Source organism: Vibrio sp. YYF0003 (assembly GCF_036350715.1).
Classification (GTDB): domain Bacteria; phylum Pseudomonadota; class Gammaproteobacteria; order Enterobacterales; family Vibrionaceae; genus Vibrio; species Vibrio natriegens.
The window spans coordinates 805,925-863,595 of the sequence record NZ_JAZDWA010000002.1 but is presented as its reverse complement, the minus strand read 5'-3'; the positions used below and the strand labels follow the sequence as shown (position 1 = coordinate 863,595).

Here is a 57,671-nt window from a genome sequence, read left to right as displayed (position 1 = left end):
CAAATCGTTTCAACGAAACCGTCGATCGTATGTTCGCCAAGCTTGAGGCTGGTTATCGTGGTGCATTAAAAGGCGCGTTAAAAGTGCGTTGGATTGCGCCTTTGGTTATCTTAGCTTGTATGGGCGGAAGCTATGTTCTGATGAATCAGGTTCCTGCGCAGTTGACACCGCAAGAAGACAGGGGGGTGATTTTTGCCTTTGTTCGTGGTGCCGATGCGACTTCGTACAACCGAATGTCCGCAAACATGGATATTGTCGAAGACCGACTAATGCCGTTATTAGGACAAGGGTTCCTTAAATCATTCAGTATTCAAACCCCGGCATTTGGTGGTCAGGCGGGTGACCAAACGGGTTTTGTCATCATGATTCTGGAAGATTGGAACGAGCGAAACATCACTGCTCAACAGGCTTTAGGTCAAGTGCGTGGCGCGTTAGCCGGAATTCCTGACGTGCGTGTGTTCCCATTCATGCCTGGTTTCCGCGGCGGATCAAGCGAACCCGTTCAGTTTGTGTTGGGCGGCTCAGATTATGATGAGCTGCTGGTCTGGGCTGAAGCACTGAAAAACAAAGCGGAAGAGTCACCAATGATGGAAGGCGCAGAGATTGACTACTCTGAGAAGACGCCAGAACTATTAGTGACCGTCGATAGACAGCGTGCAGCGGAACTCGGTGTCAGCGTGAAAGACATCTCTGATACGCTTGAAATTATGTTAGGCGGTAAAAGCGAGACAACTTATGTCGATCGCGGCGAAGAATACGACGTGTATCTGCGCGGTGACGAGAATAGCTTTAACAATGCGGCAGATCTAAGCCAGATCTACTTGCGCACCAATAGTGGTGAGCTAGTGACGCTTGATACGGTTACCAAAATAGAGGAGGTAGCTGCTTCCATTCGTCTGTCTCACTACAACAAGCAAAAATCAATCACCATTACGGCGAACTTGTCAGAAGGCTATACCTTAGGTGAAGCGCTGAACTTCCTTGACCAAGAAGCGATTGATTCTCTGCCGGGTGATATCTCAGTAAGTTACTCTGGCGAGTCAAAAGACTTTAAAGAGAATCAGTCCAGCGTAGCGGTTGTTTTTGCACTGGCCTTGCTGGTTGCTTATCTGGTACTGGCTGCTCAGTTTGAGAGTTTCGTCAACCCATTGGTGGTGATGTTTACCGTTCCAATGGGGGTATTTGGTGGCTTCTTAGGCTTAATCGTAATGAGCCAGGGCATGAACATTTACAGCCAGATTGGTATGGTCATGTTGATTGGTATGGTAACGAAAAATGGTATTTTGATCGTTGAATTCGCTAACCAGCTTCGTGACCGGGGGGTTGAGTTTGAAAAAGCCATCATCGATGCGGCGGCTCGCCGTTTGCGTCCAATCTTGATGACAGCATTCACCACACTGGCTGGAGCCATCCCATTGATTTCGTCAACAGGGGCGGGTTATGAAAGCCGAGTCGCGGTTGGTACGGTGATTTTCTTTGGTATGGGCTTCGCGACAATGGTTACTCTATTCGTTATTCCGGCAATGTACCGATTGATTGCAGCGAATACGCGCGCACCAGGTCATGTTGAAGCGGAACTCAATAAGGCACTGAGTCAGGACACCAAAGGACGTATTGCTCACCCTTAGAAAGGCTAAGTTGTTGATGACAAAAAGCACCGATTGATTTTCCATTCGGTGCTTTTTTGTTTTGTCTAAACCCGTTTTGCGTATGACGCAATGGTGTTTTTGGTAACTTGGCGTTACCCTGTGTGACGAATCATTTTTACAATAATAGCGCTTGTTGTTCACGCTTTAGCGATGGATGCGATTACGCTACTCCAACATATGCGGGCAGCAGCAAGTAAAATAGTCGAGAAGGAAAGTAAAGTGGCTGAATTTAAATACAAAAATCTTACGCAAGAAGAGCAAGATAAACTTGATGCAGCGACATTCCGTCGTCTTTTAGCCCACTTGGATGCAAATAAAGACGTACAGAATATTGACCTAATGATCCTCGCGGGTTTCTGTCGTAACTGTTTTAGCAAGTGGTACACCGCAGAGGCAGAAAAACTGGGTGTCGACTTAGACATTGATGATGCTCGTGAGCGTGTTTACGGTATGACTTACGATGAGTGGAAGCAAAACCACCAACCAGCAGCGACACCAGAGCAGCTAGCGGCTTTTGAAGCACGTCAGAAAAAATAGCGCTATAAACGGACATTTATAGATAACAGCCCGCATCGTGCGGGCTGTTTTGTTTTTCCTATCTCGTTGTTTAGAATCTCTAGGCTACGACCGGCTCACAGCATGCAGGCTCAACACAGCCTTTCGCTTGGATAATTTCGAGCTGGGTGAGATAAGGCTGAATTTCGCCGATGTTTGTCTTAACCCATTCCATATTGAAGTAAGTATCCAAGTAGCGGTCACCAGAATCACACAGCAGGGTCACGATAGAGCCCGTTTCACCACGCAGTTTCATTTCACAAGCAAGCTGAAGCACCGCATACAGGTTGGTTCCCGTAGAAGCGCCTACCTTGCGACCGATCAAGTGAGAAACCCAGTGTGCGGTAGCTACGCTTGCCGTATCTGGTATTTTGCGCATTTCATCGACCACGCCAGCAATAAAGCTAGGCTCTACCCGAGGGCGACCAATGCCTTCAATTTTGCTTCCGCGCTCGCACTTCAAATTCGAATTTCCAGACTGGAAAGCGTCATAGAACACCGAATTTTCAGGGTCAGCAACGCACAATTTCGTCTCATATTTTTGGTAACGGATAAATCGACCTATGGTTGCCGATGTGCCACCCGTACCCGGACTCATTACCACCCAAGTTGGAATGGGATGGTCTTCTAGTTTCATTTGGCTAAAGATCGAGTTTGCAATGTTATTGTTCCCACGCCAGTCAGTTGCACGTTCCGCATAGGTGAACTGATCCATGTAGTGTCCGTTTAACTCTTGTGCGAGACGTCGGGACTCGTCATAGATTTGATCTGAGCGTTCGACTAAATGGGCTTTACCACCATAAAACTCGATTTGTTCTATTTTTTTTCGGGCCGTACTTTTTGGCATGACGGCAATAAATGGCAGGCCAAGCAGGCGCGCGAAGTAGGCTTCAGACACGGCAGTGCTTCCCGACGAGGCTTCAATGACGGTGGTTTCAGGGCCAATCCAGCCGTTGCAAATTGCATACAGGAAAAGAGAACGCGCTAAACGGTGTTTTAATGAACCAGTAGGGTGTGTGCTCTCATCTTTTAAGTAGATATCGATACCATCAAGAGAAGGAAGGTCGAGTTTAAACAGATGAGTGTCTGCAGAGCGTTGAAAATCCGCTTCAATTTTACGTACTGCATTATTGATCCACTGGTGGTCAGTACACATAGCGTCTCTCCTTGGAAGTGATAAATTAGGTTTTGTTTGAAAATAATTTACCTATAATCTGGGAGAAAAACTTTGCTATATTTGTTTGATGATGATTATTTTGTAGAAATAAATTCTTTTTAAATTAGGCTTTATGGAAAATAATTTAGATAAAATTGACAAGCAGTTACTTGCTTTACTCCAGACCGACGGAACACTGTCTTTAAACGAATTGGCTGAACGGGTTAACCTCACCACAACGCCATGTTGGAAGCGCCTTAAGAAACTGGAGGACGATGGGTTCATTGAAAAGCGAGTTGCTCTGTTAAGTGCGGAAAAACTGGATCTGTCGTTCATTGCGTTTGTGCAACTTAAGACCATCGATCACTCTGAAGAGTGGTATCACCATTTTGTCACTACGGTGAGTGATTTCCCCGAAGTTATGGAATTCTATCGAATGGCGGGTGAGTACGATTACATGATGAAAGTGCTGGTCAAAGACATGAAGTGCTTTGATAAATTTTATAAGCGTTTGGTGAATAGTGTGAAAGGGCTTTCAAATGTGACCTCTACGTTTGCCATGGAATCGATCAAGTACACCACAGAGCTCCCGATTGGCCGTATTTAATCAACGGCAACCCGTTACTAAAAAGGAGCGAGAGCTGCTCCTTTGTCGTATTTAAAAGCCAATCTATTTCGTGTAACGCATCACGCCTTCTTGAACCGCTGTTGCGACCAGGTGACCTTGTTGGTTGTAGATTTCTCCGCGAACCAATCCACGAGTGTGGCTCGCGGTCGGGCTTTCTATAGCGTAGAGCAACCATTCATCCATCTTAAACGGTCGATGGAACCAGATAGAATGGTCGATGGTTGCCACCTGGAAGTTTGGTGTCATTAAAGAAACACCATGTGGGTGTAACGCAGTGACTAGGAAGCCCCAATCCGATGCGTACGCCAACAAGTACTGGTGGATCAGCTGGTTGTCTGGCATCTCACCATTAGCGCGAATCCAAAGGTATTGTTTAGGCTCGGCTTTGGTGGGCTTTAGCGGATTAATCACCGTAACTGGTCGCGTCTCAATCGGCTTTTCACCACAAAACGTTTTGCGCAGCCGTTCAGGCAGATATTCCGCAATATGGCTTGCCAGCTCGCTTTCGGAAGGAAAGTTTTCTGGCCCCGGAATATCAGGCATGGTTTTCTGATGGTCGAATCCAGGTTGATCGCCGTGATAAGAAGCCGTCAGGTAGAAAATAGGGCGGCCATTTTGAATCGCTTTAACCCGGCGGGTACTAAAACTGCGTCCATCGCGCAGGTTTTCCACGTCGTAAATAATCGGTTTTTCAGAATCGCCCGGATAGAGAAAGTAGCTATGAAATGAGTGTACAGTGCGTGTCTCTTCTACGGTGTAACGAGCGGCAGAAAGTGCCTGTCCAATCACCTGACCACCATACACTTGAGGTAAACCTAAGTTCTCGCTTTGTCCGCGGAACAAGCCTTCTTCTAATTGTTCGAGTTGTAGCAGGCTGAGCAACTCTCTTAGTGGTTTACTCATTGTGTCTCCTCACCGTGTGTGTTGAACATCAAGTTAACCCATTTCCCACAGGTCTGTGAAGTGGATCTTAAACTACTAAGAGTATACCTTGTAACAAATATGAAACAAAATCAAATGGTTGGTATCTCTTGAGTTCGTCAAACTATTGTTAAATCAAGTAACTAATCAAAGACAGCCTCGTGATTCGGCCGTATACTTACCTTGGCTTAATATTCATCCTGAGGAATATATGAAAAAAACACTATTGCTTGTTACATCTTTATTTTTTGGTGCTGCTCTTGTGGGTTGCCAAACTTCTCAAACAACAGAAGTGGATTCTGCTGAGGTGTCAATGAAGACCATTACAGGTACAGTGGCTTACCGTGAACGTATTGCTTTACCGCCAAACGCTTTGGTTAGCGTATCTCTAGAAGATGTGTCTCTGGCGGATGCACCATCAAAAGTGATCGCGAAGCAAACCTTTAATACTGAAGGTAAACAAGTTCCTATTGCTTTTGAACTTAGCTACGACAGCAATGAAATTCAAGCGAAGCACAGATACAGCGTTCGTGCTCGTATTGAAGTTGACGGTAAGTTGCGTTTCATCAGCGATACCCATCACGCGGTTATTACTGATGAAGCACAAACTCATCAGGTAGACATCCGATTGGTTGGTGTTCGTTAATTTACGTTCGATAAAAGAACCAAGCGAACAAAAGATGGCAGCTTTAGTTAAGGCTGCCATTTGTATTTTCTGAGCGATACTTTTCCAATTTCAGACACTTCTATCCCTTCTGCTTCAAGCTTGGCTTTTTGCCTATCCAGATCCCGACCTTTTAATGAAATCTTGCCTTGGCTGTTGATGACTCTAAACCATGGGAGTTTGCTGCCTTCAGGTAAGTTACCTAATGCTTTACCAACATGCCGAGCGTAGCCGGGATAACCTGCCATTTTTGCGATCTCCCCGTAAGTCGAGACTTTCCCAGATGGAATTTGGTGAATCACAGCAAAGATTTGCGCTAAGAATTGGTCCATACTCAAAGTGTCCGTTGTGGATTGCCAAGGAATGGTAATACAGACGGCCAGTATTTCGCCATTAGTTATTGATGCGTGTAGCACCCCAGTTTTTCGCGTTTGAACGCCGTTACATTTTCGCAGCGCAGTAACGATTTTGGTGAACTCTGTGAGATTCAAAATGATGTATAGACCCACTTAACGACGAACGAGTTCGTGCCTTATTTGTCGTTGAGTTCCAAAGTTGGTGGGGAAGCCAGGAGGCGCTATGATTTTTTCTACAATCCAGTTTTTTATCACGATTCTACTCGCGGTAGTGTGTGCCAGAGCAATGAGTTTAAGTGGCGGTGAACTCCCTGTTCTCGCTCTCATGATCCCTGCATTATGGCTACTCCCTCAAGGCGGACTAGCGGGTTTAGTACTGCTTGGTGCCATGATGGCATACGGAGCCACACTCTCGATGCAGCCCATCGCGTTATCTATTGGGGTGTTAATTCTATTCCCACTGTTAATGGTAGTGTTCTCCCATCGTAGTTCTCTTGGTGTATTGCTCACCACCGGGTTAATTGTATTGACCTTGCAAGTCGGCATTATGGTCACCCAGCAGGGTGGGAAATTGGCAGGTTCAGCATCAGTAACCGTTGTGCAGACGCTTGCTGTCATCGTCATGTGGTGGGCAATTACTCATTGGAAGGCTTCGAATAAGCACAGCTGGTGGCCATTGCTGTTGTTATTACCTCTGTGGGTGGCAGATTTAACCTATGCCGCATTGGTTGCACTCTGTCTAACCGGTATGCTTGCCTCCATGGAGACACTGACAAAGATAAAGCAATCCATTCACTGGAGTAAGCTACTTTGTTGGACGCTTCCGACAGTTGGTTTTGCCGCATTGGTTGTCAGCCCTGCGACCGATGTGCCTAAGCCCGTTTTTGTTGTTTGGATCTGTTTATTAGGTACGGCGTGGATGACGGATTACATCCTGCGCAGTGGTGATGAGCAAGCAGAGCTGTAAGTTCTCAGCCGATCCTAGATTGACCGAGTTTTGTTCAAACGATCGCTAATTGGTGAAATTAAAGGTTTTTGCCCTTGCATTATGAGGTCCGATACTGAATAATCGCCCCATCGTTTGAGGCAAGCCCTCAACAAAATAATTATGGGGCTCTGGTCCTCTCGCAACAATAGCTCGTGAACTCGGTCAGGTCCGGAAGGAAGCAGCCGCAGCGTGTGACTTGTGTGCCGGGATGTGGCTGGGGTCCCACCCATTGAAAAGCCTGCAGTGTTTAAATACATTGCAGGCTTTTTTCGTTTTTGCTTCTTGCAACGTTGAATCGTTTAATGTTCTTCAGCTAACTGACTACGTAACCACGATGTGAATGCCTTGAAACGTGGGCGTTCTTCCATTCCTTTCGGGCAAATAAGTAAGTACTTCATGTCGGCTCGAATAACACCAAATGGTGCGATTAATTCACCGCTATCAAGATAAGGCTGAATGAGCGCGACACGTCCCATTCCCACTCCCATATGGTTTTTAACCGCAGATACCGCCATCTCACCATGGTTGAAGACATAGTAATTGGCGTTTGGGGCAATCGGTTCTGTTTGCTGTTTGAGCCAATGTTGCCATTCAAAATCGTAATTGGCTGAATCAATAGACTCTGTGCAATGGATTAAATTGGCGTTAGCTAAGCTACTCACTTGGTCCGTAATCTTATGCTTTTCTGCGTATAACGGCGTGCAAACAGGAGTAAGGTACTCTTCAAACAACACTTCGTTATGCATATCAGATTGGGGTTCGCGGCTGTAGTAGATAGCTAAATCCACTGGCTCGTGATTAAAGTCCAGATAGCTGGCTTTCACTCGGATCTTTAAGTTAAGGTTAGGATAGCGATCCTGAAAATTTGCCAGCTTAGGTAAAAGCCATGATTGGGCAAACGTTGGTGCGACTCCGATGTATAACTCTCCGGTGAGCTCATTAAAGCGAATATCATCAATGTCAGAAAAGATGGTAGAAAAAGATCCGCTTACTGTTTCGTATAGTCGTTTTCCTTCCTCCGTCAGTTCCAGCTTTCTGGTCAGCCGGATAAATAGCTTGAAGCCTAACTGCTGCTCCAGTTGTTTAATTCTCTGACTTACCGCTCCCTGAGTTAAGTGCAACTCTTCGGCCGCGTTGGTAAAGCTTAAACACTTTGCGGCCACGTTGAAGGTATACAGGTTTGAGACGACATGCTGTTTGTTTTCCATCTTGCTCTTATCTATTAGTTCAGCTAATTCATACTGTACTCGAATTGAGTTGTTACGATCAAAACATTCCTTTTTAATTAGTTTGTCTTATGTGATTTTAATTGTCAGTTTCAAGGAGCAAGCTATGTCTTTTCGTTTTCCCGATGAATTTCTGTGGGGTGGGGCAACGGCCGCAAACCAAATTGAAGGTGCGTATAATGCCGACGGTAAGGGATTGTCGACATCCGATATACAACCTTTTGGCTCGTTCGGGGAACTAAAGCATCGACAGGATGGTGACTTTAATATCAAAGACATTGCTATTGATTTTTATCACCGTTACCCACAAGACATCGCACTGTTCTCTGAACTTGGGTTTACGTGTTTTCGCCTTTCGATTGCCTGGAGCCGAATCTTTCCCAAGGGTGATGAATTAGAGCCTAATGAGTTGGGGCTGGCTTATTACGACAAAATTTTTGATGAACTTGAAAAGCACGGTATCACACCGGTTGTCACACTATCTCACTATGAAATGCCTCTGCATTTAGCTGAGAAATATCACGGCTGGACAAGCAGAGAACTCATCGGCTTCTTTGAACGTTACGCTACCGCGGTATTCTCCCGATTTGGACACCGTGTTAAGTACTGGCTGACATTCAACGAAATTAATGCCACTTTACATGAGTCGTTCACGGGGGCCGGAATTCCACGCGGCAGTGATGCTCAGGCTCTTTACCAAGGAATACATCACCAGTTGGTGGCCAGTGCAAAAGCAGTCAAAGTCTGTCATGAGCTGCTGCCAGATGCCAAGATCGGTAATATGATGTTAGGCGCAATTCAGTATGCATTAACCAGCCATCCGGATGATGTGTTTGAAGCAATGCAACAGAACCGCGAATGGCTATTTTTCGGAGACGTACAGAGCCGTGGTTACTACCCGGGCTATATGATGCGCAAATTCAAAGAAATGGGCGTTGTTCTTAATATCACGGATGAGGATAAAGAGGCGTTAAAAGAAACCGTCGATTTTATCTCATTCAGTTACTACATGACGGGTTGTGTCAGTGTTCAGAACGAAAACCTAGAGATGACGGATCAGGAAGCTTTCAAAATGGGAAGCAATCCGTATCTGGAGTCAACGGATTGGGGATGGCAAATCGACCCTAAAGGATTGCGTATTGTTTTGAACTTACTTTATGACCGATACCAAAAGCCATTGTTCATCGTAGAAAACGGTCTTGGTGCGGCAGATACCGTCAATGAAAATGGAGAGATTGAGGATGATTACCGAATTCAGTATCTCAATGACCATTTGTATCAGGTTGGTGAAGCGCTTCAGGACGGTGTCGAAATAATGGGTTACACCTGCTGGGGCCCGATTGATTTAGTCAGTGCTTCAACCGCACAGATGTCAAAACGCTACGGCCTGATTTATGTAGACCGTGATAATGATGGTCAAGGCACGTTAAATCGTTTAAAGAAAAAGAGCTTTTACTGGTATCAAAACGTGATTCAAACCAATGGTGAAGCGCTAACTCCACCAAAGGCATAATGAGTTACAGGGGGCTTCGGTAGTGCTTGCGCAGCTGAAGCCCTTTGACGTCATATTTAAAGCAAGTCGCGAACCCGGTAGTAAGACATAGCCAGAACAAGTGCAGGGGTCCGGAGTAAACGTCCGCCGGGGAATGACATATGAGGCACTTTATCAAAAATGGCAAAGCGTTCTGAGGTGGCTGCAACACACTCGGCCATTAGAGTGCCTGCCAGACCTGTTACCGCAATTCCATGGCCAGAGAAACCCTGTGCAAAATAAACATTGGGTTTAAGTCGGCCAAAGTGAGGGGCGCGATTCATGGTGATCGCCACGTTACCGCCCCACGCATAATCGATTTTAGCGTTAGTCAATTGAGGAAATATGCTTACCATCCGGTTGCGCATCGCCTTTTCTAAATTAAATGGTGCGACCCCAGAGTAGCTGACCCGTCCGCCAAATAGCATCCGGTTGTCACCAGAGCAGCGGAAGTAGTCGAGTACAAAATTGATGTCACTCGCTGCGATACGGTTTTTCATCAGTTTATTGGTTAGGTCTTCTTCAAGTGGTTCTGTGGCACAGATGTAGGTACCCACGGGCATGACTTTGTTTTCTAACGAGCTTTCCAACCCTTCCATATAAGCATTACACGCAAGAATAACGTGATTCGCTTTCACCTCACCATGCTTGGTAAATAGAGTAGCAGGGTCACCGTGCTCAATTTTAATCACCGCACTTTCTTCAAAGAACTGAGCTCCGGCGGCTTGGGCTGCATTAGTTAAGCCAAGCGTGTAGTTTAATGGGTGTAAGTGACCACTATTGCGATCAAGCATGCCTGATGTGTATTTGTCGCTATCAATATTCTCTCTGACTTGTTCTTTGTCCCACAGTTCAAGAGAGTCATATTGATAGCGTTCTGTCAGGTTGGCATACCAATCTTTTAGCTCTTTGTCATGACGCGATTTCATGCCCAAGTGAACCATGCCATCCCGCCAATCACAGTCAATATTGTATTTTTTAATATTGTTTTTGGTCAGAGCGAGCGCCTCGATGGACAGCTCCCAAAGTTTCTTGGCGTCAGACTCTCCGACGAGCTTTTCAAGTGTATGTTGCTCTGAAGCCCAGCCAAAAATTGCCTGTCCGCCACTTCGCCCTGATGCCCCCCAACCAACACGATTGGCTTCCAATACGATGACGCTATAGCCTTTATTGGCGAGTTCCAATGCTGCTGTTGCTCCGGTAATACCAGATCCCACAATACACACATCGGCAACGTGGCTTCCTTTCAACGTAGGAAAGCGCAAATCTTGGTTTTTTGATGCAGCATAGTAAGAGAGGGTATGCTTCGTACTCATCTTGACATCCTTTTCTTCTAATCTTGATTCAATACTTATCGGTACCATTGGTATTCAAGTGGTGAAACTTGAGCCGAAAACCTTTCCTGTTCGTGCTTTTTGTTGGCGAGGTAGACTTTGCAAAGCTCTTCTCCAAAGCTGTTTTGCATAAACTCACTTGCAGAGAAGGCATGTAAAGCACTGTCCCAAGAGCTTGGCAGAGTCGGCAGATCGAGCTGAGTTGCGTCTCCGTCTATGGGCGCTGGCGGCACCAGATTGTTTTCAATGCCGTCTAGGATGGATGCCAATAAAACAGACACAGTGAGATAAGGGTTAACATCGGCACCTGATAAACGGTGCTCGATTCGCTTGTCTTCTTCGCCGCTGGCTGGCACACGTACGGCAACCGTTCGGTTATCCCAACCCCATGAGGCATGCATTGGTACGAACATATTCGGTTGTAAGCGTCGATAGGAGTTGGCATTGGGAGCAAAAATCGCCATGCATTCATCCATGTGTTCTAAGACACCAGCAATGGCATTGAGCAGTAAATCGTCATTATACCCAAGCACGTTAATCCCATCGGCGTCCTGCAAGCTGATGTGAACGTGGCAACCGCTGCCTGCATATTCGGTATAAGGTTTAGCCATGAAGTTGGCATGAAATCCATGTTTCTTCGCTATCGCACGAACGACACGTTTTAGTAGCATGGCATGGTCACAAGCAAGCAATACATCGGTGGAATGTTTAAGGTTTACTTCAAATTGCCCCGGTGCATATTCGGCTGTGATGTTTTCTGCCGGAATGCCTTGTTCTTGACATGCGCTTACGATTTCATCCAAAAAAGTTTTAAATTCATCGAGTTCATCCAGTGAATAGACTTGCGTTTGTGTCATTCGCTCGCCGCTAACTGGCATCAGAGGGGGTTGGGGGCAGCCAGTATCATCGGTTTCAGGATCCTGCAAATAAAACTCTAACTCAACCGCGACACACGGATGAAAGCCTTTGCTTTTCAGTTTTTTTACTTGTAGATCGAGGACGTGTCTGGGGTCAGCAAAGAAAGGTTGGTTCGTCTCGGGCTCGTACATCGTAACGATGGCTTGGGCGCTATTCTCTTGCCACGGTACGACCTGCAATGAGTTTGGCACAATACGGCAAATACGGTCACCATCACCTTTTTCAAATCCCAGTCCGGTTTCTTCGACGGTTTCGCCGCAGATATCCAGTGCAAAAACGGACGCAGGCAAACAGATACCTTGCTCCAGAACTTTGCTGAGTTGGGCTGTGTTGATTCGTTTTCCCCTGACGACACCATTCATATCGAACAGAATCAAATCAATCGTCGTGATGTTTGGATTTTGTTCGATAAAATGAGCAATTTCTTGTTGCTCTTGCTTGGTTTTTAGTCGGTCAATGTTAATCGGTTGATTGGCAAGACTAGTCATATCCGCTGTGCCTCCTTGGCGTTAAACGTAATAATCCCTTGTTCTATATGGGCTCAGGAATGCCCCGCAGACAGCTTTACTTGCCTATTAAACATACACACATTGTTTAGAAAATTGCAACACATTTGTAACTTTAACCTCACCGATGCTGTATCTTGATATAAAATATTTAACAGATTGGTTGACTTTTGGGCGAGTTAGGCACAATGCTAAATAGGGCTTATTGATACATCCATGATTTTTGACGTGGGTTAGCAACGGGCGATTTTGTACTCAACCCGATTGGTTCGGTAGTTGGGATTAGAAAAACATACGAGTGTTATTTTGTTGTTCGCCGTTTTTGAGCGGACGCAAAGCTGTAAACATAAAGCTGTATTTCATGGACCGAAATTATTGCAAAGAAGGATTTATGGAAACATTCAAGAAATGGATTGAAGAAAACCGTATTACTGAAGTCGAGTGTCTTATCCCTGACATTACTGGTAACGCAAGAGGCAAAATTATGCCCGCCAAAAAATTTCTTCGAGAAGGAGGGATGCATCTTCCCGAAGTGATTTTTTTCCAGACGGTAAACGGTGACTGGCCAGACGATGAAAGCATGATTGATCTCACCGAGAAAGACATGAATCTCGAGCCAGATCCAAATACGGTCAGGTTAGTTCCATGGACAAAAGATCCAACAGGTCAGGTAATTCATGACTGTTTCACAGTGGATGGTGAACCAGTAGAAGTTTCCCCAAGAGCGGTGTTGCGTCGTGTTTTATCGTTCTACGAAAGAGAGGGCTGGAACCCAATAGTGGCACCTGAGCTAGAGTTTTTCTTGGTTAAGAAAAATCTGGACTGGGACTATCCGCTTGAGCCGCCGATTGGTCGAAATGGGAGACCAGAAACGGCCAGACAATCCTTCAGTATCGATGCTGTGAATGAATTCGATCCTATTTTTGAAGATATGTATGACTTCTGTGAGGCGCAAGGCCTGGACGTTGATACATTAGTTCATGAATCGGGTGCCGCTCAGATGGAGTTGAATTTCGATCACGGTGAACCGTTAGATTTGGCAGATCAGGTGTTTCTCTTTAAACGCACGGTAAGAGAAGCCGCATTGCGCCACGATGTTTATGCGACGTTTATGGCGAAACCAATGGAGCATGAACCAGGTAGTGCAATGCACATTCACCAAAGTTTGGTGGACGTGAACGGCAAGAACCTGTTCGCCAATGAAGACGGTTCTAACAGCGAACTCTTCCTCAATTATATTGCTGGCATGCAAAAATATACCCCGGCTGCGATTGCCTTTTTTGCGCCAAACGTCAATTCCTACCGCCGGTTAGTCTTCGGCGAGTCAGCGCCTACCAACGTGGCTTGGGGAGAAGACAACCGCACGGTTGGGCTTCGAGTTCCGGTCTCTGATAAGAATGCCCGCCGCATTGAAAACCGTTACGCCGGTGCGGATGCGAACCCTTACTTAGCGATGGCATTGTCATTGGCCTGTGGCTACTTGGGTATGAAAGAAAAACTTACCCCGACACCACAGAGTACAGGTGACATGACGACAGAACCTTACTCACTTCCTCATACATTGGAAGATGCGTTATTGCTGCTGGAAAACAGTAACGAGCTGAGAGAAATTCTCGGTGATCGATTTGTTTCTGCTTACGTGGCAATTAAGCGAAAAGAGTACAAAACGTTCTTTCAAGTTATCAGCTCTTGGGAGCGTGAGTTCTTACTCTTAAACGTATAAGTCAAACTTAATTACCAAGTGAAAGCTACTTTCTCCTAGCGAACGTTACCGTCGAACCATTTATCTTTGCGGATAAAGGGAAAGTAGTACTCACGTTATTAATAAACCATGGAATGAAACTATGTCTAAATGGATTGAGCAAGATAGTGCACATTGCTTGCACCCTTTTACTAACTTCAAGGCGTTAAATGACAAAGGTTCTCGCATTATTAAGCGCGCGGAAGGGGTTTACATCTATGACGAGGATGACAACAAAATCCTCGACGGTATGGCGGGCTTATGGTGTGTGAATATGGGCTACAGCTGTCAGCCTCTTATTGATGCCGCGACAAAGCAAATGCAAGAATTGCCGTACTACAATTTGTTTTTCCAAACCGCACATCCACCAGCGGTAGAGCTTTCTACTTTATTGGCCGAGGTCACGCCAGAAGGCATGAACCATGTGTTCTATACGGGCTCAGGTTCTGAGTGTAATGACACGGTAGTGAGAATGGTTCGTCACTACTGGAGTAGCCTTGGTAAACCGCAAAAGCAAACCATCATCAGCCGTAAAAATGCTTACCACGGCAGCACTATGGCGGGGGCAAGTCTCGGCGGCATGTCTGCGATGCATGCGCAAGGTGGTCTTCCTTTACCTAACATCGTGCACATCGATCAACCTTACTATTTTGGTGAAGGAAATGGCGTCGATGAAACCGAATTTGGTTTAGAGCGTGCAAGGCAGCTAGAAGAGAAGATTCTAGAACTCGGTGAAGAAAATGTCGCTGCTTTTATTGCAGAGCCTATTCAAGGTGCTGGTGGCGTGATTATTCCACCGTCAAGCTACTGGCCTGAAATCCAACGTATTTGTGACAAATATGAAATTCTATTGATTGTTGATGAAGTGATTTGTGGCTTTGGCCGCACTGGCGAATGGTTCGCAAGTCAGACCTTCAACATAAAGCCAGATCTTATGTGTATGGCGAAAGGGATCACATCAGGTTACCTGCCGCTAGGTGGTGTGATGGTTCGTGATCATGTTGCCAAAGTACTCACCGATGCAGATACGGAATTCGCACACGGTTTTACTTACTCAGGTCATCCTGCTTCTTGTGCGGTTGCCATCGCCAACATTAAAGAGATGCAGCGTCTCAGCGTTGTTAATCAAGTACGAGAAGAGACCGGTCCATATTTTGCCAAACGTTGGGCAGAGCTCGCTGAGCACCCAATGGTTGGTGAAGCGCGTAGCGTTGGCCTGGTCGGTGCAATTGAGCTTGTTAAAGACAAACAAACCAAACAACGCTTCGATAAAGAGTTAGATGTGGGTACTCGTTGCCGCGACCATTGTTTTAACAGTGGCGTGGTATTGAGAGCCGTCGGAGACTCAATGATCTGTTCGCCACCACTGATCATCACTAAATCAGAAATAGACGAACTAGTTGCACTTGCAAAACTGGCTTTAGATAACACGCTCGCCGACGTTCAGCAGTAGCCGACGAGAACAATACCAAAACTCACCAAGGAATGGAGATCCAAATGGAGAAAATGAAGGTTTATTGTGGGGTAGCGTTGGGGATGACTCTTGGGTTCGCCCCGTTAACATCAATTGCTGCGGAAGACAAAGTACTCAATATTTATAACTGGTCTGATTATATAGCTGAAGATACCATCGCCAAATTTGAGCAGGAAACAGGTATCAAGGTTGTCTACGATGTTTTTGATTCTAATGAAGTTCTGGAAGCAAAAGTTCTATCAGGCAACACTGGCTTCGACCTTATTGTCCCGAGTAACGACTTTTTGGGCAGACAGGTAAAAGCTGGCGCTTTTCAGAAGCTGGATAAAGAAAAACTCAGCAACTATAAAAACCTAGACCCTAAATTGATGGGAATCTTGTCAGACACCGTCGACCCTGAGAATGCTTATTCGGTGCCTTACCTTTGGGGCACAACAGGTATTGGCTACAACGTCGAGAAGGTCAAAGCGGCACTTGGAGAAGATGCACCGGTCAACAGTTGGGATCTGGTGTTTAAACCAGAGAACATGGAAAAACTGGCGAAATGTGGTGTGGGCTTTTTGAATGCGCCATCAGAGATCATGGCGGCATCGCTGAACTACATTGGCAAAGATCCAAATAGTACGGATCCGAATGATTACAAAAAGGATGCGCTTGAGTTACTCAAAACTGTCCGTCCATATGTCACTTACTTCCACTCTTCGCAATACATTAATGACTTAGCTAATGGCGACATTTGTGTCGCGATCGGTTGGTCCGGAGATGTTCTTCAAGCGGCAGATCGTGCGGCAGAAGCGGATAACGGTGTTGAGATTGCTTACTCAATTCCGAAAGAGGGCGCTTTAGCTTGGTTTGATTTGATGGCCATTCCTAAAGATGCTAAGCATCCAGAAAATGCCCACCTTTTCATTAACTTCCTGTTAAGACCAGAGATCATTGCTGAAATCAGTAACTACGTTTGGTATGCGAATCCAAACCCGCCGTCACGTGAGTTTATTGATAGTGAGATTCTGGATGATCCAGGCATCTACCCTAATGAGGAAACACAAGAGAAGCTCTACAGCGCGAAAATGTTACCTCATAAAACCGCTCGTGCGATGACTCGTGCGTGGACAGATTTTGTTAAAAACTAGATAGAAACAAAGAGGTGACCCTAGGGTCGCCTCTTTTATGGAGAGTGCCATGACAGTGATGTCAATTTGTAATGATCTTCCTCATATGCATGTGGATTCTAACCCGCCAAAACCCTTATTAGAAATCAAAGGGCTCACCAAAAGCTTTGATGGTCACGTAGCCGTTGATGGTTTGGATTTGACGATCAATCAAGGTGAACTGTTCGCCCTGCTTGGCGCATCGGGCTGTGGAAAATCAACGTTGCTGAGAATGCTTGCTGGCTTCGAGCAACCTTCAGCAGGGCAGATTATTTTAGATGGAGAAGATCTTGCCGAGATACCTCCGTATCGTCGCCCGGTCAATATGATGTTCCAATCCTATGCGCTGTTTCCTCATATGACCGTTGCAGACAATATTGCATTTGGTTTAAAGCAGGACGGCATGTCCCGCCAGGAAATCAATCAAACCGTCAAACAGATGCTGGAACTTGTGCATATGTCTGACTATGCCAAACGCAAACCTCATCAACTTTCTGGTGGTCAGAAACAGCGTGTTGCACTGGCTCGTAGTTTAGCCAAAAAGCCAAAACTGCTGCTTCTGGATGAACCAATGGGCGCTTTAGATAAAAACTTAAGAGAAAAAATGCAACTCGAAGTGGTGGATATCTTAGAGCGTGTGGGCGTGACTTGTGTGATGGTGACACACGATCAAGAAGAAGCCATGACCATGGCCAGTCGAATGGCGATTATGAATAAAGGTCAGTTTGTGCAAATTGGCTCTCCAGAATCGATCTATGAACACCCGAATTCGAAATTCTCAGCCAAGTTTGTCGGCACCGTAAATATCTTTGAAGGCATATTGGAAAATAATCAAAACGACAGTTGCACCGTGCGCAGTCAGGATCTTGAACACCCGATTTGTATTAATGAAGGCATTTCTGGTGTGACAGGGGTACCCGTGATGATTGCGGTTAGGCCAGAGAAAATGACGTTGAGCACACATAGCAATCATTCGGTCAACAGCTGCACAGGGGTCGTTGAAGATATTGCCTATATGGGCAATCAATCTATCTACCACGTGCGTTTACCGTCTGGAAAATTAGTCACGGCAACCTTACAAAATACCACTCGCTTGAGAAAAGACATGCCGACGTGGGAACAGAAGGTCACGCTAAGTTGGGAAATGGAAAGCTGCGTGGTACTTAAAATATGATAAAGAAAGCCAAACTCGATATCTGGCGTGTCATACCCACGCCAAAGTGCTTACTGCTTGCTGTCCCTTATGGATGGTTGTTACTGTTCTTCTTACTCCCATTTTTGATCGTATTTAAGATCAGCTTCGCCGAGGCTCAGGTCTCGATTCCTCCCTATTCTGAACTGCTCAGTTATGCCGAGCAGCAATTGCAGCTACTGCTGAATATCGGTAACTACGAATATTTGTTGGAAGATGATTTGTATGTGTCTTCCTATTTAGAGTCGATACGTATCGCATTCATTTCAACGTTACTGTGTTTAGTGGTCGGTTTTCCAATTGCCTGGGCTATTGTGCATTCAACGCCGTCGACGCGTAACGTCCTGCTGATGCTGATCATTCTGCCTTCATGGACGAGTTTTTTGATTCGAGTCTATGCCTGGATAGGTATCCTCAAAAACAATGGATTACTTAATAACGTGCTACTAACCATTGGGGCGATTGACGAGCCATTGAAGATATTGCATACCGACGTCGCCGTATATATCGGCATTGTGTATACCTATCTGCCTTTCATGGTTTTACCTTTGTACACCGCGCTGATGCGAGTCGATTATTCACTAATAGAAGCCTCGAGTGATTTAGGCGCGAAACCAATCACCACATTGTTTAGTGTTTTAATTCCTTTAACCCGCGCCGGTATTATCGCTGGTTCCATGCTGGTCTTTATTCCTGCGGTAGGGGAGTTTGTTATTCCTGAACTGCTCGGCGGGCCAGATTCAATACTAATCGGCAAAGTGTTATGGCAAGAGTTTTTCAATAACCGAGACTGGCCTGTTGCCTCGGCCGTTGCCACCACGATGTTACTCATACTAATGGTGCCAATTCTTTGGTTCCACCGTTATCAAAAACGTGAATTGGAGGTACAGGGATGAACGATATTCCAGTTTACAACAACAAATGGAAGTGGATGGTTTTAGGGCTAGGTTTTGCTTTCCTCTATTTACCTATTCTGATTTTGATTATTTATTCTTTTAATGAAAACCGCTTAGTGACCGTTTGGTCTGGGTTTTCTTTTAAGTGGTATTCAGAGTTATTTGACGATGACTTATTAATGGGCGGGGTAAAGCTGAGCTTGTTAATTGGTTTTCTCTCTGCCAGCGCCGCTGTGGTGCTGGGAACTATCGCGGCGTTTGTCCTGAATCGCTTCGGGAAATTTAGAGGTGAAACCGGATTCGCGTTTATGATCACGGCGCCGTTGGTGATGCCAGAAGTGATCACCGGTCTGTCTTTACTGTTACTCTTCATTGCGATGGGGCAAGTGTTTGATTTATTTAATCAACGCGGAATGATGACTATCTGGATTGCACATGTTACGTTTTGCACGGCATACGTTACGGTGGTCGTTAGCTCCAGGTTACAAGAGGTCGATCGCTCAATTGAAGAGGCTGCAATGGATTTGGGGGCTCCGCCCTGGAAGGTATTTCTGCAAATTACCTTACCAACGATTGCTCCTGCTATTGTTGCAGGCTGGTTGCTGGCGTTTACGTTATCACTCGATGACCTGGTGATTGCGAGTTTTGTATCTGGTCCGAGTGCTACAACGCTACCAATGGTGGTATTCTCCAGCGTTAGACTAGGCGTTAGTCCAAAAATTAATGCCCTCGCGACGTTGATCATTTTAGCTGTCTCCTGTGCCACCTTTATTGCGTGGTGGGTGCTCGCTAAAGCGGAGAAACGGCGATTACAAGAGGCGAAAATGAGCCAGCAGTAAAGGCATTCGCTGACAAATTAGGAGAGATACATGGATAGAGACATGGATGTAGGCAAGCAACTTAAGACGATCCGAACCATGCGTGGTTTATCCCAAAGAGAGCTTGCGAAGAGAAGCGGCGTGACGAACTCCATGATCTCTCAAATTGAACAGAACCTTGTGAACCCTTCTGTTGGGTCACTAAAAAAGATACTGGAAGCGATTCCCATCTCAATGGGCGAGTTTTTTACCCTAGACGTTGAATCCGAGGATGACATCTTTTTTAGTCCGGAACAGATGACGGATTTAGGTGATGGCAAGATTAACCTGATGTTAGTGGGTGCGAAACGAGAAGGTCGCAAACTTGCCATATTGCACGAAGTCTACCCGCCAGGTGCAGATACAGGCACTGATTTCATGCAGCACGAAGGCGAAGAAGGCGGCGTGGTGATTCGCGGAGAAATAGAGATCACGGTAGGCAGTCGCACTCAAGTGCTGAAAGCCGGTGATTCTTACTATTTTGAGACGCGTAAGCCACACCGATTTCGTAACAAGGGAAAAGTGGAGTGTGAGTTGATAAGCGCTTCGACGCCACCAACGTTTTAAATACTCACTTTCGAAAACAATGGCCTCTGTTACGAGGCCATTTTTAGTCACGGTGAATGCGGTTATGAGACAAAAAGACTAATCAAGTTCGATCCATGTCGATTTGATTTCGGTGTATTTATCTAACGCGTGTAAAGACTTATCCCTGCCGTTACCACTTTGTTTGTACCCGCCAAACGGCATCGTCATATCACCGCCGTCCCAGTTGTTCACAAATACGGTACCGGCTCTTAGCGCGCGCGAGCATTTTACCGCAGTGGAAATATCGGAAGTCCACACGCCAGCCGCAAGGCCATATTCACTGTCGTTAGCAAGCTCGATCGCTTCATCAATCGTGTCGAATGTCGTCACACAAAGTACAGGACCAAATATCTCTTCTTTGAATATACGCATGTCAGGTGTTACGTCTGTGAAGACAGCAGGCTGAATAAAGTAGCCGCCTGTATGTTCAAGAACGGGTTGGCCACCAAATCGAAGTGTTGCACCTTCTTGTTTGCCCACCTCAATATAATCGAGTACGCGTTCAAACTGAGCTTTATCGACAATCGCGCCAACACGAGAGCTGTCGTTAAGAGGATCGCCAGGTTGCCATTTGTCCATGTTCTTCATTAGTAGATCGATGAATTGATCTTTGATGGATGAGTGAACCAAAAGACGAGAGCCAGCGGTACAGACTTCGCCCTGGTTATAGCAAATAGCACTTGCTGCGGTGGCAGCCGCTTTCTCAATGTTTTTCACATCGTAATGGATAATATGAGGGCTCTTGCCACCACATTCCATAAAGGTTCGCTTGAGGTTAGATTCACCTGCAAAGGTCAATAATTTCTTCCCTATCGCCGTAGAGCCAGTAAAAGTAATGCAGTCGACGTCGTTGTGAAGCGCTAGTGCTTGCCCTGCCTCATGACCAAAGCCAGGCAGAACTTGAAGCACACCGTCGGGAATCCCGGCTTGAGAAGCTAATTCTGCGAGTAAAATAGCGGTGAGAGGCGATTTTTCCGATGGTTTTATGATGACTGAGTTACCAGTGGCGAGTGCCGGGCCAATTTTCCAAGCCGCCATCACGGTAGGGAAGTTCCAAGGAACAATGGCAGCGACGACACCTAAAGGCTCTCTTGTCACCAGCGCGAGCGCTTCTTCGGTCACGGGAGCGACTTCATCGTAAATTTTATCAATCGCTTCAGCGTTCCATTGTATGCAGCGAGCGGTGGCTGGCGCATCGTATCCCATGGCATCAGAAATGGGTTTTCCCATATCTAAAGACTCCAGAAGAGCGAACTGTTCTTGGTGTTGTTCTATAAGCTTGGCGTAGTTGAGTAATACCGTTTTACGCTGCGCTGGTGGCAGTCCTGCCCACACTCGGGAATGAAAAGCATCACGCGCGGCTTTAACCGCAATCTCTACATCTTCCTCACGGCAACGCGCTACGTGAGCGAGGTGTTTTCCCGTTGCTGGGTTAATAATCTCGAAGGTATCATCGCTGATAGCGTTAGTGAGTTTTCCGTTAATGTAGGCTTGTGTATTAAACCTCAACTCAGTGGCTTTATCATGCCAGTTTGTAGTGTCCATTCTGTGTCCTTATTCCTTTTTTGTCTTTGTATTCCTGATGAAGTGCTAAACCTGCTTAGCGATTAAATATGCAAAGAAGGTTTAACGCTGTTTTCTCTCCATTGCGTTAAAGTTAAAAAATCGTGCTTGAATCGAGCTAATTGATAGCAGTGAACGAAAAGTTTGATAAATAAACTAATCAAAACGTAGATAGTGAATGTAGAGAAATCAACAAAGTGTTCAGTATTTTATGATTTTTAGATATAAAAACTGCGTATTTAGTCTATCTTGTTAAATATTGGGGTGCGTTAATTGAATGACGGTCTTGGAAGAGATGACGTGCGATTTGATACTAGAATGAAAAGCATCGCCGCTTGGTGATCGAAAGGTTTAAAATCAAGTGAAATGTAAATTCAAGGATGATAGGTGAATAATGAAAATTGGGATAATAACCTGCGGATATGTCGATCCACCTTTGTCTGATGGCCACGGCCAATATGCAGATATGATTGAAAGCGCTTTTGCTAGTGTGAATGACGCTATGACGTTTCAAAACTTTGACGCGATAAAAGGTGAGTTACCAAGTTTTGATGAGTGCCATGGTTTTATTATTACCGGTAGTGTGCACAACGCTTATGACGATTTGCCATGGATTCTGGATTTAGCGGATTGGATCCGTTGCTGTGAAGCGAGAAGAAAGCCACTGGTCGGGATTTGTTTCGGACATCAGTTAATTGCCAGAGCACTTGGTGGGGTGGTTAAAAAGTCTGAGAAAGGTTGGGGCTTGGGCAGTTATGAGGTAAAAGTCGTGGCACTTAAGAAATGGATGAATCTTGCCATTGACAGTGCGCGTATGCTGGTAAGCCACCAAGATCAGGTGGTAATTGTACCCAAAGAGATGAGCGTAATCGCAGGAAACGATTTTTGTCCTAACTTCATGCTGGTCAAAGACAATCATATTTTAACCGTACAAGGTCATCCCGAATTCAGCTCAGAGTTTACTGAGCTACTGGTGAGAAAGCGCCAACATCTGTTGTCTGAACGTCAGTATGAGGATGCGTTTGCTCAGTTGAAGAAGCCTAACGATTCCGCGCTTTTTTTGCATTGGATGGACGCGTTCTTTACGCGTGATCAGCAAAGGATAAGCTCTGAGGAAATGCAGAAAGTCGGCTAATAAAGAATGGTTTACCATTGTGACCGCGGCATTCTATATCAGCATTATTAATGATTCGAATGTCGTCGGTTACAGATGACGACAAAGGCCTTACAGTCAGAAACTGCTTAAACTCGCTAGCTATCTTTAACTTCTCACTTCAACCTCTCTTTAGCTGCGCACGTCTTTACTCTATAATCCCTGCGTTTTATTCGGTACTTAACCATTTTCTCCCGGGATATTTTCATGATTTCAAAAAACCAATTAAAACTGCTTCGTGCTTTGGGTCAAAAGAAGCAACGTAAAGCACACGGCTTATTTCTGGTTCAGGGTGAAAAGAACGTACTGGAGCTAGCAACGAGTTCGTTAACGGTTAAACAGGTTTTTGCTACAGCGGAATTTCTTGAACAGCACCGCCAAGATCTTGGTCAGTTCGATTGTATCGAAGCATCATTGGATGATTTGACCAAAGCAAGCACACTGGTCAGTAACAACGCGGCAATTGCGGTCGTAGAAATTCCAAGTACAAAAGTGCCTCAGGCAAAAGGTCTGATGATTGCACTAGATGGTGTGTCTGACCCAGGTAACTTAGGCACCATCATTCGCGTCGCGGATTGGTACGGCATTAAGCACATTGTCGCGAGTTCGGACTGTGCGGATCCGTACAACCCTAAAACCATTAGTGCGACGATGGGCAGCTTTGGCCGAGTTCAGGTTAGCCTTGTTGACCTGCCAAGCTACTTAGAGCAAGCGAACTTGCCAGTCTACGGCGCGTTTCTGGAAGGGGAAAGCGTACATAAAACCGATTTCTCTGCCGAAGGTATCTTACTGATGGGAAGTGAATCACACGGTGTGCGTGAAGAAGCGTCGAAATTCGTGACTGACAAAATCACCATTCCAGCTTTTGGTGGCGCAGAGTCGCTTAACGTTGCCATGGCGACGGGCATTATTCTGGACAACATGCGTCGTCAACACAGCTAATTGAGCGAAATTGAGACACAAAAAAAGCGTAACAACTTCGGTTGTTACGCTTTTTTTGTTTTGGATGCTTTTATTTTTCCAACCTATCTAGCTTGTTTGGTACGCCATTCCATTTCTCGGCGTCTTCCATTGCTGGTTTTACCTCAGTCTGTACTGGCCAAATCTCAGCAAGCTCTGCATTTAATGCCGTATAGATTTGTTGATCTTCTGGGACTTCATCTTCCTGAAAAATCGCGTGAGCGTCACACTCGTCGACACACAAGCCGCAGTCGATACACTCTATTGGGTTGATTACCATGAAGTTTGGCCCTTCGTGAAAGGCATCAGCCGGGCACACTGCGACACAGTCAGTGTATTTACATTGGATACAGTTATCGGTTACGACAAATGCCATGATAATCCGCTCTTAAGTTAGTCAAAATCAAGGAAAGGGGATAATACTCGTCCCAAGGTAAAATTCAACATTCGATAGGTTAAATAGCCCCTCTCACTTTGATTTAGTATGACAGACAATTCAATTTCTCGTAAAATGCGCGCCATTGTGAGCTGACCCTGCATATCGCAGGGTTTTGGCTAAGACACCAACTACCCGAGACATCGATATGATTCGTATTAATGAAATTAGACTTCCTCTTGATCATGAGGAAGACGCGCTATTAGACGCGATCACTAAAAAGCTTGGCATTCCTGCTGAGAAAGTTATCTCTTTTAACGTCTTTAGACGCGGCTACGATGCTCGTAAGAAAACGAATATTCAGCTTATCTACACGCTAGACATCATTGTTGAAGGTGATGAAGCGGCGCTGCTAGAGAAGTTTACGAAAGACCCACATGTTCGCCAAACTCCAGATATGGAGTACAAGTTTGTCGCGAAAGCACCTGAAAACCTAAAAGAACGCCCTGTGGTCATCGGCTTCGGTCCTTGTGGTCTGTTTGCTGGTCTGGTTTTGGCTCAAATGGGCTTTAACCCAATCATTGTTGAGCGTGGTAAAGAAGTACGTGAACGTACTAAAGATACGTTCGGTTTTTGGCGTAAGCGTGCTCTAAATACGGAGTCAAACGTGCAGTTTGGTGAGGGCGGCGCAGGTACGTTCTCTGACGGTAAGCTTTATAGTCAGGTAAAAGATCCAAACTTCTACGGTCGTAAAGTGATCACTGAATTTGTCGATGCGGGTGCACCAGAAGAAATTCTTTACGTAAGTAAGCCGCACATCGGTACCTTTAAACTGGTTACGATGATCGAGAAAATGCGCGCGAAAATCATCGAACTGGGTGGTGAAATCCGCTTTAGCACACGTGTGGATGATCTTCACATGGAAGATGGTCAGATTACGGGTGTAACGCTTTCAAATGGTGAAGAAATTAAGTCTCGCCACATCGTTCTTGCGGTTGGACATAGTGCTCGTGACACTTTTGAAATGTTGCATGATCGTGGCGTTTACATGGAAGCAAAACCATTCTCGGTTGGTTTCCGTATTGAGCACAAGCAAGCGATGATTGACGAAGCGCGCTTTGGTCCAAATGCAGGTAACCCGATTCTTGGCGCTGCGGATTACAAACTGGTGCACCACTGTAAGAACGGCCGTACGGTTTACAGCTTCTGTATGTGTCCGGGCGGTACTGTGGTTGCGGCTACGTCAGAAGAAGGCCGCGTAGTAACCAACGGTATGAGCCAATACTCTCGTTCAGAGCGTAACGCAAACAGTGCGATTGTAGTGGGTATCTCTCCAGAGCAAGATTACCCGGGTGATCCGCTTGCAGGTATTCGCCTGCAGCGTGAATTGGAATCTGGCGCATACAAGCTAGGTGGTGAGACGTACGATGCACCAGCGCAGAAGATTGGTGATTTCCTTAAAGGTCGCGATCCAAGTGAGTTGGGTGATGTGGAACCATCATTCACACCGGGCATTAAACTGACTGATTTGTCGAAAGCACTGCCACCGTTCGCAATTGAAGCGATTCGTGAAGCGATCCCTGCATTTGACCGTAAGATCAAAGGCTTTGCATCAGACGATGGTCTGCTAACAGGTGTGGAAACTCGTACTTCTTCACCAGTTTGTATTAAACGTGGTAAAGACTTCCAGAGCATCAACTTGAAGGGTTTCTACCCAGCAGGTGAAGGTGCTGGTTATGCTGGTGGCATTTTGTCTGCTGGTATCGACGGTATCAAAGTCGCGGAAGCGGTCGCTCGTGATATCGTTGCCGCGATGGAAAACGCTTAATTTCTAACTCGCTTGATTAAGTGAATAAAGCCAGTCAGTCTCTCTGACTGGCTTTTTTGTATTTAGTCTACTTGCACTGTTATCTCGTTCACTACCTCTACACATGCAATAAAAAGCAGCGTATTTATGCTCATTACGTTTAGTTAATGGTATGGAAAATAATGGCTAAGAGAGGAGTGAATGACATAAATATGCAACTGAGTTTCTGTTGGTTTCGTCATTCTGTTAATTGGTGGAAAGATCAATAGTCTAGCCCTATGAGCAAAATTGGCACTTTCCATTTAGTAAAATCAAAAAATTAGACGACACTTATCTTAAGGCCGCAAGAATATGGTTCTAAGGAGATAAGAATGCGATCATTAAAAGTAAAAGATTACATGACGTTGCAAGCAGTGACTTTCACCAAAGACATGTCGCTTTCGGCTGCTTTGAACAAGGTAATAAAAAGCGTCACTCTTGGTGGTCCTGTTATCGATGAGAATAAAAAGGTAGTGGGATTCTTATCAGAACAGGACTTGTTGGATAAGTTGGTTAAAGCAAGTTATCACTGCCAAGACACGCATACGGTTCAGGAATGCATGCACCAGGATGTACTTTCTGTTTCGCCTGAAATGTCGATTATAGAGTTGGCGGATATGATGAAAGTCGGTAAGCCTAAGGTATATCCAGTTGTTGATGACAAGGGAAAACTGGTTGGCATTATTACCAGACGTGATGTTTTGAGAGCATTGGGTGTAACACTCAACGAGTGCTTCATGCATCCGGTATAGTCAGTTAACTTTTAAATGAAAACAGAAAGGCGCACTGGCGTCTTTTTGTTTTTAATGGGGTTGTGTTTGGTCTTTTGGGTAAAAAATTTTTAGTAATTCAACTTGACCTTGGAGCTTACTCCAAGGCTTATCCTTATTGTTAGATGAAGAGTTTTTCACCAGTAAGGAATGAACTTATGTGTACGAAACATCAAGGTTGCCAATCAGGCAAAATCAAATCGGCGGTGCCGCTAGGTGCAACTGACTCCTGTTGTGAGTCATCCAAACCGTCAGTTAATATTTCGCAAGCGAGCGTTGATACGGCAGAAGGCTCCTGCTGTAGTGGTGGTTGCAGTTCAGATTCTCCCGAAGAAGAAGCCCCCGAAAAACTGTCCAATGCTTCTATCCGCAGTGCTTCTATTCGCAATAGTTGGCTGGTCTCTGATATGGACTGTCCGTCCTGTGCTTTAAAGCTTGAAAAAGCCATTACCAGTTTAGACGGTGTCAGCAATGCAAAAGTGTTGTTTGCTACTGAGAAACTGATCGTAGATTTCGACAACCATTCACTTACCTCTCTTATTGAACAAACCGCTCGTCAGACGGGCTTTCCACTTGCGTCACTTGATAAACCAATGAAGAAAAATCAAATTAAAGGTTGGCGCGGTGTTATTTCAGACAATTTGCAAATTTTGTCTATCTCTGTAGCCATGCTAGTCGCCGCCGTTGTTGCCAATGCGAGCTCTCAAGTGAGCTCATGGATATTCACTCTCACCTGTCTGCTTGGCCTGTTTCCTATCGCACGCAAAGCGGTGAAGTTGGCAAAAGGAGGAACGCCGTTCGCGATTGAAACCCTAATGAGCGTTGCAGCGTTAGGCGCATTATATTTAGGTGAAACCGCAGAAGCGGCGATGGTGCTATTGCTTTTCCTTATTGGTGAAAAGTTAGAAGCGTATGCATCATCGCGTGCTCGTAGTGGCATTCAGGCCCTGATGGATTTGGTTCCTGAAAACACGATCTTGATTCAAGAGGGGGTGCGCAAAGAAGTGCCTGCCTCTCAACTTCAGCCAGGGGATGTGATTGAAGTCGCGCCCGGAGGTCGTATGCCTGCCGACGGTATGCTAATGAACTCAATGGCCAGCTTTGATGAAAGCGCGCTGACTGGAGAATCCGTGCCCGTTGAATACGAAGAAGGCGGCAAAATCATGGCGGGTGCCGTCGTTGTCGATAAGGTAGTGCAGGTACAAGTTACTTCACGACAAGGTGATAATGCGATTGATCGCATCTTACATTTGATTGAAGAAGCAGAATCACGAAAAGCCCCGCTGGAACGTTTCTTAGATAAGTTCAGCCGATGGTATACGCCGTTAATGATGTTAGTGTCGTTGGTGGTCGTTGTTGCTCCGCCGCTGCTGTTTTCTCAGCCTTGGGAGACTTGGATTTACCGTGGGTTGGCACTGCTGCTGATCGCTTGTCCGTGCGCTTTGGTTATCTCGACACCAGCTGCGATTACTTCAGGTTTAGCGGCGGGAGCTCGTCGCGGTGCATTAATCAAAGGCGGTGCCGCATTAGAGTTGCTTGGGAAAGTGGAGTCGGTTGCTTTTGATAAAACCGGCACGCTGACAGAGGGTAAGCCTAAAGTCACCGATGTGTTGGCATATGGCGTAACTAAAGAGCAGTTAATGAGCCATACTGCGTCGATTGAAGTGGGGTCAAGTCACCCATTAGCCGTATCGTTGGTCAATAAGGCCAAAGAGTTGGGTATCACAATACCAGAAGCAAGCGAAAAAACTGCGCAGGTTGGCTCGGGTATAACAGGGCTCGTGGAAGGTAAGCTAATTCAGGTAATAGCCCCGTCGAAAGCGGAATTTCAGCTTTCCCAGGAGATACAAGATCAGGTTACTGACCTGGAATCGTCGGGGAAAACGGTGGTTATCGTACGCTTTGAGCAAGAAATCGTGGGTTTGATTGCCTGGCAGGATACATTACGTGAAGATGCGCAACTTACCGTTTCTGCTCTGAAAGGGTTAGGTATCAGCTCTGTGATGTTAACGGGAGATAACCCTCGTAGTGCGGAAGCCATCGCCAGCCAAATAGGGTTAGATTATCAAGCCAGCTTATTGCCTGCCGACAAAGTACATTATGTTGAAATGCTTTCGAAGCAGCATACCGTTGCAATGTTGGGAGATGGAATCAACGATGCGCCAGCGATGAAGGCTTCCAGTATTGGTATTGCCATGGGAGGCGGGACGGACGTGGCACTTGAAACGGCAGATGCGGCTCTGACTCATAATCGTCTGTCAGAACTACCAGCAATGATCGAATTGTCACGTGCGACAATGAACAATATTCGCCAGAATGTTGCGTTAGCACTTGGCCTTAAAGGCGTTTTTCTTGTGACGAGTCTGTTTGGTATTACCGGACTTTGGATGGCAGTATTGGCCGATAGTGGAGCGACAGCATTGGTGACACTGAATGCGTTAAGGCTGTTACGTTTTAAGTCTAAGCATATGTAGTATTGAAACAAAGTTGCACTATATTTAACCCGAGACATGATGGTGTCTCGGGTTTTTTATTTTCTTGCACTCGGTATTGCTCGGCTTGATAGCTGGGTGGTAATGGTTTTCTATCTTATATGCAACTGGATTTAAATTTCACTAAAAGTGTGATGTAAATCTATTTTGTGTGAAAGTGTGGTTATATTACATTTTGCAGATGTGATTAATGTCACTATATATCCCCTTAAGGTTGGTTACAGTGGTTCTGTACCCAACCACAGATTAATGAGCTTATTGCCGAAAAAATAAGCCACAATAAGGAGCGACTTATGTCTCAAGCTGTATTCCATCTAGGTGTTACTGAAGCTGATCTTAATGGTGCGACTCTAGCCATTATTCCAGGTGATCCTGCCCGCGTTCAAAAAATCGCTGAGCAAATGGAGAACCCAGTATTTCTTGCAAGCCAACGTGAATACACGCTATACCGTGCAGAGTTGGACGGTAAGCCTGTTGTGGTTTGTTCAACTGGTATCGGTGGCCCTTCGACTTCTATTGCGGTTGAAGAGCTAGCTCAGCTTGGCGTACGTACTTTCCTCCGCGTTGGTACCACGGGCGCTATCCAACCAAACGTAAACGTTGGTGACATGATTGTGACGACGGGTTCTGTTCGTCTGGATGGTGCGAGCCTGCACTTCGCACCAATGGAGTTCCCTGCGGTTGCTGATTTTGACGTTGCAACAGCGATGAAAGCTGCTGTGGAAGAGTCTGGTGCCACTGTTCATATGGGTGTAACTGCATCAAGTGATACTTTCTATCCAGGTCAAGAGCGTTACGATACATTTACTGGCCGTGTTGTTAAGCGTTTCCAAGGTTCAATGAAAGAGTGGCAAGACATGGGCGTTCTGAACTTTGAAATGGAGTCAGCGACACTGCTAACCATGTGTGCAAGTTCTGGTCTTAAAGCAGGTTGTGTTGCAGGTGTTATTATCAACCGTACACAGAAAGAGATCCCGGATCACTCTACTCTGAAAGAGACAGAAGCTCGCTCTATCAAAGTCGTCGTAGAAGCAGCGCGTAAAATGCTTTAATTCGTCTTTCATTGACGGAATAGAATTGAAAAAGCCAGAGGGAAACCTCTGGCTTTTTGCTTTTGGTTGTACACAATCATGAAAAAAGCAGCGTTTTCGCTGCTTTTTGTATTTTGTGTTGATTAAACCTCGTCTGAACCACCTGCCGCTTTAAACCACGCAGTAAGGTGTGTTTTCAGATCTTTTAGCTCATCAGGGCCAATCAGAGCTAATCCCAGATCTTCGGCACGAGTAATGTCGTTATGACGTAGTGGACGGAAGCTGACCAGCATGGCTCTGGCTTGCAAGCCGCCTAAAAGGTCGCGAAGTGATTCCAGCTTATACAGCGTATCATCACCGTCATCACGCATACCCTTTGTTTTACACTCGATGATGTGAAGCTTGTTGTTTACCACTGTCGCGACGTCCAGTTCATTACGAACTTCACTTTCTCCAAGCTTACGGTAGACCTGAACATTCAATGAGCGGTCTTGAATCGTTGGCATCGTGTCTTGAATCTGTTTAACAGTACTGTGCACCAAGGTTTCCAGCCATTCGCCGTTAGAGAAGCGACGAGCATCTTCATTTGCAAAGGTCAGAATGCCGTTTTCGTAGGTGGCAATTTGCGCTTCAACAAGATCACTGAGCAGCATGTTAAGTTCGCGATAGCCTTGTTGCTTTTCAGACAGTTCTACATCCAGCTTCTGCTCTTTACGACATGTCGTTGCAAGATAGTTGAGTGTGGCTAAGCCAGGACCAAGCTCAAGGGCGTTTGATGCCCAACGCTCGCCTAAATCGTATAGCTTTTTATCAAGCAGAGGAGGAAGGTCAAGGTACTGGAACTCGCCTCGCGCACCAAAAATCGTCAGATAATCAGCAATCTTAATATGGTCTTCTACCTGAGTGTCTTCCTGGCCATCAGGGTAAAGCCAGCATAATTTGTCGCTGTTTGGCTCAACCACAAAAATTGGCCAGTGATAAGTGCGGAACACTTCATAAACAGACAGTAAACGATGTCGAAGGCCACAGCTGGCATTGAGTTTTACTTCTTCGCCGCGATCGTGAAGGTCCTTCGCTAATTTCTGAATCGATTGTTTAATTAACGTGGTATTGACTGCGGAAGGGATCTCAAAGAATTCGGAAGTAATCTCTCGCTGCGTTAATACGGAGCTCAGTCGGTTGTACATTTCTTTTTGGCTAGAGTCGCCGATGAAGACAATATGCGAACTTAGCGTGCGATTATCCAATAGAGGGGTAACCAATCTCACTGGGTCTTGGTCAATTATACCAACATGAACAGCCATAGATTTTCCTTTTTATGCGGCCGCTCGAAAATAGATATGCAAGAGGATGAGTCGGCCATACTAACGATATGTAGACACGACGGATAAAAAACAAGGGCGACATCATAAAAAGTCGCCCTTGCACAGTTGGTTGAACCAGTTCCTTTAATTATGGCTATAGCGTAAATCGGTGCACCAGCGAGTTTTGTTGATGTGCCAGATGAGTCAGCGATTCACTGGTTTGCGCGATGTTAGACATGGCCTGATAGCTCTCATCTGCGATATTGTTGATGTCTTCAATACTGCGAGCGATATCTGCCGATGTTTCACTTTGCTCTGCGGCTGCCTGCGAAATATGGGTGCTCATTTGACTAATCTCGATGATAAGTGCCTGAATTTCTTCCATCGAACTATTGGCCTTCGAAGCTTGTTCCACCGACTCTTCCATATCGTTCATACAGCTTTGTATCACATGATTAGCCGATTGGGAGCTCGATTGAAGATTGCTGATCATCGACTCAATCTCGGTTGTTGATTCTGTGGTACGGGAAGCAAGAACACGTACCTCATCAGCAACGACGGCAAAACCACGTCCTTGATCGCCAGCGCGAGCGGCCTCAATGGCAGCATTCAGAGCCAATAGGTTGGTTTGCTCGGCAATGTTACGAATCACATCCAGAATAGAGCCAATCTGTGCGCTCATCTTCTGTAATTCAGAAACGGCACTGACAGACTCATGTAAACGCGTCTCAAGCTGGTTAATCGTGCTGATATTGCCACTCATAATGTTGCGACCTTCTTCTGAAGCCGACTCAACGCGCTGTACCATCTCAAGCGAGCTTTGAGCATTTTGTGCCACCTCCTGAACGGAATGTGACATTTCAGTCATTGCTGTCGCGACATTGGCGGTCTGTTCACGTTGAGAATTCAATTGTCTCTGAGCGAGGGAAGAGGTTTGCTCGTTAGTGGCAGCCGTAGACGCCAGGTTTTCAGACGCATCATTCAACTTAACCAGAATGTTGTGCAGGCTATCCGCGAGCGAATTGATGTGGCCGCTTACCCGACTGAATTCATTTTTGTAACGAACATCTATTCGCTGCGTCATATCGCCTTCGGTTAGGCTTTCAAGTACGTTGAGGATCTTGGTTAGAGGTTCACGCACACTGTGAGCAATGTGATAGCCGATAGCGGCAGCAAACAGCACTACAACAACACCAATGATCATGGCTTTTGTAACCCCTGCCGAGTAGATATCTCCCGCGTCAGCAAGAGATTCATTTAATTTATCCGTGGCGGTAGTTGTAAACTGCTCAAGAATCGCCATGGTTGCGTCTACTTTGCTGGTAAGGTTAGCTATGTTGGCATACAGCGCAGAGCGAGCGGTGAGGTAGCTGTTGTGCTGATCCAGAACGCCACCACGTTTGCCTACATCGCGGGTGAACTGTTCGACTGAATCGCCGAAGACTTTTTTAAGTTCTGGTAATTGAGCTGTCAGCCCACGGAACGCGTCGTTTAAGTGCGATATCGCTTTACGGTTTTTAGCGACGGCTTTAGTAACAAAGTCAGAGTTTGAGCTGGCTAACGCATCTGACGTAATGACTTCCGCGTCTTTCAGTTTAATGAAGTAACTTTTCGCCATCACTTTCACGGAGATACTGGATTGATCATCAACGTATTCTTTCAGCCCGATAGAGAGCTCAGTATTCAGCTTTTGGAAGCGTCGTGAAGATTTCTGAACCGCGTCTTGGGCTGCGAACATGGCTTCGTAGTTATCCATAGCTTCGATAGCTTCTGTAAAGTAGCTTTGCTCTAATGTTTTTAGCTCAGCAAAGGGTTCGGCTAGAGAAGGGTAGATTTCACTCGCGGATTTTAATTGCTCCAGGGTGGATTCAAAACGTTGTTGAGATTTGGCGAATTCCTGACGCAACTCGTCCATGCGCTGTTTATTCTCAGTAGTCAGGAAGTCTTTGAAAGATTTATCTGCTGAAAGTAACTCGACACTGGTTTGGTTCGATAGCGAAACCAGCGGTAAAGATGACTCGGATACGGTCTGAAACTTGCCATGAATGTCATTCATTCCACCCATCATTATGGCAATAGTGACGGCGAACAGGATGATGATAAGTCCAAAACCAGCATACATCCGTTTAATTACTGAACCTCGCATACGTGAGCGTCCTCTCCCAAAAATAGACAAAAAGGTTTCCAAATGACGTCAAAATGCTGGATTCGTAATGGTTTAGTCCATATCTGATCAGTATCTATAAGTGATTTGGAGATAATTTATAGTTGTCTTAAAAATGTAACAAAATTAACCGGATTGTATTGACTATGCGACGCGCATTTTATGACGCAGGCTACAAAAAAGGCTTTGTTTTAAACACCTTAATGAATAATGTTAAGTGAACACTGTTTTTATTGAGCTCTGCTTAGGGTTGGCGCATACTAACTACGTTACACAACTTATAAAATGGAGTACCCATGCCGGAAGAGACTATCTTTAGTAAAATTATTCGTAAGGAAATCCCAGCTGATGTTCTTTACCAAGATGATTTAGTGACTGCTTTCCGTGACATTAACCCGCGCGCGCCAAGCCATATTCTTATCATCCCAAATAAATTGATCCCGACAGTGAATGATGTCGAAGCTGAAGATGAAGCAATGATGGGACGACTATTTACCGTCGCGAGAAAGCTTGCAAAAGACGAAGGCATTGCAGAAGACGGTTACCGCTTGATCGTGAACTGCAACCCACATGGTGGCCAAGAGGTTTATCACATTCACATGCACCTACTGGGCGGCCGTCCTTTAGGGCCAATGGTGGTGAGTTAATCTGATACCAATCGTAGTAAATAACTGGTCATTCTAGCTTGTTAAAATACTCGATAACGGCGTTAAAATTTTTGATTGTAGAATAACTACTTATCGAAAAATTTCGCCTTGTTCTCAAGCATTTTTCCTACGCTATTTATGAACACTTACTTACTGTGATTGGTATGCTTAATTGGGTGGTGAATTGGCCACCCAATTTATACTCTTTTCTGAGCACACATTTGTGGAGATAAATGTGAAATTAGGTGTGAAGCTATTAGGGCTGGTCAGTTGGGCTCTTATGGCGACCGGCTGTGCTAATTTGTCTGCGGGTAATTTGTTTAGCCACTACAGTGATCAAAACCAAGAAATGTACCAAGCTGTGGTTGCTGGAGAATATGTGAAAGCCAAGCAACTTCAGTCGAGTGATGTTGGTGGTGAGATACTTGGCAATTTCGAAAAAGGCAGACTTTCATTTCTTGCCCAAGACTATCCAACCAGCCTTAGTGCGCTGGAAAAAAGCGATAGTGCTGTCCGCGTCCAACAAGAGCGTGCCACAATCTCACTGTCTGAGACGACGACCAGTGTCGGTGCTTTAGCCGTCAATGATAACCTCAAAGACTATCAACCCGCTGACTATGAGCTTGGCTTTTTACACTTATATCTGGGTCTAAATTACCTGCAGAAAAATGATCTGGAAGGCGCGTTAGTTGAAGTTCGTCGTGCTAACCAAGTACAGGAAGCTGCCAGAAAAGCACGTGAGAAATCGTTACAAGCCGCAGAAGAAGATCTGAAAAACCAAGGCATGTCAGCTAATTTGGGTAGCGTACTGGCAAACTATCCCGATGCAGGGGGGAAACTCAGTGCGGTACAAAACGGCTATCTGTTTTATCTTTCGGGTCTTTTATATGAAGCGTCGCGAGACCTGAATAGTGCGTATGTCGATTACCGGCGCGCTCTGGCGGTAATGCCAGACAATAAACAAGTGATAGAAAGTACACTGTATGCCGCTAAGAAGCTAGGCATGAGGGAAGACCTTCGCTTGCTGGAAAAACGCTATGGTAAAGCGGCCTCTGGTTTAAGTAAGTCACAAGGTCGCGTGATCATTTTTGATGAGCAGGGTGTGGTTGAAGCTTTACAAGGCTGGCGTATTGATCTGCCCATTTACGACAGTCGAAAACGATGGGCGATCTATTCACTAGCACTGCCTTATTACCCCAACCGAGGGTCGCAGAGGTTTAGTGATTTGAGCCTGAATGACACTAAACTTAATTCCAGTAATTTGGCCGATATCAATGCCATGGCGCAGAACGATCTTAACGAACGTTTGATGACGATTGTTATTCGTCAGGCTATCCGAGTTTGGGCAAAAGATCGTATTCGTAAAGAAGCGGCCGCGAAAGGTGATGATGTTGGTAACATTCTTTTTAACGTCTGGAACACATTAACCGAGCAGCCTGATACCCGAAGCTGGCAAACGCTGCCTGCGAGAGTAAAAACCGCTTCTCAAATCGTGAAACCCGGCACACAACGTTTAAACTTGGGTGATCAAGTCTATCAATTTGATGTGCCTGCGCAGCAAACGACATTAGTTTGGGTTTCACGTCAGGGGGCACATTCGACTGTTTGGCATAAACAACTGGGGAGATTGTAATGAGATCTTGGCTTATTGGCTTAGCGTTGATTGTAGGTTTGGCAGGGTGTGCAGACAACACTGCCGGTATCCGAATTGATGGTCAGACGCAGCAAATCTTTTTTAACGACAATGTGTTGGGCAGTCGATTACTGGTAGACAAGATTACGACCACGTATGTCGACGACCGGCCAAGAGGCGTGGTTCAGCTTAATAGTAACTATCAAGGTGATCAGCATATCCTCTACCGCTTTTACTGGTATGACAATAACGGCCTGGAAGTGAATACCAAACCGGGACCGTGGCGAAAAGCGATCGTGCGTGGTTTTGAATCAGTGACACTTTCTGAAGTGACAGTGAATCCAAATGGCACTCGATTCCGAGTACAAATCAGAGAAGCACAAGACAATTAATTTTTAGCTTGCGCCTTGAGTGCGCAGGTATTGAATAAACTAAGGAACTCTCATGAAAAAAAGTATTATTGCTCTTTTAGGTCTTGCCGTCATTTTAGGGGGGTGTTCTAACAAGGTCTCTTACGGTGATGCGCAAGCGACAGAAACCACCACCATTGATTTTGGTTCTACCGACCTGCAAACCATTGCCGCTGAAATGGTCGATAGCATGATGATGTCTGGTTCTGTAGCTGCAATTACTCGTGATCAGCGTCCTATTGTGTTTGTTGAACGCATTAAAAATAAGACCAGCGAGCATATTGATACTGAGTCTATTACAGATACGATTTCAACTAAGATGCTGAATTCAGGTAAGTTCCGTTTTGTCGATATGGACCGCGTTGAGTCTGTTCGTCAGCAGCTGAACTTCCAGAATACCGATGAGCTAGTCAATCAAAGTACTGCTATTCAGTTTGGTAAAATGGTTGGCGCGCAATACATGCTTTACGGCAACCTTTCAAGCATTGTGAAGAATGCAGGAAGTGACAAAGACGTGTACTACAAAATGACAATGCGACTGATGGATCTCGAAACCGGCTTGATCGAATGGGCGGATGAAACAGAAATCCGTAAAGCGCAATCGAAGAGCTTATTCGGTCTCTAACCGATAGTTAATGGAGAAGTCATCAATGGCACTGTTCTCTTGGCCGCAGGCTAAACAGCTGGATCCGACGCTTAATGCGCTTGATGTCTTCTTTATTGAACCTCCTGTGAAAGTTCAAACCCTCACAGGAGGGCTGACAAACCGTTGTTGGCGCTTAGAAACGGCTGATGGGCAAGCTTACGTCTGGAGGCCGTTGAGTAAAGTGTGTCAGGCTTTTCTCATTTCTCGTCACAATGAATATCAGGTTCTTAGCGCCATCGGGTCTCTTGGCGTTGGTCCCAAGCCGGTATTCATCCATGAACAAGGCCTTCTCGTTGAGTGGGTTAAAGGAGAAACACTCACTCATATTGGTATCGAATTGGACGAGTTACTTTCTCTCGCTGCAACGATTCACACCTTCCCATCTAAGGCCGTACCGGTTGTTCCGTTCTCTTATCTCTCCCGAATCGATCATTATTGGCTAGAATTAGGCGGTAGCTATACTGGAACAGAGTTTGAGGCTTTGTATCAAAAGTGGCGCACGGAACCGAGCATAAAGCCACTGCCGCTGGCACTGTGTCACTTTGATTTAGGTAGCTACAACTTGGTTCGGGGCGATGAGGGCGTCAAAGCCATCGACTGGGAGTATGCCGGGCTCGCAGATCCTAGATTAGACTTGGCTCTGATACTGCAGGTTGCCGATGTGCCTATCGACGATGGGGTAGAACGCTATTGCCAAATTCGTAATATCGAAGATGTCTCTGTCTGGCTGGAGGGGGTGATAGCGTGGCAGCCAAGAACATTGGTGATGGCAATGCTTTGGTACTTACTGGCTTATCAATTGTGGGGAGATGAACAATACTTAAGCAGTGCCAACGAGTTTAAAGGTTTATTGTGTATTTACGATCACTGTTTTAATAACTCGTGACATATTCCCCTTTAAGAGTAAGGAAATAGTGTTAGTTTTAAGAAAAGTACCAGATATATACAGGGAGAGGTACAGATGATTATTTACTTGCACGGCTTTGATAGTACTAGCCCGGGTAACCACGAAAAAGTTCTTCAATTACAATTTATCGACGATGACGTTCGCTTTATTAATTACAGTACGCTTCATCCTAAACACGATATGCAGCATTTGCTAAAAGAGGTGTCGAAGGTTATTGATCAATCCGATGATCCGAATCCATTGATTTGTGGTGTTGGTCTCGGTGGCTATTGGTCAGAGCGAATTGGTTTTTTATGTGGTATCAAGCAGGTGATTTTCAACCCGAACCTGCATCCTGAGAAGAACATGGCAGGGCGTATTGACCGTCCGGAAGAGTATGAAGACATTGCCACTAAATGTGTCGATCAGTTTCGAGCAAAGAATAAAGGGCATTGCCTGGTTATTTTGTCTAAAGAAGACGAAGTGCGCGATAACAAAGAAACCGCCGCTGAGCTAGAAAAGCATTACCCAATTATTTGGGATGAGACTCAAACACACAAGTTCAAGAAGATCTCTCATCATTTACAAGCCGTGAAAGAATTTAAAAACACCTAATACGGTCTACTTCATCCAACTGTTAAACAAAAATGGCACTCCGCGGAGTGTTATTTTTTTATCAAACCCTCCTCATCTATGAATTCTGTCGCTCTGCCATATGGACCTATGACTTAGCCAAATTTGCCTTTGTTTTAAACAATTATTGTGTTCTGTCTATTGTTTTACCATAGAGGCTCTATGTGGCACGAAGGCGGTGTTGTAGACTGGTCGATAAAGTAGGCAAACCGTATTCAGAGCAAGGATTTTGGTTGCCTTCAATACATGGCTCTATATAATGAGCGGGATTAAAATTGTTTGACAAATATCAAAAAAATTATTGAGAGCAGGTAAAAAACTTGCCCATTTTCGTCTGAACTTTAGGTATCAGACTCAGCAAAAGATGCACAATAACCAATTGATAAAAATGAATAAAAATTAAGCATCTATTTTAATCCCAAAAGCTTGAGACACCTCTAAGAACCAAGAATTCATCGGTTGGATGCTTCTCATCAGTGTGCCTGATAGTGAAGGGTCGAGCTGAACCCATTTATTCATTTTTGTAGAGGAAAATCATTGTGACACGCATTATCGTTGTAGGCGGCGGTGCTGGTGGCCTGGAATTGGCAACTAAGCTTGGCCGTACACTTGGTCGAAAGAACCGTGCGCAAATTACGCTGGTAGACCGTAAAGCGAGCCACTTGTGGAAACCGTTGTTACACGAAGTAGCAACCGGATCATTAGACGAGGGTGTTGATGCATTGAGCTACCGTGCTCATGCGAAAAATCATAGTTTCGACTTCCAAATGGGTAGCCTTCAAGACATTGACCGTGAGCGTAAAGTCATCACGTTGAGTGAGCTTACAGACGAACATGGTGAACTGTTAATGCCAAGCCGTGAGCTGGAATATGACATTCTGGTGATGGCGATAGGTTCTACTTCAAACGACTTCAATACTCCGGGTGTTCGTGAAAACTGTATTTTCCTCGACAGCCCTGAACAGGCTCATCGATTCCGCAGCGAAATGAACAACGAGTTTCTTAAGCTCCATGCGAAAAATGGTAACGGAACCGTTGATATCGCAATCGTTGGTGCAGGTGCAACAGGTGTGGAACTTTCAGCTGAGCTGCATAATGCGATTAAAGAACTTCGTGCATACGGCTTTGGTGACTTAGACTCGAGCAAGCTCAATGTAAACCTTATTGAAGCTGGCCCACGTATTCTACCTGCGCTTCCTTCTCGAATCTCTACTGCAGCACATCAAGAGTTGACGAAACTAGGTGTGAATGTGCGTACCGCAACAATGGTGACAAAAGCTGAGAAAGACGGCTTAACGACCAAAGACGGTGAGAAGATTTCCGCTAAAATCATGGTTTGGGCGGCAGGAATTAAAGCGCCTGATTTCATCAAAGACATCGCGGGTCTGGAGACGAACCGAATCAACCAGCTCGTGGTGAAAAGTACCCTTCAAACCACGCGCGACGACAACATCTTTGTGATCGGTGATTTGGCTCAGTGTACTCAGGAAGATGGTTCGTTTGTACCGCCAAGAGCTCAAGCTGCACACCAAATGGCAAGCCGAGCATTCAGCAACATCGTCGCGATGATCAACGGTCGTGAACTAAAAGACTATGTGTACAAAGATCATGGTTCTTTGGTTTCTCTGAGCCAGTTCTCGACAGTGGGCAGCTTGATGGGCAACTTAACCAAAGGCTCAATGATGGTTGAGGGTCGTATCGCTCGCGTGGTGTATATTTCACTGTACCGCATGCACCAAATTGCGTTGCACGGCCTTTTCAAGACTGGTTTGATGATGCTGGTTGGTCGAATCAACCGCGTATTGCGTCCTAATTTGAAGCTGCATTAATAGAGTAAACTTCGCCAAGCGAAAGCTGTGCGAAGTTTCTGAGCAGTTATAAATACGCAGTTATAAATACAAAGCCACCGCATGTCGGTGGCTTTTTGTTTTTCTGCTGTTACGTCCCAAACGTTACTTTAGATCTTCTGGTAGCAATGAATAGACAATGCCATCTTTTGGCTTACCGTCAAAGATGTAGCGGTTTCTGGCAATTGCCTCTTGGTGTGCACCAACGGATTCGATCAGTGCCTGACTGGCAGTATTATCTGGATCGCAGACAATTTCGATACGCGTCAGGCTAAGTTTAGCGAAGCAGAATTCGGCTAATGCACAAACCGCTTCTTGTGCGTAACCCTGTCGCTGATAACGGTCGGCAATCCAATAGCCAATACTCGCCATGTTAAAGGTATGGTAGAGCTCATTAATAGCCACCATGCCAAGAAGGGCATTGCTTTCGCGGTCATAAACACCAAAACCAAAAGCTTCTGTTTTCACCCAGTTCAAGCGTGTGGAAAGCAAGAAGTCCTGTGCGTATTTGAGTGACACGTTTTCACCACACCAGTCTAACCAGGTATGCAGTGAAGGAGATTCGGCAAGCAGCGTATGCAGAGCATTTGCATCATGGGCAGGAATAAGACGTAAAGCTAAGCGCGGCGTAATAATTTCAAAATCGGGGCTCATGAATTGATATGACTCCCTTACTGGTCGTTTTTTAGTTATAAAACAAAAGCGCAGCCTGAGCTGCGCTTTTATTATTTTTATGGTTTAGTTTACGCGGCGTACCTGGATGATCATTCCCATTAAAGGGCTGTCCAGGTAATGTGTTTCGCTGCTTCGCATGCGGCGTTTTTGATCAAGGCGGTAAGTCTTAAGAAACTTCTCTTCAGTCACGGTTGGCGATACATCGGCTAAGTTACCAACCTGAACATTTCCGTCAGCTTCACCCATTTCGTTTGCAAGCTGTTCAACGGGTTTAGGCTCAAAACGAATTTCTCTGACACCCGGCGCACGCAAATCCATGGTTGTCTCTGCAAACAAGTAGTGTTGAACGTAGACCTGAATTTTGCCATCTAACTCGTACAACGGGCCATTTACGTTTGACTCACTGTAACCATCGCTAGCGAACGTGGTTTGGCTACCATCGATAGGGCTGCCATCGGAATAATACGAGCCTGAAAAATCACGGCCAGCTACAATGCGGAAAGTCGGTGCACTGCCTTGTCCCTGATCACCTTGTCGCCAAGCTACATGCTTTAATACTCTAAATCCGGCGTGACTGTTCAGCGCAGCCTCTTGCGGGTTTAAGCGAAACGAAGAGCTAGGCAGTAAGGAGACACCTTTAGATGAGCGATAAGCGTCACTATCTAAACTGCCGACATTGGTCATGTCGATTTTCGGTAGTTGGTCTGGCCAAGACTCACTCGTGTTTTCCGCGTCGACGGTGCGCTTGAAAATGATCACTTCAATATCAAATTGACGTTGTGCCCAAGAGGGCATTGAGACACAAAGAAGTAATAACGGGATCAGTATTCTCATTCGACTATTAGCTCGTTGGTAATAAATTCTGTTTAAAATCATTCAGTAAGTCTTTAACAAACTGAACTCGTTTGCGTCGGTCAGTTAATGGTACGCTAAACTTGAACTTAGTTGGACCTTCCATCGCAAATTTTTGAGGCTGTGATTGCAGGAGTTTAACTAAATACGCTGGATTTATGTCAGCATCAGGGTAAAACTCTACAAATCCGCCTTTATCATGGGCTTCAATCTTTTTCGCTTTCAGACTACCTGCAGCAAATTTCAGTTCTGAGACAGCCAACAGATTTTTTGTTGCGTCAGGCAAAAGACCAAAGCGGTCAATCAATTCCACTTTCAATTCTGACAACTCATCGGCGTTGGTGACGCTCGCGATACGTTTATACATTGAAAGACGTGTATTTACATCGGGGATGTAATCATCTGGCAAGAGTGCAGGAATGCGCATTTCCACTTCGGTCTGCTCGCGCAGTAACTCATCCAGCGATGGCTCTTTCCCTTCTTTCAATGCTTCAACCGCCTGTTCGAGCATCTCCATATACAGTGTAAAGCCAACCGATTGAATTTGCCCACTTTGTTCATCACCAAGTAGTTCACCAGCTCCGCGAATTTCTAAATCGTGTGTTGCGAGCGTAAAGCCAGCGCCAAGATCTTCGAGAGAGGCAATGGCGTCAAGACGCTTAATGGCATCTTTGGTCATCGCTTTTGGATGCGGCGTCAGTAAGTAAGCATAGGCTTGGTGGTGAGAACGACCCACACGGCCCCTTAGCTGATGCAGCTGAGCCAAACCAAGGTTATCCGCACGATCCATGATAATGGTATTCGCCGTTGGGACATCGATACCTGTTTCAATGATCGTAGTACACACCAGTACATTAAAACGTTGGTGGTAGAAGTCGTTCATGATGCGTTCTAGCTCGCGCTCACGCATTTGTCCATGTGCCACAGTGATACGGGCTTCTGGAATCAGTTTTTGTAGATCTTCAGCGGTCTTTTCAATGGTTTCGACCTGATTATGCAGGAAGTAAACCTGACCACCACGCATGATTTCACGCAGTACCGCTTCACGTACAACCGGCTCTTCACGCTGTCGGACAAAGGTTTTGATTGCTAGTCGACGCGCTGGTGGAGTAGCGATGATGGACAGATCGCGCATTCCACTCATTGCCATATTGAGCGTTCTAGGGATCGGCGTTGCGGTTAGGGTCAGAATATCGACATCCGCACGCATTGCTTTCACTTTTTCTTTTTGACGCACGCCAAAACGGTGCTCTTCGTCGACAATGAGCAGGCCAAGATCTTTAAAACGAATGTCGTTAGAAAGCAGTTTGTGTGTTCCCACGACGATATCGACTTTCCCTTCCGCTACATCTTGCAAAATCACTTTCTGTTCTTTAGCCGATTTAAAGCGAGATAACACTTCTACTCGGATCGGTAAGTTGGCAAAGCGGTCACGGAAGTTTTCAAAGTGCTGCTGGGCAAGCAGGGTCGTTGGTACCAGCACGGCGACTTGCTTGCTGTTGTCCGTTGCAACAAATGCTGCTCGCATTGCTACTTCGGTTTTACCAAAACCAACGTCACCACATACCAAGCGATCCATAGCTTTTGGTTGGCACATGTCAGACATAACGGCATTGATAGCCATTGCCTGGTCATCGGTTTCTTCGAATGGGAACGTTGCTTTGAATGTGGCGTACTGACCTCGATCCAATTCGAATTTAAAGCCCGGTTTTAATTCACGTTTGGCGTAAACATCCAGTAACTCTGCTGCTACGTCACGCACTTTCTCGGCGGCTTTACGTCGAGCTTTAACCCATGCTTCTCCGCCGAGTTTATGCAGCGGCGCGCTCTCTACTGCGCCACCAGAATAACGGCTGATAAGGTTCAGTGATGATACGGGTACGTACAACTTGGCGTCGTTTTGATATTCAAGTGTTACGTACTCAGTTTTCATACCGCCTGCTTCAAGCGTTTGCAGGCCGATATAGCGACCAATACCGTGGTCGATATGAACAACGGGCTGGCCTGGTTTTAGCTCGGCAAGGTGGCGAATAACGGTATCGCTGTTGACGGCTTTTTTGTCTTTACGACGACGTTGTATGACGCGGTCACCAAGCAGGTCACTTTCGCAGATAAGGGCGAAGTTCAGCTCATCATGGATAAAACCATGCTCAGTCGCACCCAGAATCAAGCTAAATCGATCTTTAGAATCGAGCGCCTTGTAGAACGATTGGTGAGCGACAGGGCGAACTTTAATGCCTTGTAGAAGCTCTGTGAGCGCTTCACGTCGACCTTCTGATTCAACAGAGAAGATGATTTTTCCAGTGAACTGCTCACTGAACTGACGCAGACGCGAAAGTGGTTCTTTGTTCTGCTGTTGAACGCCCAGTTCTGCTAACGACTGCACCGCCAAATTCTGACGACCAGCACGCTTGACGATTTTGTCCAGATGCAGTTGTGCTTGCGGAAGCTGTTTGAAGTGGGTGAAGAGTTCATCCTTCTTCAGCCACAGATCATGCGGTGCAAGCAGTGGGCGTAATGGATCGATTTTCTTCTGATCGTAACGGTACTCAACGTCAGTTAAGAAAGTTTCTACGGCGGCTTCAATGTCACCATAAGTGATCAGTTGCGAGTCTTCTGGCAAGTAATCAAACAGGGTTTCTGTATGGTCAAAGAACAAGGGTTGCCAGTATTCAATCCCTGCCGGCCACGTTCCTTTGGTCACCTGCATGTAAATCGATTCAGGCTCACGACGCGCTTCAAACTGAGTACGCCAGCGGGTACGAAACTCTTCAATCGCTTCTTTGGTGGTCGGGAACTCATGAGCGGGAAGCAACTGAATCTGTTTGATGTCTTCTATCGAGCGTTGGTTCTCTGGATCGAACGTACGGATGGTGTCGATCTCATCATCGAAGAAATCGATACGGTACGGGTCATCGCAACCCATAGGGAAGAGATCAAGAATGGAACCACGGCTTGCATACTCACCAGGGCCAAAAACCTGATCTACGTGACGATAGCCAGAGTTTTCTAACTGAACACGCAGCTTTTCGAGTGAAAACTGATCGCCGGTTTTTACCATTAAAGTGTGTTGCAACAAGAAATCACGCGGAGATTGACGCTGCAGTACGGTGCTGACTGGCACAATCGTGATGCCGTTTTGTTGGGTCGGCAACTGGTATAAGCGCGCAATCCGATCAGAAATGATCTCCTGATGTGGAGAAAAGTTATCGTATGGCAGAGTTTCCCAATCAGGGAAAAGGCTGACAGGCTGATCGGTGAACTGCTCTATTTCTGCTTGCAGTTTCAGGGCTATTTGAGGATCTGGCACCACAAGCAGTGAATGGCTTGTATGCTGTTTTGCGAGCTCTGCAATCGCAAGCGGCAGAGCAGCGCCAGGTAAATTACCTAACTGTTTTTTATCGCCACGCTCAGATGGGTTGGTGACGGAAAGTATCGTTGCTTTTGTCATAGGAGTTATTTTTTATCTCGCTCCAGTGAGCGCTGACGTAAAAGTTTTTGTTGTTGGTATAAGGCGGCTTTGATCAGTAAGTCTTGATCGGCGTCTCTGAGCATTTTGTATTTCAGCGTGACGAGAAAGCCCTGATCCGACGAAGCACATTCTACGACTTTAGCGTAGCAGTATATTGCTGCGGCCGGATTATCGAGGAACAGTTTCACACGCACTAACTGTTCTGTGTCTAATTCGCTATCGGCATGGTAGCTTAGCTGGCTCGCACCAAATTGCGTGGTTTGATATCTGACTGACGCGTCATCTTGCTGTGACAGCATAAAGCTTAGCAGGAGATTGAGCTTGGTATTTTGCGTGTCGAGTAAGCTGATAACGTGCTTTAAATCTTTATTTTTTAGTTCCGAGCGAGCGTTGTCTGACAACATGTCTAATTGGCTAAACTCACAAGCGACAATGAAAGGCGCCGGAATTTCAGCAACAAAGGTTTCTTCATCTGGCAAAGCAAAATCGGTACCTAACGCTTCCACGTTGATGGTGATGCTGTGGTGAACGGTGAAATATTCTTGCTCTGTCATATGGTTGTCCTTTGGCCTGCGAGCGCTCTCTGATTGATTTGCAAATCAGAGAGTAAGGCACTGATTATCGCTAACTGAATGAAGTTATCAAGTTTACCGGTTTTTTGGCCTGAACTTTTTGCTTTAAATGCGGACTTATTGCATGTCGTTGACAAATTTAGCGATTATCTTGTCTTTTTCACCAGAAGAGTAAGGTAAGATAGCCGACAAAGTTTAGTCTTATATCAAAACAGCCGGTTGGTTTGTCTTATATGTATCATCCTATCTCATTATTTATTGGTTTGAGATATCTTCGGGGTCGCTCCGGAGATAGGTTTAGCCGATTTGTTTCCTATATGTCGACCGCAGGCATCACCATCGGAGTGATGGCGTTGGTGACCGTTCTGTCCGTAATGAATGGTTTCGAAGCGCAGCTTAAAGAACGCATTCTTGGTGTACTTCCTCATGCTGTGATTTCTCAGAGCGACGGCAATACACCATTGACTGAAACAGCACCTGAATTTATTCAGAACATTTCAAAGGTCGCGAAGCCTGAACCTGTCGTTCGTGGCGAAGCCGTTATTCAAAGCTCCGCACAATTGACTGCGGGGTATTTGATTGGGATTGAGCCTAAAAAGGGAGACCCAATCGCTAACCACTTAATCGCTGGTCGACTCTCTGCTCTAGAAGCAGGCGAATACCAAGTGTTTTTGGGACATAGCCTTGCCCGTTCTCTGAAAGTTTCTATCGGCGACAAAGTTCGCCTTATGGTGACAAACGCGACGCAGTTTACGCCAATTGGCCGTATTCCCAGCCAGCGTAACTTTACGGTTGCTGGCATTTTTAATACGGGTTCCGATGTTGACGGGCAGCTTATGATCGTCAATATGACCGATGCAGCCAAGCTGATGCGATTACCGCAGGATACCGTGTCTGGCTGGCGTGTCTTTTTCTCTGATCCGTTTATGGTGACGGATTTCGCTGATAAACCAATGCCAGAGGGATGGCAGTGGAGCGACTGGCGTGCCCAGCGTGGTGAACTTTTTCAGGCAGTAAAAATGGAAAAGAACATGATGGGCTTAATGCTGGGGCTGATCGTTGGTGTTGCGGCGTTTAACATTATTTCTGCGCTGATCATGGTGGTGATGGAAAAACAAGCCGAAGTCGCGATTCTTAAAACTCAGGGTATGACGCAAACGCAAGTAATGACAATCTTTATGGTCCAAGGCGCAAGCAGTGGTGTGATTGGTGCGATTGTTGGTGGTTTGGCTGGCGTGATGTTATCTCTCAACTTAAATCCGATTCTTGAGGCGGCTGGTGTCGCGTTGTTCTCTTTTGGCGGCCGTCTGCCAATTTTAATTGATTCATTTCAGATTCTGTTAGTGGTGGTATTGGCAATTGCTCTGAGCCTGGCCGCGACTGTTTACCCTTCTTACCGAGCATCTTCTGTTAAACCTGCTGAGGCACTTCGCTATGAATAAGCTATTAGAATGTCGTGATATTCGTAAAGTCTACCGAGAAGGTTCGTTAGATACGGAAGTGCTTAAAGGTGTCAGCTTTGATATTGAGAAAGGCGAGCTGGTTTCTATTGTTGGTTCATCGGGCTCGGGTAAAAGCACTTTGCTACATATTCTTGGTGCACTCGATGATGCGACGCACGGCGAAGTGGACTTTTTAGGTCAAAACTTGTCGTCACTCGGTTCAAATAAGCAAGCTGCATTGCGCAATAAACACCTCGGTTTTGTGTACCAGTTTCATCACTTGTTAGCTGACTTTACGGCGTTGGAAAACGTAGCAATGCCACTTTTAATAGGCGGAACGAAAGCCCCGGAAGCGAAAGCGGCAGCACAAGCGTTGTTGGATAAAGTCGGGTTAGGTCACCGTATCGATCATCGTCCATCGGAGTTGTCTGGTGGTGAGCGTCAACGTGTGGCAATTGCGCGTGCGCTGGTCAACAAGCCAGACTTGGTGCTGGCTGATGAGCCGACGGGTAATCTGGACCATAACACAGCGCTGTCGATCTATGACCTGATGCGGGAGTTAAACCAAGAATCGAACATCGCCTTTTTGGTAGTGACACACGATAACGAACTGGCTGCGAAGATGGATCGCCAAATGCACATGCAAGACGGTTTGCTGGTGGATCGTTTAACGAGTCAAGCATCTGTGGCGGAGGGCTAATTTTGTTTTCATCTTTAGCATTAATGATCGGTGGTCGTTTTAGTCGCGCGAAAAAGCGTAACAAGATGGTCTCGTTCATTTCTTTGTCCTCCACCATTGGCATTGCCGTTGGTGTCGCCGTCATCATCATTGGCCTGTCTGCGATGAATGGTTTTGAGCGAGAATTACAGTCGCGAGTGTTGTCGGTGATTCCACATGGTGAGTTAGAGGGGGTCGATGGCCCACTACAGAACTACGCCAAGACCATGAATCAAGCGTTGAAGCATAAAAATGTGGTTGCGGCTGCACCCTATGTTCGCTTCACTGGGTTAACAGAGAAGGGCAGTAAGCTCAAAGCGGTTGAAGTACGCGGGGTGGAACCTTCATTTGAACAAGCCGTTTCCAATATGTCTGATTTTATCGACCCGGAAGCGTGGCAGAACTTTTACGCGGGTCAGCAGCAGGTAATTTTAGGCCGGGGTGTAGCGACTGAGTTAAATGCCGAAGTTGGTGACTATGTCACGTTAATGATTCCACAAACGGGCACGGGTACAAAAGTTCAGGCACCAAAGCGTGTTCGTGTACAGGTTATAGGTTTCTTGACCTTGAATGGCCAGATTGATCACTCTCTTGCGTTAGTGCCATTAGCGGATGCTCAGCAATATGCCCGTTTAGGGGATGGCGTTACTGGTGTTTCGCTGAAGACAAACGATGTCCTTAACGCACCGGAAATTGTTCGTGAAGTGGGCGGCCTTATCGATGTGTATGTTTATCTGAAAAGCTGGCAGCAACAGTTTGGTTTTCTTTACCGTGATATCCAGTTAGTACGGACGATCATGTATCTGGTGATGGTGCTGGTGATAGGCGTAGCTTGTTTCAATATCGTCTCGACCTTAATGATGGCGGTTAAAGACAGAGCGGCAGAAATTGCAATTCTCAGAACCATGGGCGCAAAAGACGGCCTGATCAAGCGAATATTTGTCTGGCAAGGCGTATTTTCTGGCGTGCTGGGTAGTTTGGTCGGAAGTGTTATTGGTGTTTTAGTCGCCTTAAACCTAACGCCGCTTATCACAGGATTAGAGCAACTAATCGGACACCATTTCTTATCTGGTGACATTTATTTTGTTGATTTCTTACCATCACAACTGCATTGGCCGGATGTTGCTTTGGTGTCGATTACGGCAATTGTTCTCAGCTTGTTAGCGACTTGGTATCCTGCCTCTCGCGCGGCTAAATTAAATCCAGCTGCGGTTCTAAGTGCGAAGTAAAATCAAAGCAGGCAAAAAACAAAAAGGACCGAATTCGGTCCTTTTGTGTATTTAATATCAGGTTTGCATGCTTGAGCGACATTGCTTTTCAGGTTAAGCGTTATCTGCCCCTCATCAGCTTATCAGAGTGCTGAATTTTTTGTGCCGACGACTTATCTTACTTTACGTTTATTCCAGCTACGGGCTACAGAGTAGCGCCATACTCCGCGAATACCAAAGTAGCCGATGATAGCTGAGACGACGCCACATATCATACAGCCGAGCAGGAATGGTGGTCCGATAGTATGCATTTGCTGCATGATAAATTCCCACGATAGCTCAAAGTGAAATGGTTGCGGAGGAACATGCATAGCCCATGCGCCAATCTTGTAGGCGAAGTAGAACAAAACCGGCATCGTAATTGGGTTACTAACCCAAACTAGAGCAACAGAAAGCGGTAAGTTGACACCCATTAAAATGGCTAAACCTGCCGCCATAATCATTTGGCTAGGAAGCGGTACAAACGCCATAAAAAGACCAACGGCAAACGCGCCAGACGCAGAGCGACGGTTAAGGCACCAAAGGTTCGGGTTATATAGGACATTGCCGAAGACTTTTAATGCTTTTTGACGTTTGATCAACTCGTGATCTGGCATGAAGCGTTTTATCAGCTTTCTAGGCATAGGACTGCATGACTCTCTCAGAAAAAAGTTGCACCTTGGCGTTATTTGTCGCAAGCATTGTCTCATCGGCATGGTGGCCGATAATGCCAGATTGGCGCTGGCTGCTGCTGGGAATAATTACCACTGGTTCAATAATTAAATTACGTCGTGGCTTAATTAGCATAGGCGTAATTTTGGGCTTAATGGTAGTCATCATCCACGGCAATGTATTGGAGTATCAGCGACAAGCCCTTTTTAATGTAGGGGAGAATAGTACCATAACTGGCAAAGTTGACAGCTCTTTTAATCAAATAAGTCATGGATATGAAGGACTCGTGACGATAAAACAAGTGGGTGATCAAAGTCTGTTACCTTTTCTTAAACCTAAAGTCCGTTTTATCACCACCTTTCCTATCCCTGTTAACAGTGAATTTACGACCACGGCTCAGGTAAAGCCCATTATTGGGTTACGCAACGAAGCGGGTTTCGACGCTGAAAAGCAGGCAATGGGAAATGGTATTTTAGCCAGAATGATTGTGACTGGCGATGCGCACTGGATTATTCGTAACGGACGTTCTGTACGTCAGTCGATAATCAACCTGGTAATGGATGATATCTCCCATCTAGACCACTTTCCGTTAATCAGTGCTCTGGTATTTGCTGATAGAAGCTGGCTTTCTGGTGATGACTGGCAAGGGCTGAGAGACAGTGGATTATTGCACCTGGCCTCTATCTCCGGGCTGCACATTGGAATGGCTTTTAGCTTTGGCTTTTTGCTCGGTGTAAGTGTTCGCTCCGTTATCCCGCGTTATCAAGTGGTGCCTTCAATCACGGGGTTAACCGTCGCGCTATGTTATGCCTGGCTCGCTGATTTTTCTCTGCCAACCACTCGCGCCGTATCAGTTTGTGTCATCTACATTGTTCTAAAATACTTTTTGGTTCACTGGAGTACCTGGCGAGTGTTGCTACTGGCGGTTGCTTTTCAGTTACTTATTCAGCCTTTCGCATCATTTAGTATGAGTTTCTGGTTGTCTTACCTCTCTGTGGGTATGGTGCTGTTGGTCATTAACTTTGTGCGGTTCAATAACAGTAGCTGGCGAGGAAAACTGCGAACCTTGTTTGTGACTCAACTTGCCTTGAGTGTATTTGTCTTACCTATCAGTGGCTATTTTTTCTCTGGTTTCAGCTTATCGTCCATCGCTTATAACCTTGTGTTTATCCCATGGTTTGGGTTTGTCGTCGTTCCTTTAATGTTTATCGCGTTATCTACTTCTCTATTGCTACCCGCATTCTCGCCAATAGTTTGGCAATTGATGGATTTCTCTTTATGGCCGTTAAGTGAATCTCTTCAGTATGCCTTTGGTACGTGGCAACCATTGTCGCTAGAACTTACGTGGATACTGTTTTCTCTCTGTACTTTCTTGGTTTTGAAGCGGTTATTGCTTTGGCAGGGTTGGCTATTGCTGTGCGTTATTACCATCATCATTTCAGGTCTAAATGGACGAAAAAGTACCAGTTGGCGAATCGATGTTCTCGATGTCGGTCATGGTCTTGCCGTTCTGGTAGAAAAAGAGGGTAAAGCTTTGATTTACGATACTGGAAAATCCTGGCCGGAGGGCAGCGTTGCGGAGCAGGTGATTATACCCGTGTTACATCGCAGAGGATTTAGAGAGGTTGATACTTTGGTTCTCAGTCACTCGGACAATGACCACGCAGGAGGGAGGCAAGTGATTGAAACGCACCTCAAGCCGACCCATAAACGCAGTAGCCAAGATTTTAGTGGGTATCAACCTTGTGTGAGCGGTGATAATTGGACGTGGCAGAAACTCGATATCGAAGTGCTCTGGCCACCCCAAATGGTCACTCGAGCCTACAATCCTCACTCGTGTGTCTTTAGACTCAGAGACCGAGAATCTGATTTTTCCATGCTTTTTACTGGCGATATTGAGTCGATTAGTGAGTGGATACTTCTTCGTGAGCCTGAAAAATTATCTAGTGATGTGATGCTCGTTCCTCATCACGGTAGCAAAAGTTCCTCCAATCCTCTTTTTATCCATGCAGTCTCTCCAACATTAGCGGTAGCATCACTGGCGAAAAACAATCAGTGGGGAATGCCTGCTGATAAGGTAGTAACCTCGTATCTCAATGCAGGGTCACTATGGCTTGATACTGGTGAGGGTGGACAAGTTACTATCCGAGTAACGAAAGATAAGTGGGATTTTGTAACCAAACGCAATGATACATTTGAGCCTTGGTATAGGCAGATGCTGCGTAAGGGGTTAGAATGAGAGTCTTAATGTAAGAAAATAAAGCACTTCTATGTCGATAAATACTGATGAAACGACTTGGCAGACGTTCAAGCGTCTATGGCAATTTATTCGCCTTTATAAAGCTGGTCTAATCGTTGCTATCATTGCATTAGTTATTAATGCTGTCTCAGACACCTATATGATCTCCTTACTAAAACCTTTGCTTGATGAAGGTTTTGGCAGCGCTGAGTCTGATTTCCTGCGCACTCTTCCGTTGATAATTTTTGCCATGATGTTTATTCGTGGTACCAGTGGATTTGTCTCCGATTATTGCTTGAGCTGGGTTTCTGGCAACGTCGTCATGCAGATACGACGTCTGGTATTTAACCACTTTATGCATATGCCCGTGTCTTACTTTGATAAAGAAAAGACAGGCAACCTGTTGTCTCGTATCACTTATGATTCAGAGCAAGTCTCAGCGGCAACGAGCCGTGCTTTAGTGAGTATTGTTCGTGAAGGGGCGAGTATTATTGGCCTGTTGACGCTGATGTTTTACAACAGTTGGCAGCTATCATTGGTTCTTTTTGCGGTAGCGCCGGTTGTCGCATGGGGGATTGGCGTTGTCTCTAAACGCTTTAGAAAGATCTCCAAAAATATGCAAACCATGATGGGTAACGTAACCGCTTCTGCAGAACAAATGCTGAAGGGGCATAAAGTTGTACTGAGCTATGGTGGCCAGGATATCGAACGTCAACGATTCGAAAAAGTCAGCAACCAAATGCGTCAGCAAAGCATGAAACTGGTGACGGCTCAGGCAGCAGCGAACCCTATCATCCAGATGATCGCATCCGTTGCGATTGTGGCGGTACTGTACTTGGCGAGTATTGACTCCATTAAAGAGCAACTGACTCCTGGTACGTTTACCGTAGTATTTTCAGCGATGTTTGGTCTGATGCGTCCGCTTAAAGCACTGACTAACGTGACCTCTCAGTTCCAACGCGGTATGGCTGCCAGCCAAACGTTGTTTGCTCTTATCGATCTTGAACCTGAGAAGAATGAAGGTAAGCACAAGGTTGAGCGTGCGAATGGTGATATTTCTGTAAAAGACATCACTTTCACCTACGAAGGTTCAGAAAAGCCTGCACTTGAACATGTTAGCTTTGATATTCCTCGGGGTAAGACGGTCGCTCTGGTCGGTCGTTCGGGGTCTGGTAAGAGTACCATCGCGAACTTATTCAACCGTTTTTACGATGTGGACAGCGGTGTGATTGAGCTTGATGGCCACGATATCCGTGAATACGAGCTGAGAAACCTGCGTGAACAGTTTGCTTTGGTTTCCCAGAATGTTCACTTGTTTAACGATACGATCGCAAACAACATTGCTTACGCAACCGAAGATAACTTCCAGCGCAGTGATATTGAAAGAGCGGCTGAGCTCGCACATGCAATGGAGTTTGTCAGCAAGATGGAGCACGGCCTCGATACCATGATTGGTGAAAATGGTGCGAGTCTTTCAGGTGGTCAGCGTCAACGTATTGCCATTGCGCGCGCATTGCTGCGTGATGCACCAGTGTTGATTTTGGATGAGGCTACTTCGGCACTGGACACCGAGTCGGAGCGTGCGATTCAGGCTGCATTAGATGAGCTGCAAAAAGATAAAACCGTGCTAGTGATTGCTCACCGACTGTCGACGATTGAAAAAGCCGATGAAATCCTCGTTGTTGATGATGGTGCGATTGTCGAGCGTGGTAACCATGCTGACCTGATCTCAAAAGACGGTGCGTATGCGCAATTGCACCGAATTCAGTTTGGCGGTTAAGCGGTGATTGAAAAAATCTGGTTTGAAAACCACCCATTAAAATATCTCTTGTGGCCGCTTTTGTGGCCACTGAGTTTGTTATTTGGTGCAATCAGTCAGTCGAAGCGAAAACAATACCTGCAAGGGAGCAAACAAGCGTATCAAGCTCCTGTACCCGTTGTTGTGGTTGGTAATATTACCGCTGGCGGAAATGGTAAAACGCCAGTTGTGGTTTGGCTGGTGGAGCAATTACAACAGCTAGGTTACAAGCCGGGTGTTGTATCACGTGGTTATGGCGCTAAAGCACCTCACTATCCACTCGTTTTAGATGTCGATACGCCCGCGAAACATTGCGGTGATGAGCCTAAACTTATTTATAATCGCACTGGGGCTCCCGTTGCCGTTGATCCGGTGAGAGCAAATGCGGTTAAAGCGCTGTTGGCGACTGGCGTTGATATTGTGATCACGGATGATGGTCTCCAGCATTACGCATTAGCGAGAGATATTGAGTTGGTGATCGTTGACGGCAATCGACGCTTTGGTAACGAAAGTCTGATACCTTTGGGTCCTTTGCGAGAAAGTGTTGAAAGGCTAAAAGAAGTCGATTTCGTGATTACGAATGGTGGTCAGGCTAAACAAAGTGAAATCGCGATGTCACTGGCGCCGGAGAAGGCGATTAACCTGAAGACGAAACAGCAAGTTGAAGTCTCAGAGTTAAACGACCTGGTGGCGTTTGCAGGCATTGGGCACCCACCGCGATTTTTTCGTACACTGGATATGCTGAATGCCGACGTCAAAGTCACCAAAGGGTTTGCAGACCATCAAGACTTTGACCAGCAAGAATTAGAAACATTGGCTCAACAAGGATCCAATGTGATCATGACAGAGAAAGACGCCGTCAAGTGTCGTGAATACGCACAAGATAATTGGTGGTATCTGCCTGTATCTGCTCAGTTTGCAACAAGCGATGCAGAGCGAATTTTAAATAGAATAAAAGAGGTTAAAGCGACTTATGGATCATCGTCTGCTTGAGATTGTAGCTTGCCCTGTGTGTAAAGGTAAGCTGACGTACGATAAAGATAATCAAGAGCTGATCTGCAAAGTGGATCGTCTTGCTTATCCGATTAAAGAAGGCATTCCTGTTCTGCTTGAGCCGGAAGCAAGAACCATGAGCATGGATGAGGGGCGTTAATGTCTTTTACAGTCGTTATTCCCGCTCGTTATTCTTCTAGTCGCTTACCGGGTAAACCGTTGGCTGATATTGGTGGTAAACCGATGGTTCAGTGGGTTTACGAACAAGCCATGCAAGCCGGTGCTGAAGATGTCATTATTGCAACCGATGACGAACGTGTTTCTTCTGCGGTAGAGCAGTTTGGTGGAAAAGTCTGCATGACGTCACCAAACCATGAGTCAGGCACTGAGCGTTTGGCTGAAGTGGTTGAGAAAATGGCGATTCCTGCAGATCACATCATTGTTAATGTACAAGGTGATGAGCCATTAATCCCACCATCAATCATTCGTCAAGTTGCTGATAATCTCGCAGCTTGTGATGCTCCAATGGCAACGCTTGCGGTAGAAATTGACTCCGAAGATGAAGTCTTCAACCCAAATGCGGTAAAAGTGGTGGCGGACTCGCGCGGCTATGCCATGTACTTTAGCCGAGCAACGATTCCATGGGATCGTGACAATTTTGCCAAGCAAGATAAAACCATTGCTAATCCGTTGATGCGCCACATTGGTATTTATGCTTACCGCGCAGGTTTCATTAATACTTACATCAACTGGGCACCAAGTGCGCTAGAGCAAATTGAATGTCTTGAGCAGCTTCGCGTACTTTGGTATGGCGAAAAAATTCATGTTGCGGTAGCGAAGGAAGCTCCAGCAGCAGGTGTTGACACTCAAGCAGACTTAGACGCCGTAAGAGCGATAGTCGCTAACGAAGCTAAGTAACCGCTGCAGTTTCACTGTAATAAAAAGGCTCCAATCTTGGAGCCTTTTGCTTTTGAGGTATTGCTTAGGGGTTAAAGGAATCGGTATCAGATGTTGTTGTCGTATTGGTTACGCTTAGGGCACGTTGCCAGCGTTTCTCTATGACCTGTATCTTTCACTTCTTGGAGTACAACGTCAAATCCCCATATACGATATACGTGCTTCAATACTTCTTCATAACTGTCATCCAATGGGATGCGATTGTGAGGAACATATTGAAGTGTTAATGAACGATCACCACGGACATCAACATTAAAGACCTGAATATTAGGCTCAAGGTTCGATAGGTTATATTGCGCTGCGAGCTTTTCTCTGATGCTCTTATAACCGCTCTCATCGTGAATCGCCGATATTTCGATGAAGTTTTTATGGTCATCATCTTTGATAGCGAACAGTTTAAAGTCACGTATCAATTTAGGTGACAGGTATTGGCTGATAAAACTTTCATCTTTGAAGTTATGCATTGCAAAGTGCACTGCGTCTAGCCAGTCGGTACCCGCTAAATCTGGGAACCATTCCTTATCTTCATCAGTTGGCTCTTCACAGATGCGTTTGATATCGCGGAACATGGCAAAGCCGAGCGCGTAAGGGTTAATGCCGCTAAAGTAAGGGCTGTTATACGCAGGCTGCGCTACTACGCTGGTGTGACTGTGTAAGAACTCTAGGATGAACTTTTCAGACACCAAACCTTCGTCGTAAAGATGGTTAAGAATGGTGTAATGCCAGAACGTTGCCCAACCCTCGTTCATTACCTGAGTTTGCTTTTGTGGGTAGAAGTATTGGCTTATCTTACGCACAATACGGATGACTTCACGCTGCCATGGCTCGAGTAGCGGTGCATGTTTCTCAAAGAAATACAGTAAGTTTTCCTGTGGTTCACTTGGGAAGCGCTCTACGATGTCCTCTTCTTTGGTTTTCGACCTAGGCACGGTTCGCCACAGATCATTAATTTGTGATTGCAGGTACGCCTCACGCTCTTCTTGACGCGCTTTCTCTTCCGTAATGGAGATTTTTTCTGGACGTTTGTATCTGTCGACCCCGAAGTTCATCAATGCATGACAAGAATCGAGAAGTTTTTCAACTTCCAGAACACCATAGCGCTCTTCACACTCTGCCAGGTATTTTTTTGCGAACAATAAATAGTCAATGATAGAGCTTGCGTCTGTCCAAGTCTGGAACAGGTAGTTACCTTTAAAGAAAGAATTGTGTCCATAGCAGGCGTGCGCCATTACCAGTGCCTGCATAGTCACGGTATTCTCTTCCATTAGGTAGGCGATACAAGGGTTGGAGTTGATGACTATCTCGTACGCCAAGCCCATTTGGCCGTGTTTGTAGTTTTGCT

Annotated in this window: 50 protein-coding genes and 1 other RNA gene (2 of these 51 running past the window's edge); 35 read left to right on the top strand and 16 right to left on the bottom strand. The window is 45.8% G+C overall.

The genetic code is table 11. The features are described from left to right. Both vmeF and V1U08_RS10330 read left to right on the top strand, forming a co-directional pair. Positions 1 to 1,628, top strand: partial view of a multidrug efflux RND transporter permease subunit VmeF gene (gene vmeF / locus V1U08_RS10335; RefSeq protein WP_330470547.1) — the 3' portion only. Its footprint begins 1,486 nt before the window's first position; the window shows 1,628 of its 3,114 coding nt (coding positions 1,487-3,114); its start codon lies off the left edge, out of view; the stop codon is at positions 1,626 to 1,628. Positions 1,629 to 1,868: 240 nt separating this feature from the next. Continuing rightward, positions 1,869 to 2,186 (top strand): DUF1244 domain-containing protein, encoded by a 318-nt coding sequence (locus tag V1U08_RS10330; RefSeq protein WP_014231244.1) that lies wholly within the window; start codon positions 1,869 to 1,871, stop codon positions 2,184 to 2,186. A 79-nt stretch (positions 2,187 to 2,265) separates the two neighbouring features. Here V1U08_RS10330 and V1U08_RS10325 read toward each other — a convergent pair whose 3' ends face one another. Further along, complete coding sequence (locus V1U08_RS10325) at positions 2,266 to 3,360, bottom strand: PLP-dependent cysteine synthase family protein (RefSeq protein ID WP_330470546.1); 1,095 nt, start codon at positions 3,358 to 3,360, stop codon at positions 2,266 to 2,268. A gap of 133 nt (positions 3,361 to 3,493) precedes the next feature. On the opposite strand from V1U08_RS10325, the gene V1U08_RS10320 reads away from it, so the two are divergent. Beyond that, on the top strand, positions 3,494 to 3,967 hold the full coding sequence (locus V1U08_RS10320) for an Lrp/AsnC family transcriptional regulator (protein ID WP_014231246.1): 474 nt from the start codon (positions 3,494 to 3,496) through the stop codon (positions 3,965 to 3,967). 63 nt (positions 3,968 to 4,030) lie between these two features. On the opposite strand, the gene tesB is transcribed toward V1U08_RS10320, so the two are convergent. Then, positions 4,031 to 4,891 carry an acyl-CoA thioesterase II gene (gene tesB, locus V1U08_RS10315; RefSeq protein WP_020332800.1) on the bottom strand — a complete coding sequence of 287 codons (861 nt, stop codon included), beginning with the start codon at positions 4,889 to 4,891 and terminating at the stop codon, positions 4,031 to 4,033. A 229-nt stretch (positions 4,892 to 5,120) separates the two neighbouring features. Between tesB and V1U08_RS10310 the strand changes: the two genes are divergently transcribed. Further along, positions 5,121 to 5,555: a YbaY family lipoprotein gene (locus tag V1U08_RS10310; RefSeq protein WP_020332801.1), complete on the top strand. Its 435-nt coding sequence runs from the start codon at positions 5,121 to 5,123 to the stop codon at positions 5,553 to 5,555. 47 nt (positions 5,556 to 5,602) lie between these two features. Here V1U08_RS10310 and V1U08_RS10305 read toward each other — a convergent pair whose 3' ends face one another. Continuing rightward, the gene (locus tag V1U08_RS10305) at positions 5,603 to 5,905 is read right to left on the bottom strand and encodes a DNA base-flipping protein (RefSeq protein ID WP_014231249.1); all 303 of its coding nucleotides are present in this window, start codon (positions 5,903 to 5,905) and stop codon (positions 5,603 to 5,605) included. 247 nt (positions 5,906 to 6,152) lie between these two features. Here V1U08_RS10305 and V1U08_RS10300 point away from each other — a divergent pair, with 247 nt between their 5' ends. Beyond that, a complete protein-coding gene (locus V1U08_RS10300) occupies positions 6,153 to 6,896 on the top strand; it encodes a hypothetical protein (protein WP_014231250.1) in 744 nt (247 codons plus the stop codon). A gap of 147 nt (positions 6,897 to 7,043) precedes the next feature. Then, positions 7,044 to 7,140, top strand: an RNA gene (ffs, locus tag V1U08_RS10295) — signal recognition particle sRNA small type. 76 nt (positions 7,141 to 7,216) lie between these two features. On the opposite strand, the gene V1U08_RS10290 is transcribed toward ffs, so the two are convergent. Then, positions 7,217 to 8,125, bottom strand: a complete 909-nt coding sequence (locus V1U08_RS10290; RefSeq protein WP_330470545.1) for a LysR substrate-binding domain-containing protein — start codon at positions 8,123 to 8,125, stop codon at positions 7,217 to 7,219. A gap of 124 nt (positions 8,126 to 8,249) precedes the next feature. Between V1U08_RS10290 and V1U08_RS10285 the strand changes: the two genes are divergently transcribed. After that, a complete protein-coding gene (locus V1U08_RS10285; RefSeq protein WP_239948944.1) occupies positions 8,250 to 9,656 on the top strand; it encodes a glycoside hydrolase family 1 protein in 1,407 nt (468 codons plus the stop codon). A gap of 56 nt (positions 9,657 to 9,712) precedes the next feature. Here the strand turns inward: V1U08_RS10285 and V1U08_RS10280 are convergent, their stop codons facing one another. Beyond that, on the bottom strand, positions 9,713 to 10,990 hold the full coding sequence (locus V1U08_RS10280) for an NAD(P)/FAD-dependent oxidoreductase (protein ID WP_330470544.1): 1,278 nt from the start codon (positions 10,988 to 10,990) through the stop codon (positions 9,713 to 9,715). Between the two features lie 35 nt (positions 10,991 to 11,025). Next, a complete protein-coding gene (locus V1U08_RS10275; RefSeq protein WP_014231254.1) occupies positions 11,026 to 12,414 on the bottom strand; it encodes a glutamine synthetase family protein in 1,389 nt (462 codons plus the stop codon). A 409-nt stretch (positions 12,415 to 12,823) separates the two neighbouring features. On the opposite strand from V1U08_RS10275, the gene V1U08_RS10270 reads away from it, so the two are divergent. The 7 genes from V1U08_RS10270 (at position 12,824) to V1U08_RS10240 (ending at position 20,310) form a co-directional block, all read left to right on the top strand. Then, positions 12,824 to 14,155, top strand: coding sequence for a glutamine synthetase family protein (locus tag V1U08_RS10270; protein WP_020332829.1), 1,332 nt, complete (start codon positions 12,824 to 12,826; stop codon positions 14,153 to 14,155). A 121-nt stretch (positions 14,156 to 14,276) separates the two neighbouring features. Beyond that, on the top strand, positions 14,277 to 15,626 hold the full coding sequence (locus tag V1U08_RS10265) for an aspartate aminotransferase family protein (RefSeq protein ID WP_020332830.1): 1,350 nt from the start codon (positions 14,277 to 14,279) through the stop codon (positions 15,624 to 15,626). Between the two features lie 44 nt (positions 15,627 to 15,670). Then, positions 15,671 to 16,780, top strand: a complete 1,110-nt coding sequence (locus V1U08_RS10260; protein ID WP_065299361.1) for an extracellular solute-binding protein — start codon at positions 15,671 to 15,673, stop codon at positions 16,778 to 16,780. A gap of 49 nt (positions 16,781 to 16,829) precedes the next feature. Continuing rightward, entirely contained in the window at positions 16,830 to 17,972 is a 1,143-nt protein-coding gene (potG, locus tag V1U08_RS10255; RefSeq protein WP_330470543.1) for a putrescine ABC transporter ATP-binding subunit PotG, read from the top strand. Next, positions 17,969 to 18,886 (top strand): putrescine ABC transporter permease PotH, encoded by a 918-nt coding sequence (gene potH / locus V1U08_RS10250; protein WP_014231259.1) that lies wholly within the window; start codon positions 17,969 to 17,971, stop codon positions 18,884 to 18,886. Before potG ends, potH begins: the two co-directional genes overlap by 4 nt. After that, entirely contained in the window at positions 18,883 to 19,725 is an 843-nt protein-coding gene (locus tag V1U08_RS10245; RefSeq protein ID WP_014231260.1) for an ABC transporter permease subunit, read from the top strand. Before potH ends, V1U08_RS10245 begins: the two co-directional genes overlap by 4 nt. Before the next feature lie 42 nt (positions 19,726 to 19,767). Continuing rightward, positions 19,768 to 20,310, top strand: coding sequence for a cupin domain-containing protein (locus tag V1U08_RS10240; RefSeq protein WP_024372708.1), 543 nt, complete (start codon positions 19,768 to 19,770; stop codon positions 20,308 to 20,310). 78 nt (positions 20,311 to 20,388) lie between these two features. Here V1U08_RS10240 and V1U08_RS10235 read toward each other — a convergent pair whose 3' ends face one another. Beyond that, positions 20,389 to 21,876 (bottom strand): aldehyde dehydrogenase, encoded by a 1,488-nt coding sequence (locus tag V1U08_RS10235; RefSeq protein ID WP_330470542.1) that lies wholly within the window; start codon positions 21,874 to 21,876, stop codon positions 20,389 to 20,391. Positions 21,877 to 22,288: 412 nt separating this feature from the next. Between V1U08_RS10235 and V1U08_RS10230 the strand changes: the two genes are divergently transcribed. Further along, entirely contained in the window at positions 22,289 to 23,029 is a 741-nt protein-coding gene (locus tag V1U08_RS10230; protein WP_330470541.1) for a glutamine amidotransferase-related protein, read from the top strand. Positions 23,030 to 23,254: 225 nt separating this feature from the next. Then, entirely contained in the window at positions 23,255 to 23,989 is a 735-nt protein-coding gene (locus V1U08_RS10225) for an RNA methyltransferase (protein ID WP_065302130.1), read from the top strand. A gap of 70 nt (positions 23,990 to 24,059) precedes the next feature. On the opposite strand, the gene fdxA is transcribed toward V1U08_RS10225, so the two are convergent. After that, the gene (gene fdxA / locus V1U08_RS10220; RefSeq protein WP_330470540.1) at positions 24,060 to 24,383 is read right to left on the bottom strand and encodes a ferredoxin FdxA; all 324 of its coding nucleotides are present in this window, start codon (positions 24,381 to 24,383) and stop codon (positions 24,060 to 24,062) included. A gap of 208 nt (positions 24,384 to 24,591) precedes the next feature. Here fdxA and V1U08_RS10215 point away from each other — a divergent pair, with 208 nt between their 5' ends. From V1U08_RS10215 to udp, 4 genes are all read left to right on the top strand, one after another. Then, the gene (locus V1U08_RS10215; protein WP_330470539.1) at positions 24,592 to 26,211 is read left to right on the top strand and encodes an NAD(P)/FAD-dependent oxidoreductase; all 1,620 of its coding nucleotides are present in this window, start codon (positions 24,592 to 24,594) and stop codon (positions 26,209 to 26,211) included. A 350-nt stretch (positions 26,212 to 26,561) separates the two neighbouring features. Then, entirely contained in the window at positions 26,562 to 26,981 is a 420-nt protein-coding gene (locus V1U08_RS10210; RefSeq protein ID WP_014231267.1) for a CBS domain-containing protein, read from the top strand. A gap of 176 nt (positions 26,982 to 27,157) precedes the next feature. Further along, positions 27,158 to 29,473 carry a zinc/cadmium/mercury/lead-transporting ATPase gene (locus tag V1U08_RS10205; protein WP_330470538.1) on the top strand — a complete coding sequence of 772 codons (2,316 nt, stop codon included), beginning with the start codon at positions 27,158 to 27,160 and terminating at the stop codon, positions 29,471 to 29,473. Positions 29,474 to 29,784: 311 nt separating this feature from the next. Further along, positions 29,785 to 30,543: a uridine phosphorylase gene (udp, locus tag V1U08_RS10200; protein WP_014231269.1), complete on the top strand. Its 759-nt coding sequence runs from the start codon at positions 29,785 to 29,787 to the stop codon at positions 30,541 to 30,543. Between the two features lie 122 nt (positions 30,544 to 30,665). On the opposite strand, the gene V1U08_RS10195 is transcribed toward udp, so the two are convergent. Next, the gene (locus V1U08_RS10195) at positions 30,666 to 31,826 is read right to left on the bottom strand and encodes a DUF1887 family protein (protein ID WP_014231270.1); all 1,161 of its coding nucleotides are present in this window, start codon (positions 31,824 to 31,826) and stop codon (positions 30,666 to 30,668) included. Between the two features lie 154 nt (positions 31,827 to 31,980). Further along, positions 31,981 to 33,972, bottom strand: coding sequence for a methyl-accepting chemotaxis protein (locus V1U08_RS10190; protein WP_118118026.1), 1,992 nt, complete (start codon positions 33,970 to 33,972; stop codon positions 31,981 to 31,983). 314 nt (positions 33,973 to 34,286) lie between these two features. On the opposite strand from V1U08_RS10190, the gene hinT reads away from it, so the two are divergent. The 7 genes from hinT to V1U08_RS10155 all read left to right on the top strand — a co-directional run bounded on the left by hinT (position 34,287) and on the right by V1U08_RS10155 (position 40,674). Beyond that, positions 34,287 to 34,637, top strand: a complete 351-nt coding sequence (gene hinT, locus V1U08_RS10185) for a purine nucleoside phosphoramidase (RefSeq protein ID WP_020332840.1) — start codon at positions 34,287 to 34,289, stop codon at positions 34,635 to 34,637. 235 nt (positions 34,638 to 34,872) lie between these two features. Further along, positions 34,873 to 36,270 (top strand): COG3014 family protein, encoded by a 1,398-nt coding sequence (locus tag V1U08_RS10180; RefSeq protein WP_330470537.1) that lies wholly within the window; start codon positions 34,873 to 34,875, stop codon positions 36,268 to 36,270. After that, positions 36,270 to 36,662 carry a YcfL family protein gene (locus V1U08_RS10175; protein ID WP_014231274.1) on the top strand — a complete coding sequence of 131 codons (393 nt, stop codon included), beginning with the start codon at positions 36,270 to 36,272 and terminating at the stop codon, positions 36,660 to 36,662. The genes V1U08_RS10180 and V1U08_RS10175 overlap by 1 nt, the downstream gene beginning before the upstream one ends. Before the next feature lie 52 nt (positions 36,663 to 36,714). After that, on the top strand, positions 36,715 to 37,305 hold the full coding sequence (gene lpoB, locus V1U08_RS10170) for a penicillin-binding protein activator LpoB (RefSeq protein WP_014231275.1): 591 nt from the start codon (positions 36,715 to 36,717) through the stop codon (positions 37,303 to 37,305). Positions 37,306 to 37,330: 25 nt separating this feature from the next. Next, positions 37,331 to 38,212 (top strand): thiamine kinase, encoded by an 882-nt coding sequence (gene thiK, locus V1U08_RS10165; RefSeq protein ID WP_330470536.1) that lies wholly within the window; start codon positions 37,331 to 37,333, stop codon positions 38,210 to 38,212. 75 nt (positions 38,213 to 38,287) lie between these two features. Further along, a complete protein-coding gene (gene ycfP / locus V1U08_RS10160) occupies positions 38,288 to 38,827 on the top strand; it encodes an alpha/beta hydrolase YcfP (RefSeq protein ID WP_014231277.1) in 540 nt (179 codons plus the stop codon). A 557-nt stretch (positions 38,828 to 39,384) separates the two neighbouring features. After that, on the top strand, positions 39,385 to 40,674 hold the full coding sequence (locus tag V1U08_RS10155; RefSeq protein ID WP_014231278.1) for an NAD(P)/FAD-dependent oxidoreductase: 1,290 nt from the start codon (positions 39,385 to 39,387) through the stop codon (positions 40,672 to 40,674). 123 nt (positions 40,675 to 40,797) lie between these two features. Here the strand turns inward: V1U08_RS10155 and V1U08_RS10150 are convergent, their stop codons facing one another. The 4 genes from V1U08_RS10150 to V1U08_RS10135 all read right to left on the bottom strand — a co-directional run bounded on the left by V1U08_RS10150 (position 40,798) and on the right by V1U08_RS10135 (position 46,245). Continuing rightward, positions 40,798 to 41,346, bottom strand: a complete 549-nt coding sequence (locus V1U08_RS10150; RefSeq protein ID WP_330470535.1) for a GNAT family N-acetyltransferase — start codon at positions 41,344 to 41,346, stop codon at positions 40,798 to 40,800. A gap of 84 nt (positions 41,347 to 41,430) precedes the next feature. Further along, complete coding sequence (locus V1U08_RS10145; protein WP_076633415.1) at positions 41,431 to 42,201, bottom strand: peptidoglycan binding protein CsiV; 771 nt, start codon at positions 42,199 to 42,201, stop codon at positions 41,431 to 41,433. A 7-nt stretch (positions 42,202 to 42,208) separates the two neighbouring features. After that, entirely contained in the window at positions 42,209 to 45,670 is a 3,462-nt protein-coding gene (gene mfd, locus V1U08_RS10140; protein ID WP_330470534.1) for a transcription-repair coupling factor, read from the bottom strand. Positions 45,671 to 45,675: 5 nt separating this feature from the next. Further along, positions 45,676 to 46,245, bottom strand: coding sequence for a PilZ domain-containing protein (locus V1U08_RS10135; protein WP_065296580.1), 570 nt, complete (start codon positions 46,243 to 46,245; stop codon positions 45,676 to 45,678). A 251-nt stretch (positions 46,246 to 46,496) separates the two neighbouring features. On the opposite strand from V1U08_RS10135, the gene lolC reads away from it, so the two are divergent. From lolC to lolE, 3 genes are read left to right on the top strand one after another with little or no spacing between them, the layout of a single operon-like run. Beyond that, complete coding sequence (gene lolC / locus V1U08_RS10130; protein WP_330470533.1) at positions 46,497 to 47,705, top strand: lipoprotein-releasing ABC transporter permease subunit LolC; 1,209 nt, start codon at positions 46,497 to 46,499, stop codon at positions 47,703 to 47,705. Beyond that, positions 47,698 to 48,405 carry a lipoprotein-releasing ABC transporter ATP-binding protein LolD gene (gene lolD / locus V1U08_RS10125; protein WP_020332845.1) on the top strand — a complete coding sequence of 236 codons (708 nt, stop codon included), beginning with the start codon at positions 47,698 to 47,700 and terminating at the stop codon, positions 48,403 to 48,405. The genes lolC and lolD overlap by 8 nt, the downstream gene beginning before the upstream one ends. 2 nt (positions 48,406 to 48,407) lie before the next feature. Beyond that, complete coding sequence (gene lolE / locus V1U08_RS10120; protein WP_330470532.1) at positions 48,408 to 49,652, top strand: lipoprotein-releasing ABC transporter permease subunit LolE; 1,245 nt, start codon at positions 48,408 to 48,410, stop codon at positions 49,650 to 49,652. A 152-nt stretch (positions 49,653 to 49,804) separates the two neighbouring features. Here the strand turns inward: lolE and V1U08_RS10115 are convergent, their stop codons facing one another. Beyond that, entirely contained in the window at positions 49,805 to 50,314 is a 510-nt protein-coding gene (locus tag V1U08_RS10115) for a DUF2062 domain-containing protein (RefSeq protein ID WP_014231286.1), read from the bottom strand. Between the two features lie 8 nt (positions 50,315 to 50,322). On the opposite strand from V1U08_RS10115, the gene V1U08_RS10110 reads away from it, so the two are divergent. The 5 genes from V1U08_RS10110 to kdsB are packed head-to-tail and all read left to right on the top strand — an operon-like array spanning position 50,323 to position 56,290. Further along, positions 50,323 to 52,581, top strand: a complete 2,259-nt coding sequence (locus V1U08_RS10110; protein ID WP_330470531.1) for a DNA internalization-related competence protein ComEC/Rec2 — start codon at positions 50,323 to 50,325, stop codon at positions 52,579 to 52,581. 31 nt (positions 52,582 to 52,612) lie between these two features. Beyond that, complete coding sequence (gene msbA, locus V1U08_RS10105) at positions 52,613 to 54,361, top strand: lipid A ABC transporter ATP-binding protein/permease MsbA (RefSeq protein WP_014231288.1); 1,749 nt, start codon at positions 52,613 to 52,615, stop codon at positions 54,359 to 54,361. Between the two features lie 3 nt (positions 54,362 to 54,364). Beyond that, complete coding sequence (gene lpxK / locus V1U08_RS10100) at positions 54,365 to 55,372, top strand: tetraacyldisaccharide 4'-kinase (RefSeq protein WP_330470530.1); 1,008 nt, start codon at positions 54,365 to 54,367, stop codon at positions 55,370 to 55,372. After that, positions 55,353 to 55,532, top strand: coding sequence for a Trm112 family protein (locus V1U08_RS10095; RefSeq protein WP_014231290.1), 180 nt, complete (start codon positions 55,353 to 55,355; stop codon positions 55,530 to 55,532). Before lpxK ends, V1U08_RS10095 begins: the two co-directional genes overlap by 20 nt. Further along, positions 55,532 to 56,290 carry a 3-deoxy-manno-octulosonate cytidylyltransferase gene (gene kdsB / locus V1U08_RS10090; RefSeq protein WP_014231291.1) on the top strand — a complete coding sequence of 253 codons (759 nt, stop codon included), beginning with the start codon at positions 55,532 to 55,534 and terminating at the stop codon, positions 56,288 to 56,290. Before V1U08_RS10095 ends, kdsB begins: the two co-directional genes overlap by 1 nt. A gap of 86 nt (positions 56,291 to 56,376) precedes the next feature. Here the strand turns inward: kdsB and V1U08_RS10085 are convergent, their stop codons facing one another. Further along, positions 56,377 to 57,671, bottom strand: the 3' portion of a protein-coding gene (locus V1U08_RS10085) for a SpoVR family protein (protein ID WP_014231292.1). The gene runs 265 nt beyond the window's last position; only the last 1,295 of its 1,560 coding nucleotides appear in the window; the start codon falls outside the window, past its right edge — the gene reads right to left on this strand; the stop codon is at positions 56,377 to 56,379.

Bases quoted from the DNA above. Each gene is read 5' to 3' on its own strand.
- lpoB (WP_014231275.1), top strand. From the start codon at position 36,715: ATGAAAAAAAGTATTATTGCTCTTTTAGGTCTTGCCGTCATTTTAGGG.
- V1U08_RS10115 (WP_014231286.1), bottom strand. From the start codon at position 50,314: ATGCCTAGAAAGCTGATAAAACGCTTCATGCCAGATCACGAGTTGATC.
- ycfP (WP_014231277.1), top strand. From the start codon at position 38,288: ATGATTATTTACTTGCACGGCTTTGATAGTACTAGCCCGGGTAACCAC.
- V1U08_RS10230 (WP_330470541.1), top strand. From the start codon at position 22,289: ATGAAAATTGGGATAATAACCTGCGGATATGTCGATCCACCTTTGTCT.
- V1U08_RS10265 (WP_020332830.1), top strand. From the start codon at position 14,277: ATGTCTAAATGGATTGAGCAAGATAGTGCACATTGCTTGCACCCTTTT.
- V1U08_RS10195 (WP_014231270.1), bottom strand. From the start codon at position 31,826: ATGGCTGTTCATGTTGGTATAATTGACCAAGACCCAGTGAGATTGGTT.
- fdxA (WP_330470540.1), bottom strand. From the start codon at position 24,383: ATGGCATTTGTCGTAACCGATAACTGTATCCAATGTAAATACACTGAC.
- V1U08_RS10285 (WP_239948944.1), top strand. From the start codon at position 8,250: ATGTCTTTTCGTTTTCCCGATGAATTTCTGTGGGGTGGGGCAACGGCC.
- V1U08_RS10150 (WP_330470535.1), bottom strand. From the start codon at position 41,346: ATGAGCCCCGATTTTGAAATTATTACGCCGCGCTTAGCTTTACGTCTT.
- V1U08_RS10215 (WP_330470539.1), top strand. From the start codon at position 24,592: ATGATTCGTATTAATGAAATTAGACTTCCTCTTGATCATGAGGAAGAC.
- V1U08_RS10245 (WP_014231260.1), top strand. From the start codon at position 18,883: ATGAACGATATTCCAGTTTACAACAACAAATGGAAGTGGATGGTTTTA.
- lolD (WP_020332845.1), top strand. From the start codon at position 47,698: ATGAATAAGCTATTAGAATGTCGTGATATTCGTAAAGTCTACCGAGAA.
- mfd (WP_330470534.1), bottom strand. From the start codon at position 45,670: ATGACAAAAGCAACGATACTTTCCGTCACCAACCCATCTGAGCGTGGC.
- V1U08_RS10325 (WP_330470546.1), bottom strand. From the start codon at position 3,360: ATGTGTACTGACCACCAGTGGATCAATAATGCAGTACGTAAAATTGAA.
- V1U08_RS10305 (WP_014231249.1), bottom strand. From the start codon at position 5,905: ATGGACCAATTCTTAGCGCAAATCTTTGCTGTGATTCACCAAATTCCA.
- potG (WP_330470543.1), top strand. From the start codon at position 16,830: ATGACAGTGATGTCAATTTGTAATGATCTTCCTCATATGCATGTGGAT.
- V1U08_RS10290 (WP_330470545.1), bottom strand. From the start codon at position 8,125: ATGGAAAACAAACAGCATGTCGTCTCAAACCTGTATACCTTCAACGTG.
- V1U08_RS10320 (WP_014231246.1), top strand. From the start codon at position 3,494: ATGGAAAATAATTTAGATAAAATTGACAAGCAGTTACTTGCTTTACTC.
- tesB (WP_020332800.1), bottom strand. From the start codon at position 4,891: ATGAGTAAACCACTAAGAGAGTTGCTCAGCCTGCTACAACTCGAACAA.
- V1U08_RS10145 (WP_076633415.1), bottom strand. From the start codon at position 42,201: ATGAGAATACTGATCCCGTTATTACTTCTTTGTGTCTCAATGCCCTCT.
- msbA (WP_014231288.1), top strand. From the start codon at position 52,613: ATGTCGATAAATACTGATGAAACGACTTGGCAGACGTTCAAGCGTCTA.
- V1U08_RS10270 (WP_020332829.1), top strand. From the start codon at position 12,824: ATGGAAACATTCAAGAAATGGATTGAAGAAAACCGTATTACTGAAGTC.
- V1U08_RS10275 (WP_014231254.1), bottom strand. From the start codon at position 12,414: ATGACTAGTCTTGCCAATCAACCGATTAACATTGACCGACTAAAAACC.
- V1U08_RS10095 (WP_014231290.1), top strand. From the start codon at position 55,353: ATGGATCATCGTCTGCTTGAGATTGTAGCTTGCCCTGTGTGTAAAGGT.
- V1U08_RS10225 (WP_065302130.1), top strand. From the start codon at position 23,255: ATGATTTCAAAAAACCAATTAAAACTGCTTCGTGCTTTGGGTCAAAAG.
- V1U08_RS10190 (WP_118118026.1), bottom strand. From the start codon at position 33,972: ATGCGAGGTTCAGTAATTAAACGGATGTATGCTGGTTTTGGACTTATC.
- potH (WP_014231259.1), top strand. From the start codon at position 17,969: ATGATAAAGAAAGCCAAACTCGATATCTGGCGTGTCATACCCACGCCA.
- V1U08_RS10310 (WP_020332801.1), top strand. From the start codon at position 5,121: ATGAAAAAAACACTATTGCTTGTTACATCTTTATTTTTTGGTGCTGCT.
- V1U08_RS10300 (WP_014231250.1), top strand. From the start codon at position 6,153: ATGATTTTTTCTACAATCCAGTTTTTTATCACGATTCTACTCGCGGTA.
- V1U08_RS10210 (WP_014231267.1), top strand. From the start codon at position 26,562: ATGCGATCATTAAAAGTAAAAGATTACATGACGTTGCAAGCAGTGACT.
- V1U08_RS10240 (WP_024372708.1), top strand. From the start codon at position 19,768: ATGGATGTAGGCAAGCAACTTAAGACGATCCGAACCATGCGTGGTTTA.
- V1U08_RS10280 (WP_330470544.1), bottom strand. From the start codon at position 10,990: ATGAGTACGAAGCATACCCTCTCTTACTATGCTGCATCAAAAAACCAA.
- hinT (WP_020332840.1), top strand. From the start codon at position 34,287: ATGCCGGAAGAGACTATCTTTAGTAAAATTATTCGTAAGGAAATCCCA.
- udp (WP_014231269.1), top strand. From the start codon at position 29,785: ATGTCTCAAGCTGTATTCCATCTAGGTGTTACTGAAGCTGATCTTAAT.
- V1U08_RS10205 (WP_330470538.1), top strand. From the start codon at position 27,158: ATGTGTACGAAACATCAAGGTTGCCAATCAGGCAAAATCAAATCGGCG.
- thiK (WP_330470536.1), top strand. From the start codon at position 37,331: ATGGCACTGTTCTCTTGGCCGCAGGCTAAACAGCTGGATCCGACGCTT.
- V1U08_RS10260 (WP_065299361.1), top strand. From the start codon at position 15,671: ATGGAGAAAATGAAGGTTTATTGTGGGGTAGCGTTGGGGATGACTCTT.
- V1U08_RS10175 (WP_014231274.1), top strand. From the start codon at position 36,270: ATGAGATCTTGGCTTATTGGCTTAGCGTTGATTGTAGGTTTGGCAGGG.
- kdsB (WP_014231291.1), top strand. From the start codon at position 55,532: ATGTCTTTTACAGTCGTTATTCCCGCTCGTTATTCTTCTAGTCGCTTA.
- V1U08_RS10110 (WP_330470531.1), top strand. From the start codon at position 50,323: ATGACTCTCTCAGAAAAAAGTTGCACCTTGGCGTTATTTGTCGCAAGC.
- lolC (WP_330470533.1), top strand. From the start codon at position 46,497: ATGTATCATCCTATCTCATTATTTATTGGTTTGAGATATCTTCGGGGT.
- V1U08_RS10235 (WP_330470542.1), bottom strand. From the start codon at position 21,876: ATGGACACTACAAACTGGCATGATAAAGCCACTGAGTTGAGGTTTAAT.
- V1U08_RS10135 (WP_065296580.1), bottom strand. From the start codon at position 46,245: ATGACAGAGCAAGAATATTTCACCGTTCACCACAGCATCACCATCAAC.